Raw genomic sequence first — 57,187 nt, 5'->3', positions numbered from 1 at the left:
GGGCCCGCGTTGCGGACGGCGATGCGGTAGGTGACGGTCTGGCCGACGGTGGCCCTGGTCAGGTCGGCGGACTTGACCAGGCTCAGGTCGACGGCGGGGTTGACCCTGGTGACGACGTCACCGGAGGTCGAGGTCAGCGGCTCCGGGGTGGAGCCGAGCCGGTTCTCGTAGTCGACGGCGCCCTGGTTGGTGATCTGCTTGCCCGCGGCGGCCCGGTCGACCCTGACCTGGAACTCCACCGTGGTCCCGCCGGGCAGTTCGGCGGTGTTGGGCAGCCGGCCCAGCGTCGCGCCGGTCGCGCCGTCGCCCAGCGAGAAGGAGACCTTCCCCGTCACGGGGTCGAAGCCGCCCTGGTCGTCGCCAGGCTGGTCGGTCTTGATCCCGGTGTTGGGGCCGCTCACCACGCGAAGCGAGCCGGGCACGTAGGAGGTCCCGGCCGGGATGGCGTCGGTGAGCCGGACGTTCTCCGCCGCGGCGCCCCCCTCATTCCGGGCGATCAGCCGGTAGGTGACCACGTCCCCGACGTCGACGGGACCGACGGGGATCGCGTCCTTGGTGACGACGACGCAGGGCGCGGTGCCGAAGAAGACGTCGTCCAGGAAGTTGCCGATGCCCGGGTTGCCGCCGGCCGCCGAGATGGAGTGGAAGGAGAACCTGGTGATCGTCTGCCCGTCGGGCACCGTGTAGGTGCCGGTGTAGGAGCCCCAGCTTCCGGCGCCGTCGGAGACCACCTGCTGCCGCACCGGCGCCCCGGGGGCACCGATGTCCAGGCTCATCGTGTCGACGCCCAGACGGCCACGGTGGGACAGCCGCCAGTACAGCTTCGCCCCCGGGGTGGTCGGGTGGTCCTGGTAGAGGGTCGAGACCTGGTTGGCGTTCAGCTCGGCGAACTGCCTGCCCGCGGCGGGCACGGCGTTGGTCGGGTTGGGCGGACCGGTCCAGAGCTCGATCTGGTGGTCGGTGGCCGTCGTCAGCCAGCCTGGCACGCCGTTCTGCGAGGCGTCGGGGAAGAAACCGACCGCGCCGCCGACGACGGCCGGCCGCTCGAAGCTGCCGTTGACCAATGCCACCCGTCCGGGGCAGGACGCCGGGTCGGGTGCGGCACGCAGGGCCGCCCGACCCGGATCGATCCGCGCGGCGTCGGCCTGGTTCGCGCTGAGCAGGGTCAGCGGTCCGGTCAGCATCGCCAGCGCGGCGACCGGGTAACACATCCGTCGGATGTGCCTCATCATCGACTTCCTCTCGTCCGGCAACGGATTGCCTCCATCTGCCAGGCCGCGGAAAGGGCGGCGCTGGCGCTGGAGGGCAGAGTTGCCTGACGACGGGACCGGGGGCACGCGGACACGTGCACCGGATCCAATGCTTGGCAAGACGTTGACCTGCGGGGACCCGCCAAAGAACCGGCGCGGACCCAATGAAGGGAAGATCTCCACCGAACCTGGCCCCGGCTGTGGCGGCGGAGCGGGGCGACCCGAGCGGTCCTCCAAGGGCGTCCGGGACCACTTGAACCTGACGCGGCGGCAGGTTCTAGCGTGAGGCACGTGATCGAGACGGACGGCGGTCGCCGGTGGAGCATCGGCGAACTGGCCCGGGCGAGCGGGATGACCGTGCGAGCCCTGCACCACTACGACCGGATCGGGCTGCTCGTGCCGCAGGAGCGGACGGTGTCAGGACACCGTCGCTACACCGGGCGGGACCTGCGGCGGCTCTACCGGATCCGGGCGCTGCGCGCGCTCGGGCTGTCGCTGGAGGCGATCGCCGGCGTGCTGGCCAGCGTGCTGACCGGCCAAGACGACGACCTGGCCGCGCTGCGCGACCTGCTGGCGGCCCAGCTGCGCGGCCTGGAGGAGCAGGCCGTACGTATCGGGGAGCTGCGCGAGCGGATCGGCGGGCTGCTCCAGCGGATCGACGCCCGCCAGATGCCCGATCCGGACCAGTTCATGGCGACCTTGGAGTTGATCTCCGTGTACGAGACCCATTTCACCCCGGAGCAGCGCGACCGGCTGGCCGAGCGCCGGGCCGAGCTCGGCCCCGAGGCCGTCGAGGCGGCCAAGCGCGAGTGGGCCGCGCTGGTGGAGGAGCTGCTGGCGCACGTGGCGGCCGGCACGCCGGTGGACGACCCGCGAGTGGCCGGCCTGGTGGCCCGGTGGGACGCGCTGGGTGCCCGTTTCCATCCTCCGGCTGAGCCGGGGCGGGAGACGGCGGCGGCCGCCCGGCGGATGTGGCGGGACGACGGCGCCGAACTCGGCGCCCGGCTTCCCTGGCCGGCCGAGCGCATGGCGGCCCTGGTCGGCTACCTGGAGCGGGCCCGCCGGATCTAGGCCTGGCTCACGGATCAGGCGCGGAACCGCCGGATCTAGGCCTGGCTCGCGGATCAGGCGCGGAACCGGATGAACAGGGATCGATATCCCCTCCCGCGATCCTCGGGCGTCGTGACCGGGCCGGACGGCGGTCAAGGCGGATCTTCGGCCACGCCGGCTCGCTACACTCGCGGGCCATGACGATGATCGACGAATTGATCCGCCTCGTACCGCCGCCCGTGGAACCGGTCGACGCGCGAGGCGACTGGAGTGCGGTCGAGGCCGCCCTCGGGCTTGAGCTGCCCGCTGATTTCAAGACGCTCATCGAGCGATACGGCCTTGGCCAGTTCGTCGACTTCGTCACGCCGCTGACTCCGTTCGGCACTCACGACCTGCTGGTCCAGCGCGCTCAGCGACTGCTGGACAGAGAGCGGTCCTTCCGTGAGAAGTATCCCGACGAATGCCCTCACCCGTTCTACCCGGAACCCGGCGGGCTGCTGGAGTGGGCCGGTACCGACAACGGTGACTCGCTCTGCTGGCTGACCGAGGGAGAACCGGACGGTTGGCGCGTCGTGGTCTGGAACCCGCGCAACATCGCCTACGACGCGCACGACGTCGGCGCGGTGGAGTTCCTGCACGGCTGGCTGAGCGGGCGGATCACCACGCCGATACTGCCCGACGAGGTCGAGGCGTCGCCGTGGTTCGAGCCGTTTCGCGAGCGCGAACACGTCTACATCGAGCTGTCCGAGGGCGAGTCGCCCTACCATGAGCGGTTGCGGATCCTGCGCGACGCGCTCGCGCCCACGGCGGACCGGGGCGGTTACGACGACGAGGACGGCGACCGGCAGGACCACTTCGCCGCCACGGACCTCGGCTGGCTGCTGACCTACGAGACGGCCTACGGTCACCGGATCCGGGTCGCCTTCCCGCCCGAAGACGAGGAGCGGGCTCGCGTGACACTGTTCGACGCGGCCCGCCGCATGGGCTGCCAGGTGCTGTCGACGACGACGCACCGTGGAGAGCCCGTCTGGGCCTAAGGCCTGTCTGACAATTCAAAGTGGCGGAGCCAGAGCATGACGGATGCCAGGGTGACGCCTGCGAGATAGCGGCCGGCGAGCTTGTCGAAGGGGATGTCGCGCCAGGGCGATCCGGTCCGCAACCGCCACAAGATCCCGTTGATGACCTCGCGGTGATCACGCCAGGGACGTCCCCTGCCGTCCGTCGCGGATAGGAGGGGCTCGATCCGTTGCCAGGCCTTGTCGGTCAGCTCACCTCGTCGCACCACGAACGATCATCCAACCGCACCACCGTGATCATTTGTCGGACACCGGCAAGGGCGTGTCCCGCGATCATGTGATGGGGTCACGCGACATGTGCTAGGGCAGCCATCGCAGAGCTGCGTCGGCGCAGCTCTCGGGGCTGCTGTTGAAGGCGATGGCTGCGTCGGGCGCGTGCCGGCGGACCAGGTTGACCACCTTCTCGAAGAGTTCGAGCAACGGCTCGTGCGTGCGGATACCGCCCCCGATCACCACGCAGACGTAGTCTTTGCGGGTCAGCGCCTCCTCGATCGCTCCTTCAGGGTTCTCCTCGACTGCCACCAGGCACCAGTCGGCCTCGACGCCATAATCTTCGAAGCGGGCCTGACCGCGTGCTATCGCCGCCTGGACAGGCTCGGGGTCCCAGCCCTGGATCTTGGCGGGATCGAGGCCGAGCACCAGTACTCGTGTCGCTGTCACGCGTCCTCCTTCTCGCAGAAGGATTCCACGCCGGCGCGATGGTTGAAAGTGGTTACCGGGTCCATCGACGTCGCCTCGATCCGCATCTGGCTCCGCGACCCCGTCACATGATCACGGGACACGCCTTGGACCCGCTCCTCGGGCTCCGAGTCTCGAACAGGATCGGCGGCACGACGATCCGGGCCGGGGCGGAACGCTCCGGGACGGGTCTCAGCGGCGGGCGCGCTCCAGGGCGTCCCAGAAGCCACGGCGGAGGGCGTGGCGGACCTCGTCGTGCAGCAGGAAGTCGATCGGCAGGGAGGAGCCCTGGAGAAGGCGGGCCTCCAGGTCGGAGGGCATGCGGGGCTTGCGGGCGAGCACGGCCTCCAGCCACAGGGCGGGAGCGTCCTTGGCGACGGACTCGCCGAAGTCGTGGCCCTCCTTGTGGGCGGCCTTCACCGCGTCGGAGAGGGTGGTCGTGCTGCTGCCGGCCGTGTTCTGGATCGGCATGGGAGTCGGCTGCGGGCCGGTGTAGACGCCGAGCTGGCCGGGCTGGTAGCCGGGCATGCCGCCGGTGTTGCCCGAGGTGTACTGCTGTGCGGTCGGCATCGGGCCCGTCGGGCCGTTGGGTGCCGCCAGGGGTTGGGGCTGCGCGGCCGGAGCCGGTTGCGGAGGCTGGGGCGGCGGAGCCGACGGGGGCTCGTGGGTGTAGCTCGGATAGGTCGGCAGCGCCGGCTGGGAGGGGGCGGGAGCGGGCCGGGGAGCCTGACCCGCGGAGGCGGCGGCCTGGACACCGTTGACGTGCGGAACAGTGGCCTGGCCGTTGCCGCTCGGCTGGTGGCCGTTGACCGGTGCCGGTGCGTCCGAGGCGGCCAGGTTGACGTACGGCCTCAGGTGGCTGCCGCCGATCTCGATCAGATCATCGCATTCCTGGCGGAGCGAACGGGACACCGCCCAGCTGCCGTCGGCGCTGATGTGCACCACGGTGACGCGGATGCCGAGATCCTGGGCGTCGCAGACGACCTGCGCCAGATCCTCGTCGCCGCTGACCACCACCGCGTCGCAGACCGCGTTGTTGCGGGCCAGCGTCATCAGATCGCGATGGACCTGGGCGTCCACGCCCTCGCGGCGGCCGGGGCGGATGCGCGACAGCCGCAGCTTGAGGCCGGGGATGTCGGCCAGCGCGTCGTGCTCGGCGGTGCGGCGGCCCTCGACGCTCGCCTCGTACCAGTAGCAGCGCAGCAGCGGCAGCCCGGTGCGCTCCTTGGACAGGTTGCTGAGCAAGGTGAGCAGGCCCGGGTAGTCCCAGGAGACTGCTTCGCGATGGCGGGTCCCATGCACGGCCATCGCGCCGTCGGCCAGCAGGTAGCCAGCGTCCACGAACAGCGCGCAGCGATCCACGCGACACCGCCCTTCCTACGTGGCCCGCCCTTTCGGCTCAGACAAGCCTGAAAGCCCTCTGAGAGACCAGACAGACGGCCCTTCCTCAGGGTAATCAAGCAACTGATCGCCCGAGGGTGAATCCCGACGATTCGACCTGTGCCTGACCATAGGCCGGAGTGTTCACGCAGACCGTACCAGTTCGTCCGGTTCTTGAAAGCGCGCCCGTCGGCCGTACTTTTACCAACCTTTGTTGGCCCGTTCCATTCGGCTCCTCTTTTGTCACTCGGGCCTTTGGACCCGCACCACCGCGGCGCCGAAGAACAGCACATCGCGGTCGGTGCTCACGCTGAGGACCGGATCGCGGCCGAGGGGCGCCCGGAATCGGTCCACGTCCGTGCCGAAGGTCGTGCCCGTCTCCAGCGCGCCCGTGGCGGACCCGTCGAACGGATTGCCGGCGTCCCGGTCGCCGCCGTCAGGCCGGAGCGGGCGCCCGCCCAGCGTCACCCGGTCCCCCCGCACGCCGGCGTCGCCCTCCCAGGTGATCAGGTCCACCCGCGCGGGCGCGGCGGCGGGCGCCAGCCCGTCCAGGGGGATCCGCGCCGGCCCGTGCCGCCGGTCCACCACCGTGGCGGTGTCGACGACGACGGCCCTGCCGTACGGCTGGCCGGAGTCGGCCGCGATGACCACCAGGCTCCATCCGGCGTGCCGCGAGACGCCGGGCGCGAGCGAGGCGTCGGCGGCCCAGTAGGTCCCGCGGAGCTCGCCCATCAGCCGTGTCACGTCGGCGAACGCCTGGTAGCCCGCGCCGGCGGGCAGCCGCCGTTCCGTCACCCGCTCGGCCCGCACCGGCGCGTACCGCGCCTGTCCCGGCGCCTTGAACCTGATCCGCCCGTCGGCGGGCGCGCTCGCCGACCAGTAGAGCCCGGCCCAGACCAGCTTGCTCGTCTCCGGCAGGTCCAGCCGGGCCGCGCTCGAACTCCTCGTCGACGGATCCCGATCCCGGTCGGCGGGGCTCATCTCCCACATGTCGTTGTCGCGGCGGCCGTTCTTCCCGGTCCGGGCGGCCTTGCACGCGGAGTCGGCGGGAGCGCAGTCCAGCAGGGTGTTCCCGACCGCGGCGGTGACCACCCGGCCGTCGGCGGCGAACCGGGCCGGGGCTCCCACGGCCCGTACCCCGGTCCGTGACCTGGCCGTCACCGCGACCCCGGCGGAGGATACCCGGACCGAGGGCGCCGAGCCCTCGGCCGCCGACGGCGAGACCACGACCCGCAGGAAGATCGCGGTGATCCGGCCTGCGGGCAGCGGCCCCCGCAGGCATCTCGCGCCCGAGGCGCCGGCCCGGCAGGTCCAGCCGTCTACCGTGCCGACCGGCTTGACCACGGCGACCGCCCGTCCCCGGCGCGCCGCCGCGAGCACCGTCACCCCGTCCGGCAGGCCGACATCGGCGACGAGTTCTCCGCTCTCGCGCCGGCCGGCGTTGCGCAGCCGTACCGCCACGATGCCCGCCTCGGAGCGGACCAGCGCGCCGAGGGCGTCGATCCCGGCGACCAGGCGCGGCGCGGGACCCGTTCCCCCGCCGCCGGCGTCCGTCCGCCCGCCGACGGGGCCCGCCTCCCGGCCGGGAGGAGACGCGGCCGCTCCCGGCCGGCTCGGCGACGGCCTTTTCGCCTTCCCCGGTCTTCCCGACTTCGCCTTCCCCGGTCTTCCCGACGGGGACGGCAGACCCTCCGGCCCGGAAGCGGGTGCCGGGGCGGCGGCGATCGGCGCAGGAGCGGGGACCGACGCCGCGGGCGCGGCCCGGAGCCCCTGGGCCGAGACCAGTACGAGAGTCGCCGCCAGGGCGGCCGCGCCGGCCGCCGCGCCCCCCGCGACGGCCCGCCGATGGGACATCGGCGCCCGGCGCCACCAGCCGAGCGGCCCCCTCGCGTCCGCGGCGCTCGCCCTGTCCAGCGCCGCGAGGTATCCGGCGAGCGCGGTGCCGGCGACGAGCGGGCCGACGATGACGCGCAGCCCCTGGTTGACGTCGGCGAGCTCCAGGAACACCTCGTGGCAGTCGTCGCAGCCGTCCATGTGCTCGTCCAGGTCCCGGCTCTCCCGCCTGGCCAGGGCGCCCCGCACGTAGGCGACCATCCTGCGCAGCATCGGCCGGCATCCCTGCCGGGGAGCTCCGGCGAGGTGCGCCCGCAGGTAGGCCTCACGCCAGCCCTCCCTGGCCATGTAGGCCAGCGCGGCCACCCCGTTGGCAGTCACTCCCAGCAGGAGGGCGACCTCGGCGGCCCTGGACCTCTCGACGGCGGTGTGCCACAGGACGAGCTGCCAGCGCTCGGGCAGCGACAGGAAGGCCCGGGCCACCGGCGAGCGTTCCAGCCCGTTCAGCGCCGGGTCCGCGAAGGGCGCTCCCGGCTCGAACGCCCGCCCGCTCTCCCCGCACGCCCGGTCGTGGACCGTACGGCGGAGCGCGGTGAGCAGGTAGGGCCGGAAGGCCTCCCTCGGGCCGCCACCCCGCCTGACGAGGTCGAGGATCCCGGTGAACGTCTTCGCCAGGACCTCTTCGGCCTCGGCGGGACTCCGGACGAGCCGGTGGGCGAGAACGCGGGCCGCGAACGCGTGCCGTTCGTACAGCACGCCGTAGGCCGTCGCGTTCCCGAGCCGCGTCTCGGTCAGCAGTTCAGCATCACCTTGAGAGGTTTTGGCACTCATTGTTACCTCACGATTACCCGGGGTCGCCTGCCGGCTAATTCCGCACTTCACGGCATGACTAAACCGGGATCACGCCTTTGCCTCCGGCCGGTCTCCTCCGGAAAGGTCCGCGGCGGCGCCGCCCGGGCGGGGGCGCGATCCGGGCGCTGTCGAAACCGCCCTAACCTTGTTGCCATGAGCGATCGTGAGAGTCTCCTGGCGGAGATCAAGGACAAGGGCGTCGTGCACGGCAAGGTCGTGCTGTCCTCCGGCAAGGAGGCCGACTTCTACGTGGACCTGCGCCGGGTGACCCTCGACGGGCGGGCGGCGCCGCTGGTGGGCCGGGTCATGCTGGACCTCACCGAGGACCTCGACTACGACGCGGTCGGCGGGCTCACCCTGGGCGCCGACCCGGTGGCGACCGCCATGCTGCACGCGGCGGCGGCGCGGGGCCGGACGCTCGACGCGTTCGTGGTCCGCAAGGCGCAGAAGGCGCACGGGATGCAGCGCAGGATCGAGGGGCCCGACGTGGTGGGCCGGCGGGTGCTGGCGGTGGAGGACACCTCCACGACCGGCGGGTCCCCGCTGACCGCCGTGGAGGCGCTGCGCGAGGCCGGCGCCGAGGTCGTGGCCGTGGCCACGGTCGTGGACCGGGGCGCGGCCTCGGCGATCGCCGAAGCGGGCCTGCCGTACCGGACCGCCTACAGCCTGCAGGACCTCGGCCTGGCCTGAAAGGGACGCACCGCGGAAAGAGCGCACCGCCGAAAGAGCGCACCGCGGAAAGGGTCACTCGCGGGAGGCTGTGAACTCCTGGCGCTCCCCGGCCTTGCCCGGGGAGCGGACGGCGCCGTTCACCTCGACGCGGACGGCGGCCGAGTCGGCCAGCACCACGTCGACCTTCGCGTCGAAGGACTGGACCTGCTCGTCCTTGTCCATCTCCCGGTCGAGCAGCACGTCGCCCGCGGTCACCTTGAGGAAGACCTTGGGGCAGTGCTCCTGCAGGCACTGGACGCGGACCGTGGGCACCTGCTCGGGAGTCGCGGAGGGAGCGGCGGCGGTCGGCGTGGACGACGTGGCGGGCCGCGCGGCGGGCTCCGTATCGGAGCTGAGCACCCCGGCCAGTGACAGGGCGCCGGCCACGATCAGGGCGACGAGCGCCAGCACCGCCAAGCCCACGAGCGCGAGGCGGGCGATGCCCATCGGATCAGACCTGTGGCGTCCCACACAGTGGAGGGTAGCGGCTGTGAGGAAGTCTCACGCCCGATCGCGGGATCGGTCAGCGCCGGCTGTCGCCGCTGGGTTCGCCACGGTGGTGCTTGCCCTGCGGAAGCGGGACGCCGGGGGCGCCTTCCTTGCGGCCCTTGATGATCTCCCGGATGATCGGGATGACCGACAGCAGGGCGATCACCAGAGCGCCGGGCAGGATGTATTTGTCGATGTCGGGCACCGCGGACCCGACCAGGCGGCCGAACAGCAGCATGCCGTCGGTCCAGATGATGCCGCCGACGCAGTTCCACAGGAAGAACCGTTTGCGGTCCATCCCGAGCATGCCCGCGACCGGGTTGAGGAACGTGCGGACGATGGGGATGAACCGGGCCAGCACCACGGCCTTGGCGGGACCGAACTTCTGGAAGTAGTGCTCGGCCTTGTAGACGTATTCCTGCTTGAAGAGCCTGGAGTTGGGCCGGTCGAACATCCGGCGGCCGTAGGTGGCGCCGAGGTGATGGCCCAGCTGGGCGCCGGCGATGGCGCAGATCGGGGCCAGGACCAGCAGCAACGGCAGCGACAGCGGCTTGAGGCCCTCGATGGCGGCGGCCGCCTCGGGGGTGCTGAAGACGCCCGCCGCGACCAGCAGCGAGTCGCCCGGCAGGAAGAAGCCGAGCAGCAGTCCGGTCTCGGCGAAGATGATCCCGAGGACGCCGATGGTGGCGAAGGGGCCGAGCAGGCCCAGCCACCACTTGGGGTCCAGGAGATTGTGCAGGAGGTCCATCGCGGTGAAGCCTACCGGCGATGGAGACCCCAGATCGAGAGTTGGCACAGGCAGAAGTGGTGACGGAGCTATCCGGGTGGGAAGGAACCCGGAATACTGGCCAACGGGCTGTGCCTCCAGAAGTCCCGCGCCAGCTGTTCACAGCCGTCTCGAGGGAGATGACACCGATGCCTATCGCGACCCCAGAGGTCTACGCCGAGATGCTCGACCGGGCCAAGGCGAACGAGTTCGCCTATCCGGCGATCAATGTGACCTCGTCCCAGACCCTCAACGCCGCGCTCAGAGGCTTCGCCGAGGCGGAGAGCGACGGCATCATCCAGGTGTCGACCGGCGGGGCCGAGTTCCTGTCCGGCGCCACCGTCAAGGACATGGTGACCGGCGCGACGGCCCTGGCGGAGTACGCCCGCGTCGTGGCGGCGAAATACCCCGTGACGGTCGCCCTGCACACCGACCACTGCCCCAAGGACAAGCTGGACGGCTTCGTGCGCCCGCTGGTCGACATCTCCCTGGAGCGGGTGGCGCGCGGCCAGGACCCGCTGTTCCAGTCGCACATGTGGGACGGCTCCGCCGTACCGCTGGAGGAGAACCTGGAGATCGCCCAGGAGCTCCTGGAGAAGACCGCCCGCGCGAAGATCATCCTGGAGGTGGAGATCGGGGTGGTCGGCGGCGAGGAGGACGGCGTCGTCGGCGAGATGAACGAGAAGCTCTACACCACGGCCGAGGACGCCCTCGCCACCGCCGAGGCCCTCGGCCTGAGCGAGCGGGGCCGCTATCTGCTCGCCGCGACCTTCGGAAACGTGCACGGCGTCTACAAGCCGGGCCACGTCAAGCTCCGCCCGGGGGTGCTGAAGGAGATCCAGGACGCCGTGGGCGCCAAGTACGGCAAGGACAAGCCCTTCGACCTGGTCTTCCACGGCGGCTCCGGCTCGCTGCTGGAGGAGATCCACGAGGCCATCTCCTACGGCGTGGTCAAGATGAACATCGACACCGACACGCAGTACGCCTTCACCCGCCCGATCGCCGACCACATGTTCAAGAATTACGACGGCGTGCTCAAGGTGGACGGCGACGTCGGCAACAAGAAGGCCTACGACCCCCGCTCGTACGGCAAGGCCGCCGAGACCTCGATGGCGGCTCGCATCGTCGAGGCGTGCCGGCACCTGAAGTCCGCCGGCACCAAGCTCTCCTGAGTCCGTTGGCGCCAGGACCGGGCGGCACGCGACGGCTCAGGCCGGCCGCCCGGCTTGAACAGAACGAAACAGCTCAAGCCGGCCACCACCCGGCCCGAACAGAACGAAACAGCTCAGGCCAGCCACCACCCGGCCTGAACGGAACGAAACGGCTCAGGCAGGCCACCGCCCGGTCCACGCGGCGCGAAACATCGGCCTCCGGGACAAGTCTTCGGGGGCCGATCTTGGCCTGACCCCGGTCCAACGGGTAGGACTGTCGTTATGGAATCGCACGAGAACCTTCTCGCCGGCCCGCCGCCCACTCGGCTGCCGGACCTGCCCGAGGCCCGGGAGGCGCTGGAGTCCGGCGCGCAAGCGTCGGACGTCGCCGCGCGCTTCCCCTCCTTCCCCGCCGCCTGGGGCGCGCTCGCGGACGAATACTTCGCCGCCGGGCACGCCGTGACGTCGTACGCCTTCGCCCGCACCGGCTATCACCGTGGCCTCGACCAGCTGCGCCGGGCGGGCTGGAAGGGGCACGGCCCGATCCCCTGGGAGCATGAGCCCAACCGCGGTTTCCTGCGCTGTCTGCACGCGCTGGCTCGCGCCGCCCAGGCCATCGGCGAGAAGGACGAGGCCGAACGCTGCTTCCAGTTCCTGAAGGACTCCAGTTCAGAGGCCGCCAAGGAGCTGATCGGCCGCTGAGCCCCCGGGATCTCCCATCGGAGGGTGGGAGATCCCCCATATGTGACCCGGTCGGGTATTCTCTCCTCGCAAGAGCCCCTGTCGCGATTGCGTCAGGGGTTTTCGTTTTTGTGGTGGGAGATTAGCGATGCCGGCTGTCGTTCTCGTGGGCGCCCAGTGGGGCGATGAGGGCAAGGGTAAGGCGACCGACCTGCTCGGCGACAAGGTTGATTACGTCGTCAGATACCAGGGCGGAAACAACGCGGGTCACACGGTCGTCATCGGCGACCAGAAGTACGCGTTGCACCTACTGCCGACGGGAGTGCTCTCCCCGAACGTCATCCCGGTGATCGGCAACGGTGTCGTCATCGATCCGGGCGTGCTGCTGAGCGAGATCGACGGCCTCCAGGCTCGCGGGGTCTCCTCCGAGCGGCTGCTCATCTCGGCCAACGCGCACCTGATCATGCCTCACCACAAGGCACTCGACAAGGTCACCGAGCGCTATCTCGGCAAGGCCAGGATCGGCACCACCGGCCGGGGCATCGGCCCCGCCTACGGCGACAAGATCTACCGGATGGGCGTGCGGGTCCAGGACCTGCTCGACCCGGGCATCCTGCAGAAGAAGATCGAGGTCGCCCTCGGCGAGAAGAACCAGATCCTCACCAAGATCTACAACCGTCGGGCGATCGACGCCGACAAGGTGCTGGAGGAGTATCTCGGCTACGCCGAGCGCCTCAAGCCGCACATCGCCGACACCACGCTGATCCTGAACAAGGCCCTCGACGAGGACAAGGTCGTGCTGCTGGAGGGCGGCCAGGGCAACCTGCTCGACATCGACCACGGCACCTACCCGTTCGTCACCTCCTCCTCCCCGACGAGCGGCGGCGCCTGCGCCGGTTCCGGCATCCCGCCGACGCGGCTCACCCGGGTGATCGGCATCCTCAAGGCCTACACCACCCGCGTCGGCTCCGGCCCGTTCCCGACCGAGCTCGAGGACGAGATGGGCGAGTGGCTGCGCACCACCGGCGGCGAGTACGGCGTGACCACCGGCCGTAACCGCCGCTGCGGCTGGTTCGACGCGGTGATCGCCCGCTACGCCAGCCGGATCAACGGCGTCACCGACTTCTTCCTCACCAAGCTGGACGTGCTGTCCGGCCTGGAGACGATCCCGGTCTGCGTCGCCTACGAGGTGGACGGCGTCCGCTACGACGAGATCCCGATGACCCAGACCGACTTCCACCACGCCAAGCCGGTGTATGAGGAGTTCCCCGGCTGGCAGGAGGACATCTCCGGCGCCAAGTCCTTCGACGACCTGCCCGCCAACGCGCAGGCCTACGTCAGGGCCCTGGAGCAGATGAGCGGCGCCCGGATCTCCGCCATCGGCGTCGGGCCCGGCCGTACCCAGACGCTCCAGATCCACTCGATGATCTAGTTCTCCTGCGGGTAAGGTTCGCGCCTGGCGACCGCCAGGCGTGAGCCATATCGAGAGATCGGCGCACGAGGTCGGTAGGGTCCCTGTGTGCATGTCGAGATTCATGGTCACCGCGGAGCCCGGGGGCTCCGCCCGGAGAACACGCTGCCCGGGTTCGCTCACGCCCTCGAACTGGGCGTCGACGCGCTGGAGCTCGACGTCGCGATGACGGCCGACCGGCGGCTGGTGCTCACCCACGACCTCACGGTGTCGGCGGTGACCAGCGCCGACACCCGGCCGGCCCGCCACGGCGACCCGCTCTTCCCCTACGTGGGCAGGCCCATCGGCCGGCTCACCTGGGCGCAGCTGCGCACCCTCGACTGCGGCGTACGGCTGCCGCGCCATCCCGAGGACCGTTTCGTCCGGACCCAGGTGCCGGTGCCGGACACCCGGATGCCGACGCTCGGCGCCGTGCTGGGGCTGGTGGACGCCTACGGCGCCGACGGCGTGCGGCTGCACGTGGAGCTGAAGTCCGATCCGACGAGGCCGGAGCTCAGCGCCGACCCCCGCGAGTTCACCGAGGCGGTGGTGGCCGAGCTCGACCGGCACCACCGGCTCGACGGGGCGGCGATCCTCAGCTTCGACTGGCGGATCCTGGAGATCGCACGCTCCCTGGCGCCCGTCACCCGGCGATACGCCCTGATCGAGCGCGCCACCATGGACGCCGTCTGGCTCAACGGCCTGCGGCTCGACGACTTCGACGGCGACGTCCCGGCCGCCGCCGTGGCGGCCGGGGGCACCACCGTGTCTCCCGAGCACGTGCTGGTGGACGCGGAGTTCGCGCGCCGCGCGGAGAAGGTCGAGCTGCCGGTGGTCCCCTGGACCGTCAACGAGCCCGGCCGGGCCGCCGAACTGCTCGATCTCGGAGTGGCCGGGCTGGTCACCGACTATCCCGACCGGATGCGTGCCCTGTGGGCCGAGCGGGGCATGCCCCTGCCCGCGCCCGTCACCCCCATGCGCCGTCCGGGCGCCTAGGGCGTGTCTTAGAACCCTGTCGCGTTGATCGCGCTGCACCGGGATGATCTCGGCGTGGCGCGTGGGGACTTAAGTGATGCGCAGTGGGCGGTGCTGGAGCCGTTGTTACCGGTGGCGGCAACGGGCCGACCGGCGTTGTTCCAGCGCAGGCTGATCGACGGGGTTCGGCATCGCGTGCGGACCGGTGTGCCCTGGCGTGACCTGCCCGAGGAGTACGGTCCATGGCAGACGGTGTACTCACTGTTCCGGCGCTGGCAGCGCGAGGGCGTGTGGGCCATGCTGCTCATCAAGCTGCAGACCAGGGCCGATGCTGCCGGGCGGATTATCTGGGACGTGTCGGTGGACTCCACGATCAGCCGGGCCCATCAGCACGCCGCCGGCGCCCGCCGCGACGGCGCAGCCCAGAAGGAGCCGCCGGGCGGGGTGGACATCGAACCGGCCGACCACGCCCTGGGTCGCTCCCGCGGCGGCCTGACCAGCAAGATTCATCTGGCCTGTGAACACGGACAGCGCCTGTTGTCCCTGGTCGTCACCGCTGGGCAGCGCGGCGACAGTCCACAGTTCGTGCCCGTGTTGGAGGCGATTCGGGTGCCCCGCCTGGGTGCTGGCCGTCCCCGCTTCCGCCCGGATCGGGTGCGGGCCGACAAGGCGTACTGCTCGAAGGCCAACCGCGTCTACCTGCGACGTCGGGGCATCCGGGCCACGATCCCGGAGCGCCGCGACCAGATTGCCGGGCGGAAACCGCAGCAGCGCCGGCGGTCGACCGCCGGTATTCGACCGGGAGGACTACAAGCTGCGGCACGCCGTGGAGTGCGGGATCAACCGGCTCAAGCGGTACCGGGCCGTGGCCACCCGATACGACAAGCTCGCCGTCCGCTACTTGGCCACCGTACAGATCGCGGCGATTGGTGAGTGGCTGTGATCCCCGGCGACCGGCTCCGCTGTCATGCCGGCCACGCCGACCTCGAACGCCTACTCGAAGTCGATCTGGGCGGTCGGGTGTGCGGCGGTGATCCGGTCGCGGACCGCCCCTGGGAACAGGTTGCCGTACAAGTTGGCCACCGCCAGATCGGGGAGCGTGTCGAAATCCGCCGGCAGGTCGCTGAGCTGATTGAACCTCAGGTCGACGATCCGCAGCCGACGAAACGTCCCGATCCCGGCGAAGTGCTCGGGCTTGAGCTTGAGGCGCTTGGTGTTCCGCTGCCACCGGCTGATCCGGAGCTCCTCCAGTCCGGGCAGCTCCATGGCGAACAGCTCCCGCAGGAAATCGTGCGACGGCAGGGGCGTGCTAGCGCGGCGGCTGTGTCCGCCGAAGCCGAGGACCCGCAGCGCGGGCAGGCGGCCGAGGTCGGGCAGCGGGTCGCGCAGCAGACCGAGGCTGTCGCCGAGGTCGAGCTCTTCGAGGCGGGTCAACCGCAGCAGGCTGTCGGGGACGGTGTCGAAGTAGTTGCCGCTCAGGTCGAGCCGGCGCAGGTTCGGGAAGGTGGTGACGGCCTCGGGGAAGGTCCGCAGGAAGTAGTGGCTCCCGCCGGTTATGGACACCTCCTCGACGGCGGCCAGCCCGTGTGCGGAGTCGGGGAACACGACGTCGGTCCCGTCGGCGACCAGCTTGCGCAGCGCGACCAGGTCGCCGAAGGCGTCCGGCAGGACGAACCGCGTCACCTCCGGCAGGTTCCACTCCGACCCCGACTCCGTGTCGACGGAGACGGACAGGTAGGAGATGTCGAGTTCCTCCAGGGCGGTGAGCCGGCCGATGGCGGCCGGCAGGGTGAACCCGACCGTGTCCAGGTCCGTGTCCCGGTTGCTGGCGACGCACAGCACCCGGAGCGCGGCCAGGTCGCCGATCGATTCCGGCAGGGCGGTCAGCTCGCAGTTGCGCACCGACAGGTGCTCCAGCCGGGTGAGCGTCCCGAGCGCCTCGGGCAGCTCGCCGATCGGGTTGCCATCCAGGATCAGGGTACGAAGCCACGGCATCTGGAGCACCTCGGCGGGAAACTCCTTGAGGTTGCGGTCGGTCAGGTCGAGGTGCTCCACCCGGTCGGCCCGGGACCGGGACACGTCGGCTTCGACCGACTCGGCCGCCGTCCGGGCTCCGGGCCGCAGGACCGGCAGCCCGGCCCGCAGCCGGTCCAGGAACGCATCGACGTCCAGACAGCGGTCCTCCGCGTCGACGACCTCGGGCACGAACGCCTCGACGATGCCCGGCTTGGCGTAGTCGGCGTCCTTGGCGTCGCCGAAGTTGTCCACCCAGCGCCCGCCGACGGCGTGCACGTCCATGGCGTGTTCGAAGTCGATCACCCAAGGGGTCTCGACGGTCCCGGTCCGTAGCCAGCCGTGGTTGTAATAGCCGTAGACGAGGTGCGTGAAGGCGCCGTCGTGGATGTAGATCTCGCAGTCGCCGGCCTCCAGGGTCTCGGCCTCGGTGCGACCGCCGACGTAGAGTCCGGGCTGGTCCTCATAGAGCGCGATCGGGCCGTTGACCGTCAGATTGCCGGTGATCACGATCAGCTCGACATCGTCCTCGTCGTCCCCGCTTCGCAGGGCATTGACGGTGTCCAGGAAGTCCCCGTCGACCGCGAGATCGCCGTCGAAGAACAGCACGCTGTCATAGTCGGACGACTCTCCTTCACTCTCGAACGCGGCGGACAACGCGCCGCTCAGACGGGCGTCGGCGTCGGCATAGGACAGGGATGCGGGGGTGGCGGATATCGACATGGCGACGAGCATAGGTCCGCGCTGTGACAGCCCTACGGGAAAGTCCAGCGCCGTCGTGAGGCTGCTGGCCGCCCCGCCGTCGATACCGGTGGCAGAAGTTCAACACAGCCCACTGTTCATCGGTGAGATCCCCACGCGCCACACCGAGATCATCCCGGCGTGGCGCGATCAACGCGACAGCGCTCTAAAACACGCCCTAGGGGTCACATCCAGCCGTTGCGGCGGAAGCCCCGGTAGAGCAGCGTGCAGGCGATCACCATCACGCCGATCACGATCGGGTAGCCGAAGACGGACTTGATCTCGGGCATGTGCTCGAAGTTCATGCCGTAGATCCCGGCGATCATCGTGGGAACGGCCATTATGGCGACCCACGCGGAGATCTTCCGCATGTCCTCGTTGGCGAGCGCGTTGGAGCGGGCGAGCGCCGCTTGCAGGATCGAGTTGCACAGTTCGTTGGACGATTCGACCTGCTCGCAGACCCGGGCCAGGTGGTCGACGACGTCGCGGAAGTATTCGCGCATCTCCGAGGGGATCATCCGGCGCTGGGCCAGCGTCGACAGCGGCGACTGAAGCGGGGTGACCGACCGCTTCATCTCGATCATCTCGCGCTTGAGGTTGTAGATCCGGCCGATGTCGCGAGCGCTGACGTCGGCGAAGACCATGGCCTCCACGTCTTCCAGCTCGACCTGCATGAGGTCGGCCACGTTGAGGTATCGGTCCACGACGTGGTCGGCGATCGCGTGCAGCACGCCGGTCGGGCCACGGTTGAGGAGCTTGGGCTTGTCCTCCAGGCGCTCGCGCACCTCCGACAGCGGGCAGTGCTTGCCGTGCCGTACGGTCACCACGAAGTCGGGCCCGACGAACACCATGATCTCGCCGGTGCCGATGATCTCGCTGGTGGCGGTCAGCATGTCGTGGTCGAGATAGGCGACGGTCTTGAGGACCACGAACAGCGAGTCGTCGTAGCGCTCGACCTTGGGGCGCTGATGAGCCTTGACGGCGTCCTCGACGGCGAGCGGGTGCAGGGCGAAGACCTCCGCCAGCCACTCGACCTCGGGGGCGTCGGGTTCATGCAGGCCGACCCAGACGAAGGCGTTGCCCTTCTCCTCGGCCGCGTTGTGCGCGCGGACGAGCTCCAGGGCGTCCGGGATGCCCAGTGCGTCGATCTTCTTGCCGCCGATGTAGGCGGCGTACTCGACGAGCGAGTCGCTCGGCGGGACGCAGACGCCGTTCACCCGGTCACGGACCGGGACGGCGGGAGCGTGCGGAGCACGAACGGCCCGTGCGTGCTTGATGCGGGGAAAAAGGAGCGAGGAACGCATGGCAAGCCTTTCCCGCCCGACCTGGCATCATCCGCGCGCGACGCGATGTCACCTCAGTTCGAACGGGAATGCGCGCGAAGGCCGGCCGGACACTGATCCGGAGTGGTCGAGAGTGCGCACCGAGAGAGTGTGCGCGTGTACGTACTGCTGGGATCACCAGAGGACATTTCCCAACCACCTCCAATCAGCAAGAGACAGGCAAAGCCGCCCAAACCTAGCACAAAACCGGGGACGCTCTCCAAGCCTACTCCCGGCCCCGACAAGCGATCATCCATAATCTGCCGAAATTCGTGCGGGGTTTCACGGCATCGTTCACCGCATCGGCGCGACCCGCGCGGGACGAGGGTCGTTGCGCCTTCGCCGCCCACCGCCCGACGCCCACCGCTCGGCCGCCCACCGCCCGCCATCGCGTCCCGATCGTGCGGGTCGGTCGCGCGGGTCGGTCGTGCGGGTCAGTCGCGCGTCCCGATCGTGCGGGTCGGTCGTGCGGGTCGCGAGCGCGGATCGTTGTCCACAACCTGTGGACGAGCGGCGAGTCCGGGGCCGATAGGCTCTCGCACGTGCGCGTTCTTGTGATTGGATCCGGCGGGCGTGAGCATGCCCTGTGCCGGTCGCTGACGGCAGACCCTCAGGTCACCGAGGTCCACTGTGCTCCCGGCAACGCCGGCATCGCCCAGGTCGCGACCCTGCATCCGGTGATCCCGACCGACCCCGCGGCGGTCACCGGGCTGGCCACCGAGCTCGGCGCCGACCTGGTCGTCGTCGGCCCCGAGGCGCCACTGGTCGCCGGGGTCGCGGACGCGGTCAGGGAGGCGGGCATCCCGTGCTTCGGGCCCTCCCGCGAGGCCGCCCGGATCGAGGGCTCCAAGGCCTTCGCCAAGGACGTCATGGTCGCGGCGGGCGTGCCGACCGCACGGTCGCGCACGTGCGTCACCCCCGAGGAGGCCGCCGCCGCACTGGACGAGTTCGGCACGCCGTACGTGGTCAAGGACGACGGCCTGGCGGCCGGCAAGGGCGTGGTGGTCACCGGTGACCGGGACGAGGCCCTCAGGCACGCCGCGGCGTGCGAGCGGGTCGTCATCGAGGAGTTCCTCGACGGCCCCGAGGTGTCGCTGTTCGCCCTGTGCGACGGGTCCACGGCGGTGCCGCTGCAGCCCGCCCAGGACCACAAGCGCGCCTACGACGGGGACGAGGGCCCCAACACCGGCGGCATGGGCGCCTACACACCGCTGCCCTGGGCCCCCGGCGACCTCTCCGACCGGGTGATGGCCGAGACCGTCATCCCGACCGTGACCGAGCTGGCCAGGCGCGGCACGCCGTACACCGGGGTGCTCTTCGTGGGGCTGGCCCTCACGGCGAAGGGGCCGAAGGTCATCGAGTTCAACGCCCGGTTCGGCGACCCGGAGACCCAGGTCGTGCTGGACCGGTTGGAGACGCCGCTCGCGGGACTGCTGCTGGCCTGCGCCAACGGGACGCTGGGCGAGTTCGGGCCGCTGTCCTACCGCGACGGCGCCGCGGTGACCGTGGTGGTCGCGGCCGAGAACTACCCGGCCGACCCCGTCAAGGGCGACGTCATCGAAGGGCTCTCCGACACCGTCGAGAACGCCTACGTGCTGCACGCCGGCACCGCCTTCGACGGTGACCGGATCGTCTCCAGCGGCGGGCGGGTGCTCAGCGTGGTCGGCACCGGCCCCGACGTGGCCGCGGCACGCGCGGTGGCCTACGAGGCGGTCGGCCGCATCCGGATGCGCGGCTCGCACCACCGCACCGACATCGCAGGACGTAGCGCTTGATCGGCATGCCGCGATAAGCCGGGGGAAGTCTCTGTCCGTCCCCGGCCGCCCCGCCCCCACGGAGGCACGATGTCGCTCGACCAGTCAGCGTCCCCGGAACGGATCGGCGACACCGGCGTGCTGCGTTGGCCGGGCACCTGGCGGGTCTACGTGGCCACGCGCAGCGAGGAGATCCGCGCCGACGCCGAGCGCGCCCTGACCATGCGCGACGAGGCGGGCCAGCTGGTGTCGGTGGGCGAGGGCATCGGCACGCATCTGGCCCGCGCGGAGTCCTACGCGCGCGGCAGGCACGGCCTGCGGCGCTGGCTGACCGGCCAGGCCATCGAGGGGGCCTGGTCCAACGTCAACAGCGCGACCGTGATGCTGTACGGCGTGCTGCCGACGGCGGAGCTGTGCGGCCGGGCCCCCGAGGTGGTGGCGATCGGCCGGGCCTACCTGCCCGGCGACGATCCCCGGCTGGTCCACCTGCAGGCCAGGCTCGCCGTCGGAGATCTGGGCGAGGACGACAGGCCGCTGATGCAGTCGGTGCTACGGGCCGCCTACACCGCGCAGGCGATGGAGACCGGGCGGGTCCGCAGCTTCCGCAACCTGCTGCTCGGCGGAGTGGCCATGCTGAGCCTGATCGTGCTGGGCGTGGTGGCCATCGGTGCGATCTGGCCGGACGTCATCCCGATGTGCGGCAACCGGGCGGTGATCCAGTCACAGGGGCTGATGCCCGCCCAGATCTGCCCGACCGGTGCCCGTAAGCCCAGCCACGGCGACGTCCCCCTCGTCGCCCTGATCGGGATGCTGGGCGCGGCGCTGGCGACGGCCGCCTCGCTGTCCACCCGCTCGGAGCTGTCCACGCGCTACTCGCTGGCGGTGGTCCAGAACCTGCTCAAGGCCCCGGCCGGGGTGGCCACCTCGGTGCTGGGCCTGCTGATCCTCAACTCCGGCTTCGTCCCGGGCTTCGCGGGGCTCGGCTCCCAGCCGGCCATCCTGGTCTGGGCCATGGCGTTCGGGTACGGCCAGCAGGTCGTCACCCGCTTCGTCGACCAGCGGGCCGACAACCTCCTGTCGGCCGCCTCCCCGCTCACCCCGGCGATCAGGGGAACGCGGGCCGCGTGACCGGCCGGCCATCTCTGCCCGAGGCCGTCCCTTCTCCGAGGACGGGCCGTCCCGCCGGGCCGCCGTTTCCCACCGCCCCGCTTCCCCGGTCCTCGTCTCCGTCCTCTTCGCACCGGCCTCTCGCACCGGCCCCTTCCCGCCGGGCCGCCGGGCGGATGCGCGACCATAAGGGGCGGATTCGTGAGCGGCCGAGTGATCAGTGGCCGGTGGGGTAGTCACCGCCCGAAGTGGCCGGGCCACGGGCGTCCAGCGGCTACTGTTGGCCGATAACCCCCGGCTGGCGCCGCTCGTTCGCGAATCACCCCATCCCCGATCTTCCCTCTCCAAGGAGCATGACGCATGGTCCGTTACCGCGTGCGCGGTGGCAACCCACTTCGTGGAACCGCCTTCATCCAGGGTGCCAAGAACGCCGTGCTGCCCATGATCGGTGCGGCGCTCCTGGCGGCCAAGGGCCGTACGGTGCTGCGCAACGTTCCGATCATCGAGGACGTGCGCCGCGCGGTCGAGCTGGCCGAGGCCATCGGTGCCAAGGTCGAGCTCCACGAGGCCGAGCGCACGCTGGTGATCGACGCCTCCTCGCTGAGCAGCCCGGTGCTGCCCGCGGAGATCGCCCGCCGCTTCCGCGGCTCGGTGCTGTTCGTACCCGCGCTGCTGCACCGCCTCGGTGAAGCGATCATCGAGGGCGTGGGCGGCTGCAACCTGGGCAGCCGCAACCTCGACTTCCACTACCTGGGCTACAAGCGCCTGGGCGCGATCGTGGACGAGGGCGACTCCGTCATCCACGTCAAGACGGCCGGTTTCACCGGCGCCACGCTGTACCTGGACACCCCCTCGCACACCGGCACCGAGAACCTGATCATGGCGGCCGCCCTGGGACGCGGCACCACCGTGATCGAGAACGCGGCGCTGGAGCCCGAGGTCCTCGACGTGATCGAGATGCTGACCCGGATGGGCGCGAGGATCAGCGGCGGCGGCACCGGGTTCATCACCGTGGAGGGCGTGGAGGAGCTCCAGGCCGTCGAGCACACCGTGATGCCCGACCGCCTCGACGCGGGCGTGTTCGCCATGGCCGCGGCCATCACCGGCGGCGAGGTCAACCTGGTCGGCGCCGACCTGGACCACCTCGGCGTGGTCCGCTACAAGCTGGAGCAGATGGGGGTGGAGTTCGCCGACCACGGCGCGGTGCTCCACGTGCGCCGGGACCGCCCGCTGCGCCCGATCAACGTGATCACCGACACCTATCCCGGCTTCGCCACCGACCTGCAGTCGCCGATCATGACGGTCGCCTGCCTCGCCGACGGTGCCAGCTACATCCACGAGCGCATCTTCGACGGCCGATTCGCACTGGCCTCCGAGTTGAACAAGATGGGCGCCGACATCGAGGTCAAAGAAAACAGCGCCGTCGTCCGCGGCGCGACACCGTTGACCGGTACCAAGGTGACCGCACATGACCTCCGTTCCGGAATCGCCCTGGTTCTTGCCGGTCTCGCCGCCGAAGGTGAGACCCTGATCGAATCGGGTTATCTCATCGACCGCGGCCACTCATATCTGGCCGAGCGCATGCAGGCCCTCGGCGCAGATGTGCGCCGAGAGATTTCATCCTCATAATCAGCGGGTTTCAGTCTCTCAAAAACCGCTCTGACCTGTGTAAACAGTTGAAGTTAGGGGTTTAGCCGGGGGGTTCCTCCCGGAATTGACGGCAAATCGGGCGTGACATTACGGCCCCCGCAAGCGATCGTTCCAAAAGAGAGCCGAAAACAAACGGACAGCAGGATGGGACGAACATTGGTCGAGCGGGCCGAAGAAACTCCACGAGTGTCACGCCCGGGTGCCATGACACCGGACCTCACTATCGGTGTGGTGGGCCCCCATGACCTCGTCGAGCGAGTGATGTTAATGGGACATGCGGCGGCTCCCCTGCCGTGCCGCCTGGTAGCCGCTGCCTACCGGGACGAGCAGGAAGCCGCCGACAAGGTCACCCGTCTGGGGGCGGGTGTGGACGCCTGCCTGTTCGCCAGCCCGGTCCCCTATGACCTGGCACGGCGCTCCGGGGTGCTGACGATGCCTGCGACGTACGTCCAGCTCGGCGGCGCCGCCCTGATCGCCGCGCTGGCCAGGGCGGCGCTGGACGAGCGGATCGATCCGCGCAGGGTCAGCGTCGACGTGCTGAGCCGGACCGACGTCGAGGAGGCCTACACCGATCTGAGCCTGCCTGTCGGGGACGTGCACAGCCGCGACGAGCCGGGCGCCACCGGCACGATCGCGGCCTTCCACGAGCGTCTGGCCCGCCAGGGCAACACCAGCGGAGCGCTGACCTGTCTGCCCGCCGTGGCCGACCGCCTGCAGTCGGCCGGGATCCCGGTGGTCAGGATCCGGCCGACCTCCGCGGCGGTCCGTACGGCGCTGCACACCGCCGCCCTACTCGGTGCGCACCACCGGCTGGAGGAGTCACAGCTCACCGTCGTCCTGGTGGAGGTGCCGACGCTTCGCGAGCCGGTCCGCCGGGCCGCGCCGCGTTACTGGCGCGACGAGCTCCGGCTGTCCCTGCACCGGCTGCTGGTGCAGGAGGCGAACCGGATCAACGCGTCGGTGACCTCCATCGACGACCACAGTTACATGGTCACCGCGACCCGCGGTTCGGTGGCCACCGCCACCGAGGGCTTCCGGGTGCTGCCGTTCGCGGCGCGGGTGCGTGACGAGCTCGGCCTGGCGGTGGAGGTGGGAGTCGGCATGGGCCGCACCGCTCATGACGCCGAGTCCCACGCGCGGGCGGCGCTGGCGCGCACGCAGGCCGGCAAGCAGGCCCAGGGCTTCGCGGTGGACCGCGAGGGCCGGGCATTGGTCCCCGCGCCCAGGATGCCTCCGCAGGGCGGCGGGTCGCTGAAGCCGAAGGGCGTGGAGGTGCTGGCTCGGCTGGCGGCCAAGCTGGAGGGCGGAGACACGGTGGTGGACGCGGAGGGCGCGGGCAAGATGCTCGGCGTCACCCCGCGCACGGCACGGCGGCTGCTGCGCACGTTGGTCGACGAGGGACTCGCGTGGCCGCTTCCGCCGAACCGCACCCCGCAGCCGGGCCGTCCCCGCCAGCTCTACCGCCTGATCGTGGAGAAGCTCGGCAGCCGCTGAGAACCGCCCGGCCACTTCCGTGATCGGGGAGCTCCCGCCTCGCTCCACGCGGCGGGAGCTCCCCGATCACGGCCGCCGGCGGCGCGTCTCACGTGGTGAACCCCGCGGGCCTTTTGTCGGTCGCGGGAGATATCGTCATGACCTATGGGTCAAAACACTGCTGACAGCCGCAAATCGCTGCTCATCTGGGGAGCGCTGGCGATCGTCTACGTAGTGTGGGGGTCCACCTACCTGGCGATCAGGATCGTCATCGAGACGATCCCGCCGCTGTTCAGCGGAGCCATGCGCTTCACCACGGCCGCACTGATCCTGGGCGCCGCGGTGTTCCTGCTCCGGGGACGGCAGGCCTTCCGGATGGGATGGCGGGAGCTGGGCGGCGCGGCCCTGGTCGGACTGCTGCTGCTGAACGCCGGCAACGGCCTCGTCGCGGTGGCCGAACAGCACATCTCCAGCGGGCTGGCGGCGCTGCTGGTCGCCTCGGTCCCGCTCTGGCTGGTGATCCTGAGGATCGTCGCCAGGGACCGGCCCCAGCTGTTGACGCTGGCCGGGGTGCTCATCGGGTTCGGTGGAGTGGCGGTGCTGTCGTTGACCGGCGGAGGCAGCGCGTCGGACGGCACCGGGATCACGATCATCCTGCTGGCGTCCATGTCGTGGTCGGTCGGCTCGTTCCTGTCCGCCCGGATCCCGATGCCCGCCGACCCCTTCGCCGCGAGCGCGATCGAGATGGCCGCGGGCGGGATCGGAATGGTACTGACCGGCACGGTCATGGGTGAGCATCTCGACCTCGGAGCCATCTCCGGACGGTCCTGGGCCGGGCTGGCCTACCTGATCGTGATGGGCTCCCTGGTCGCCTTCACCGCCTACGTGTGGCTGCTGGGCAACGCCCCGATCTCCCTCGTCTCCACCTACGCCTACGTCAACCCGGTGGTGGCGGTCGCCCTCGGCGCGCTCGTCCTGAGCGAGCCGGTCACCTCCTCGATGCTCGCGGCGGGCCTGGTGATCGTCATCGGCGTGGCCCTGGTGGTCTCCACCGAGCGCCGCAAGAAGGCGACGGAGGAGGAGAAGGAACTCGCCCCCGCCTAGGACGAGTGAGTCCGATCATCTCCGGTCAGTGGTCATAGGCGATCAATGACCGGGTGATCGGGGCGCTGGTTGCGTTGTTGTGCCAGATCGCGGCGGCCATCGCCAGCACACGCTGAGCGACCCGGATGGCGGCTCCTTCGGCGGACCAAGTCATTGGCTGACCGGCTCGGCGCGATACGACAGCCGTGGGACTGTGATCCGTGCTGCTGTCAGGCGATGTATCCCAGCACCAAGGCGGCGATCACCGGGCCCATGTACAGCAGGGGGAAGACGACGGTCGAGTACGAGCGCGCCCGGAGCACGGTGACGACGGCTCCGGCGAAGTACAGCACCAGGCCGATCCCGGCCAGGACGCCGACGACCGGCACGAACAGGCCGACCAGCAGGCCTGCGGACCCCGCGGCCTTGGCCGCGCCGAGCCAGGTCCACCACGAGCGGGGGACGCCGTAGTCCATCAGCGGCTTCACGACCCACTCGGCGCGGCGAAGGAGGGAGAAGGCCGAGAAACCCACCCAGAGGGCGCCCAGGACGGTGACGATGGCGGCGGTGGTGGACATGAAGACACTCCCTAACTGGTGCTCTCTTGTGACACCAATCCTGCGAGCCCCGGTTGATAACTCCGCAATGCGTTCACGATGCGCGGCTTCCCGACCGACCTGTGACCCAGCGGTGGACCATCTCGCTCGAAAGACTTCGGACTTACTCGTCCATGTGTATTGATCCGCCCCGCCCTTCGGTCCTGACCTCACCGGTCCAGGCGAGCAGGCCGTAGCCGTACAGGAACAGCGTGAAGATCACGGAGTTGAGCGCGAGGCTCCTACCGGTGGGTGGTTGGACGGTGGGCGGTGCCCTCGCCACCCCTGACAAGGGCACCGCCGTGGCGATCGCGCACCTGTCTGGTTGGGAGAGGGCGTGTGGTCGCGCCTGGCCCCGCGAACGGTCCCGGACGGCTCGCACCACCGCTCGCGGGAGGGGACGGCGCGACGGCGCGGCACGGGGGCGTCCGTACCGTCGCGCCAGCTCATGGCCAGGTTCGCCGGTAGGTGTGTGCCAGCTCGACCTGGTCGGCCAACGCGGAGCCGAGCGTCTCGGGCGAAAGCTGGGTGATCATGTACTTGACGCCCGCCGTCTGTTCCCGCTGGGTCAGCGGGGCCCGTCGGATGGCCGTCCAGCGGTTGAGGAGCGCGTCATGGGTGATGTGCCAGCCGGGGTAGGTCTGGTGCAGTACGGCGAGCCGGCGGTGCTCTCGTCGGATGAGCGTCCCTTCGAGGACGCCGGGGTCGGGGTCGGTCATCGCGCGCTCCCGGTGGGGCGGGACGGGTAGCGGCGGGGGTCAGGCCCGCCCGGTGCCGTCCGGACATGCGGGGCTGCCCGATCACGCGACCACCCGCCCGGCGATCTCTTCCTGCCGGGCGATCTTGGTCCGCACCTCGTCAAAGGTGTCGGCGTCCAGGTCGGGTTTGGCTCCGGCCTCCACCGCGTCGTGGGGGAACGGCTCGCGGCGGAAGGCCCAGAAACGGCCCCGGTCGCTGATGATCAGCCGCCAGCCGGAATGCAGTCCGAGATGGCCGGTTTGGGTGGTGTGGATCTACCATCTCCCATGGATCGGACCTCCAGAATCCGGTTGAGGACCTGTCCCGACGGTCGCAACGTCGGGCAGGTCCGCCTTCTACGGTGGGAAAGAAAGATCTGGAGCGTGCCGTACGACACGGGCGGGTGGCGCGTCGGTGGAGCGGCTCCCGCCTCACCGGAACTGCGGATGTTCGCGCGGATACGGCCGTGTGCGGGACGTCGGATGTCAGCGGGGTATCAAAGATCGCCCAGATCACCGAAGACCACACCTACGGGAACCTGGTGGCCGACGCCAGCGGTGTGCCGAATCTTCCCGAACGCATCTCCCGTTTCCTCGACGGTCGGGCTGACGGCCGTTCCCCTGACCTCACCTCTCGTGAACTCCACTCCGGTGACCGGTTTCTACTGTGCTCGGACGGACTCAGCTCAGCCGTTTCCGATGAACTCATTCAAGACGCTCTGCGTTCGTCGAAGGATCCAGAAGAAGCAGCCGATCACCTCATCAGGTTGGCCATCGACCATGGCGGCCCCGGCAACATCACGGTGATCGTCATCGACGTACGTAGCGTTCGCTGACGGCTCTTGACCGGGGCCGAATGGCGCAAGTCCAGCTTCAGCGGTGGCAACGATGTGGGACATCGTCTGATCGATCCGCGAGGCCCGGCCTCCGCCTGCCGGTGGCGGGCGGGGCCGGGAAGGCCCGCAAAAGCGGCCTCAGGCGCCCTTGAAGGCCGCGGCGGCGGCGAGGAAGGTGTCGTTGGCCTCGGGGGCGCCGATGGAGATCCGGGCGCCCTCTCCGGCGAAGGGACGCACCGCGACGCCCTCGACCGCGCAGGCCTCGGCGAACTCCGTCGTGCGCTCGCCCAGCCGGAGCCAGACGAAGTTGGCCTCGGTGACGGGCACCTCCCAGCCCTGGGAGACCAGGGTCTCGCGGACCCGGGTGCGCTCCTTGACCACGGTGTCCACCCGCTCCAGCAGCTCGTCCTCGGCGGCCAGCGACGCGACGGCGGCGGCCTGGGCCAGGTGGTTGACCGCGAAGGGCACGATCGTCTTACGGACGGCGGTCGCCACCGGCTCGTTCGCGATGAGGTAGCCGACCCGGAGCCCGGCCAGGCCGTACGCCTTGGAGAAGGTCCGCAGCACGGCCACGTTGGGCCGGTCGCGGTAGACGGTGAGCCCGTCGGTGACGTCGGCGTCCCGGACGTACTCCCGGTAGGCCTCGTCGAGGACGACGAGCACATTCTCCGGGACCCGGTTGAGGAAGGCCTCAAGCTCGGCCGCGTGGACGACCGTGCCGGTGGGGTTGTTCGGGTTGCAGACGAAGATCATGCGGGTCTGCGGGGTGATCGCCTCGGCCATGGCGTCCAGATGGTGCGTCTCGTCCAGAAGCGGGACCCGGACCGAGGTCGCCCCCGCCAGGTCGGCCAGCAGCGGGTAGGCCTCGAACGACCGCCAGGCGTAGATCACCTCGGCGCCCGGCTCGCTCACGGTCTCGAAGAGCTGCTGGGCCACCGTCACCGAACCCGCGCCGAGCGCGATGTGCTCGGGCGGCACGCCGTACCGTTCGGCGAGGGCGTTGGTCAGGCCTGTCGCCGCGGGGTCGGGGTACCGGTGGATCTCGGTCGCGGCCTTCGAGATCGCCTCGACCACCGAGGGCAGCGGCTCGTAGGGGGATTCGTTCGAGGACAGCTTGTAGGACCGGCCGTCGGCTGACACCACGGCCTTGCCCGCCTTGTAGGGGGGCATTGTGTCCAGAATCGCGCGGAAACGAGGCATGGCCTTACTTTATGAGGAGCGGGCGGATGGGGCATCATCCTGGAAGACTGGAGGTGAGAGGCGTGCCCGACCGGAAGGACGACATGAGCATCGCACCGCTGACCGAGACCGAGCAGCCCGGCGCGGAGACGACCGGGAGGGAGCCGTCCGAGCCGGAGGCCGTTCCCGCCTGGATCATCCCGTCATCGGAAGGTTTCACCGCCGACGACCTCGACCGGCTGCGGGGGATCCCCCCGCACACCGAGCTGATCGATGGCACTCTCGTCTTCGTGAGCCCCCAGACCCGCTTCCACTCACTCACCATGTCCCTCCTGGAGAACAGGCTGCGCGGCGCCGCTCCGAAGGAGCTGCGGGTGCGCAGGGAGATGACCGTGACCCTCGGCAGGCGTCAGCGCCCCGAGCCCGACCTCGTCGTGGTCCGCGCCGACGGCGACCTGGGGCCGAGGCAGACCACCTACCAACCGGCCGACGTCGTCCTGGCCGTCGAGGTGGTCTCCGCCGAGTCCGAGATCCGCGACCGGGAGCGCAAGCCCGAGCTCTACGCGGCGGCGGGCATCCCCCACTTCTGGCGGATCGAGGAGAAGGACGGCCGCCCGACGGTCTACGTCTACGAGCTGGACCCGGCCACCAAGGCCTACGTTCCCAGCGGGATCCACCACGACCGGCTGAAGCTCACCCTCCCCTTCGACCTCGACATCGACCTGGCGGAGATCGACGACCTTTGAGCCCCGTCTACTCCTTGAGCGAGCGGAGCATCGGGGGGTGCAGCAGCACGGCCGGGCCCCGGCGGTAGAGCTTGGCGGGGCGGCCGCCGTCACGGGTGGTGGTCCGGCCGGTGGGCACCAGGAATCCCTCGGCCTTGGTGACCTTGCGGTGGAAGTTGCGCGGGTCCAGGGGGCGGCCCCAGACGATCTCGTAGACCCGGCGCAGGTCGGCGACGGTGAACTCCGGGGGGCAGAAGGCCGCGCCCAGCGGGGTGTATTCGAGCTTGCCCCGGGCGCGTTCGATCCCGTCGACCATGATGCGCCGGTGGTCGAAGGCCATCTCCCGCAGCGAGGAGACCGGCTGCCAGCTCATGTGGGCCTCGGTCGAGGCCGGCAGGTCGGGGGCGAGGCCGAGGTAGGCGACGCTCAGCACGCGCTGGCGCGGGTCGCGGTCGGGGTAGCCGTAGGTCTGGAGCTGTTCCAGGTGAACCGGGGCGCCGGGCAGGCCGGCCCGTTCGGCGAGGATCCGGGCCGCGGCGGCGGGCAGGTCTTCGTCGAGCTGGATGAAGCCGCCTGACAGGGCCCAGCGTCCCTCGTAGGGGGGTTTGTTCCGCCGCCAGACGAGCGCGCTCAGCGCCTGGCAGCGCACCGTGAGGACGACCAGATCCACGCTGACGGGAATGCGCGGAACCATGCCAGGCACGTTACACCGGTCAGGCGTTTATGCGGACGTGCAGCGGTTCGGCGGCGGCCCGCCCGTCCGGGGCGGCGACCTCGATCCTCACCCACGCGTCTGCGGGCACCTGTGTCCAGTCGAACGGGATCCACGCCGTCCCCATCCCGACGGGCAGGTCGGGCGGCGGTTCCGTCAGGTCCACCCCGGCCACCTCGACGATCCGGGGAGAGTCCTGGCCGTCCCAGGTGAGCGTCACCTTCGAGCCCATCGGGATGTCGTATCCCCGGATCTCCACGCCGTCCTGGATGTCACGTTCCTTACGGACGGCGTCCACCGGGATCGGCCGGTCGTGGTCACGCGCGATCTCCTCGGCCAGGGACGGCGAGCCGCAGGTGAAGAAGTCGCTCCACATGTAGGAGACGACCTTGGAGACGTATCGGCCGACCTGGGTCACGGCCGTGTCGAGCCGCTTTTTGTCGGTGCGTCCCCGGGTGCCCGTCCTGGTCTCGCAGAACTCCCCCTGGGACGGCTCGAACGCCTCCACGTTGGCCCACAGCTGCACGTTGTAGCCCCGCTCGACCATCCTGGCCCGCGCCGCGGCCATCTCCCGGTAGTAGTCGCGGGTCGAGCCGTGATAGGCGGTGTCGTTGGTCGCCTCCCCCACGACCGGGCGCAGCCGATCGTCCACCTGGTCGTCACGCTCGTCCGGCCAGAACAGCCCGACCTTGCCGGTGCCCCGGCTGTCCTGCGGCGCGATGATGCCGACCCCGGTCCTGGCCAGGGCCTCGAAGCCCGCCGCCACCTGCTTGGGGGTGGCGCTGATCGGCAGCCGCTTGCGCGCGTCGAGGTAGGGGCTGACGAGGATCGGCTTGCCCGGCATCTCCTGCTCGACGATCTCGTGCTGGGAGGCGTAGACCCTCAGGGTCGGGTGGTCGAGCTTGGCCGTCTCCGGGTCGTCCGATCCCGTGTAGCGCATCTCCCGCATCTGGAGCTCGAAAGGCTGGTAGAAGCCGCCGAGCGAGGCCCGGTTCTGGAACCGGGCCCCGTAGTCCTGCAGGACGCGTCGGGTGAGCGTGATGAGGGTGTTCGTGCCCTGCCTGGCGGCCCTGGTCTTCTGCGCCGGGTCACGCGGGGCCAGCGGTAGGGCGGGGAAGACCTTGACACCGAACTGGTCGCCGAGGTCCAGCAGTTCGGTGAGACTGTCCTTCTCCGCGGCGGCGATCAGGATCACGTGGTAGCCGCGACCCTTGTTCCTGATGTTGGCGCAGCTCGGGTCGTCGGTGCCGTCCTCGGTGGCGACGAGCCGGTAGAAGGCGGTCGTGCCGACCGTGATCTTCCGCTCGAACTCGGGGCAGCGGAACAGGCCGGGGCCGAACGCCTCATCGGTCCGGTAGACGAACGTCCAGCTGACCCGGTTGCCCGGGTTCGCCGCCTTGAGGTCCTTCTCCGCCGCCGCCACGCACGACAGCCCGTCCTCCTCGCACGGCTCGTAGCGGGGGTCGACCGACTCGCCCTGGTTGTCCAGGATCCGGCCGTCACCGTCGATCTTGCGGGCCTGCAGGCCCCAGCCGATCCGGATCACGGTGTCGCCGCCCACCTCGTGGATGGCCCGGAACTGCCGCCGCCAGGTGCAGTGGTCGGTGGTGGGGATGAGCCAGTAGCCCGTCACCGCATAGGGCGCGGACATGTCGGTGTCGAACGTTCCACAGGGGTCGGTGAACGCGCTGGCCTCAGGAGTCAACGCCGCCGAGGAGGTGGTGGAGGGCGACGGGGCCGCCGTTGGCCGGTCGCCCGCCGGGGTTTCCTCGCCCTTGGGCAGGACGAGCACGATCGCCGCCACCACCGCGAGGATCGCCACGCCAAGGAAAGCGGTGAGCCAGCGCACGTTCAGGACACTACCGTTCTTGTGATCAGGCGGACATAAGCAGCATCGCCATACAAGAAATCAGCTCTTGACGCCTGCCCACGCCTCCAGCTGGGACACGAAGCGGCGGGCCGAGTTGGGCCAGTGATGGTTCGCACGGGCCGCCGCATACCCCCGGGAGCCCTGGGCATGCCGCTCCCGGACGTCGTCCCGCAGGAAGAGCACGGCCTGCGCCACGGCCTTGGGATCCTCCCAGGGCACGACCATGCCGCTGTTGTAGCGCTCGACCAGCTCCACCGCGCGCGGCGAAGGAGTGGTGATCACCGGAATCCCGTGGGCCATGTACTCCACGATCTTCGTGGGCATGGAGTGCCGGTAGTTGGGCTCGTCGTGCAGCAGCGAGAGCCCGGCCAGCGCGCCGTCGAGCCGCTTGAGCGCCTCGTCGTTCGGCATGAAGTCGCGCCACTCCAGCACGCCCTCGGCCACCGCCTCGTTCAGTATCGGGCGTGACTGCGGGTCGGCGTAGCCGATCAGCTCCACCACCACCCGGTCCGGCTGGAGCAGCCGGGCCACCTCGATGGCGTCGCGCACCCCGCGCGCCTCCGACAGCCAGCCGAGGTAGACGACGCGGTCGTCTCCCGGCGGGGTCACGTCGTCGGGGACCCAGGTCTCGTTCGGGACCACCAGATGGGTCCGGCGGAAGCGGCCGGCGTAGGCGGTCTCGGCGAGGAGCAGGTGCAGGCGGCGTTCGGCCGCGCCTTCGAGCATGCGGGCCAGGAACCGCACCGGCGGGCGCAGGAACGCGGGCAGCCAGGGCTTCAGCGACAGGGTCGCCGGAGTGTCCTCGTGCACGTCCCAGACCACCGGGGGCCGGTTGCGCACGCCCACGACCGCGAGCAGCAGCTCGGGGTCGTGGACGACCACCAGGTCGACCTGGTCGCGCATGCGCTTGAACACCTTGCGGGCGGCGCGCACGGCCGACAGCCGTTTGCGTTCGGCCGCCCGGGGGAGGTCGACGCCGTTCACCCACGACCGGGCCATGACGCCCCGCGCGGTGTACGGCGCGGCATACGTGACCTCATGACCGGCATCGACGAGCGCGCGGATCTGCCGGTGCAGGATCCGGGCGTCCTCGGGGTGATGCACCACCGTCATGACGAGCACGTGCACTGCGCGCAGCCCTTCGTCGCTAGAGCCGCTCGACGCGTTCACCCTCGGCGAGCACGCCTCGGGTGTCGAGCACGAGCCTGCCGTGGTCCTCGACGATCGACAGGTCGAAGGCGGCGTGCTGCTGCAGCAGCAACGTCACGTCCGCTTCGGCGACCGCCCTGGCGAGGTCCTCCTCACGCGGCACCGAAGTGCCGTCCACCTGCCATTGCTTGACGTAGGGATCGGCGAAGACCAGCTCCGCGCCGAGCTCCAGCAGCGCCCGCGCGACCGGCAGGGCCGGTGTCTCGCGCTCGTCGGCGATGTCGGGCTTGTAGGTGACGCCGAGCAGTAGCACCTTGGCGCCGTTGACGGCCTTCTTGTGCCGGTTGAGCAGTCGCTGGACGCGGGCCACCACGTAGGACGGCATCCGCTCGTTGATCTCCTGCGCCAGCTCCACGAACCGGAACGGGTAGCCCAGCTTGCGCACCGTGTAGGACAGGTAGGACGGGTCCACCGGGATGCAGTGGCCGCCGACGCCCGGACCGGGCAGGAACTTCTGGAAGCCGAACGGCTTGGTGGCCGCCGCCTCGATGGCCTCCCAGAGGTCGACCCCGAGCTCGTCGCAGAAGATCGCCATCTCGTTGACGAGGGCGATGTTGACGTGCCGGTAGGTGTTCTCCAGGAGCTTGGCCATCTCGGCCTCGCGGGTGCCGCTGACCGGCACGACCTGCTCGACGAACTGGGAGTAGAACCCGACCGCCCGGTCCTTGCAGGCGGCCGTGTAGCCGCCGACGACCTTGGGGGTGTTACGCATGCCGTACTTGGAGTTGCCCGGGTCGATGCGCTCGGGCGAGAAGGCGAGGTGGAAGTCGGTGCCCGCGACGAGGCCGGAGGCCTCCAGGATCGGGCGGGCGACTTCGTCGGTGGTGCCCGGCCAGGTCGTGGACTCCAGGACCACGAGCGTGCCGGCGGACAGGTTGCGCGCGACGGTGCCGGTGGCACCCTCCACCGCGGACAGGTCGGGACGGTGGTCCTCGTCCAGCGGGGTCGGCACGCAGATGACGATGGTGCGGCTGGCGGCCAGCACGGACTCGTCGAGAGTGGCGCTGAAGCCGCTCGCCAGCATGTGCTCGAGGTCGGCGTCGGTCAGGTCGTCGATGTAGGAGCGCCCCGCGTTGAGGGCCTCCACCTTGCGGGGGTCGACCTCGAAGCCGACGACCCGCAGCCCTGCCGCCGCGGCCTCCTTGGCCAGTGGCATGCCGACATACCCAAGACCGATCACGGCCAGGTCATAGGCGCTCACGCGACCTCCTTCCTCGGCCGCGTTCGCGACGGCGCTGTGCCCGCTGGACGGCTGGCTACGCTCGCTCACGGGGTGACCCTGGAAAGCCGGAAACAACACTTCATGGTGGCAAAGGCTATCTCAACTCCGCGCAAGCCACGCCTAATGCGATTGAACGCATCACAAACGGCTGGGTTCCCTATCACCGGCGCCGGACCATCAACCAGCAAGTGATCGGTAAATGTCACGATAAGTCTCCGCGATGCGGCTCCATGTGCGCTTCGCGGCCACCTCCGCCCGCCCGGCCTCGCCCATCGCGGCCCGTCGCTCCGGGTCGTCGCGCAGCCCGGCGAGCGCCTCGGCCAGGGCCTGCGGGTCACCGGCGGGCACCAGGAGCCCGGCGCCGTCGGAGCCGACGAGCTCCGACAGGGCGGGCAGGTCGCTCAGCACGACCGGCTTGCCGAGGGCCATCGCCTCGACGGGTTTCAGCGGCGTGACGAGTCGGCAGACCCGCAGGTCCTCGCGGGGGCAGACGAAGATGTCGATGGCCGACTGGGCCTGCAGCGCCTCGTCGGGTCCGACCCTGCCCGGCAGGATCGCGATGTCCGAGAGTCCCAGCTCCTCGACCTGCTCCAGCAGCGCCGGGCGCTCCGCGCCGTCGCCGACGAGCAGCAGCCTGACCGGCGCGCCCTGGTCCCGCAGGAGTGCGGCGGCGCTGATCATGGTCGCGAACCCCTCGTAGGCCACGATGCTCGACACCGAACCCATGACGATCTCACCGGGCTCGATGCCGTAGGCCGAGCGGAACGCCGCCCCGTCGTATTCGGCGGTCAGCAGCGAGTCGTCCACGGCGTTGGGCGCCAGGAAGATCTTCTCCCTCGGCACGCCCCGCTCGACGATCTCGGTGGCCATCGTCTCCGCGAGGGTGACCACGGCGTCGGCCGAGCGCATGATGAACGCCTCGCGGTCGCGCTGGAGCACGTGTCGCTGGCTGCCGACGCGCTTGGGGTCGCGGGAGGCCCAGGTCTCCTCCAGGAAGCCACGGACCTCGTAGACCATCGGCGTGCCGGTCCGCTCCCGCACCGCCAACGCCACCGAACCGTTGCGGTGGTCGGTCGCGGCGTGCAGGATCTGCGGCCGGAGGGTCCTGACCAGCTCGGTCACCTCGCCGGCGCCCCGGATCATGCGGCCGTGGCTCTCGAACGGCACCTCGCCGCTCGGCAGCAGCCGATGGTAGGGGATCGCGTCGATCTCCTCGTACGGAGTGGCGTCGACGTGGCCCTGCATCATCGGCCAGCCCCAGCTGGTCACGACGTGCGGGTCGAGCCCGGCCGCCTTCTGCGCGGTGACGATCCGGTGCGTGCGCACGGTGTATCCGGCCTGCGTGTACGGCAGGGCGTTGGTGACGCAGTGCAGCACCCGGCCCTCGACCCGCTCGCCCACGATCACCTTGGACTTGGGCGGGATCGGGTTCGGCTGGATGGACGCCAGCTCACCGGCGTAGTAGATGGCCCGGCGCTTGATGAAGGGGTATTTGATGTACGGCTGGAGCACCGCGACGGCCTCGGTCATCCGGCCGGCGTCGAAGTGCTCCTTGGCCCCGTTCCACGGGCCCTTGAGCACGCGCATACCGAGTCTGCGGACCATGAACCTGGCCTGGCGCGCGGCGGGCCAGGCGAACCGTCCCACGACGGGGCGGAGCTTCGGCGGAAGGGTCTCCGCGGCCGCCTGCGCCACACGCACGGGGTCGGACTTGACCTTGGTCACCACGACCCGGGAGACGATCACAGGGTGCTGGACGAACCCCTTGACGAGCCCGCGCAGACTGGCACGTGCCGACTTCGCGGAGATCTTGGGGGAGTCTGGTCTGCTGGCATCGGATACCACGCCGTGACCGTACCATAGGCAACGTTTGCCACACTCCCGCATGAAAGGCGAGGTCAATGAGGGACAACGCCCCGTTGGGGACGACCCCGGACCCCGAAGGACCCCTCGTCCTGCACGTGCTCGGCGCACGGCCCAACTTCGTGAAGGCCGCTCCGGTGGTGCGTGGCCTCGCCGATCTCGGGGTGCGGCAGGGCATCGTCCACACCGGCCAGCACTACGACGCGCTGATGTCGGATGTGTTCTTCGCCGACCTCGGGCTGCCCGAGCCGATCGCCAACCTGGGCGTCGGGTCCGGCTCGCACGCGCGCCAGACCGCGGCCCTGCTGACCGGTCTGGAGGACGTCGTCCTGGCGCACCGGCCGGCGCTGGTCGTCGTCTACGGCGACGTGAACTCGACGCTGGCCGCGATCCTCGTCTGCGCCAAGCTCCACGTCCCGACCGCGCACGTCGAGGCGGGCCTGCGCTCCTTCGACCGGGAGATGCCCGAGGAGGTCAACCGGGTCGTCACCGACGCCCTGTCCGACATCCTCTTCGCCACCTCGCCGGACGCGCTGTCCCACCTCGCCAACGAGGGAGTGGACCCGGCGCGCGTCCACCTCGTCGGCAATCCGATGATCGACAGCCTGTTCTCGGCGCTGGACCGCCTCGACCCGGCCCCGGTCCGTTCCCGGCTCGGGCTCCCGGAGCGGTACGGCGTGGCCACCCTGCACCGCCCCGGCAACGTGGACGACCCCGCCTCCGCCAAGGAACTGGTGGACGCCGTCCTCGCGGTGAGCGAGCGGCTGCCCATCGCGGTGCCGCTGCACCCGCGCGGCCGGGCCCGTCTGGCCGAGGCCGGCCTGGTGAGCGGCGACAACCTCCTCATCATCGATCCGCTGGGCTATGTGGACTTCCTCTCCCTGGTCCGCGGCGCGTCCCTGGTCGTCACCGACTCCGGAGGCGTGCAGGAGGAGACGACCATGCTCGGCGTGCCCTGCCTGACCGTCCGGCCCAACACCGAGCGGCCGATCACCGTCACCCACGGCACCAACCGCCTGGTCACCCCGGCGCTGCTGCCCGCCGCCGCCGATCGAGCCCTGGCCGACGGCGCGACGACGCCCTCGGGCGAGCTGCCCCCGCTCTGGGACGGCAAGGCCGGTCCCCGGATCGCCCGGGTGATCGAGACCTGGCTCAGGGGCGGCAACCTCTCCCCCGCGGCGCAAGCCGTACCGCCCAAATCCCTGTAAAACGGCCATTTCGTCACGACCGAAGCCGTACGCTGGCACGACCCCGGATAAAGGCGATCCCCATGAGTTCCTCCCCCATGAGTGAGCAGACCCCCGAAGAGCCGAAATTCCGGCGCCTCGGACCGATCAACTGGCTGCCCGAGGAGCGCAAGGTCGTCGAGCGCTTCGAGGAGCGGGTCCGGGACCTGGAGCGGCGGCTGGCCATAGCCGAGGCCCGCGCCGACTACGCGCAGTGGAAGCTGGAGTCCACCAAGGTCCAGCGACCCTACCGGGTGGCCGAGGCCATCACGGGCGCCAAGGGGTCGGGAGTCGTGCGGCTGCCGGGCAAGCTGCGCATGGCGCTGCGGCCCCGCAAGGGGCCCGACGCGCCCCGGCCGGTGTCGGAGGTGATCGAGGAGCTCGACCACCAGGGGCCCGTCGTGGACGTGCCGCAGATGAAGTGGCCGGCCGGGCCGATCAACCGGCCGGACATGAAGGTCGCGGTCATCCTGGACGACTTCTCCCGGATGGCGTTCAAGTACGAGTGGGACCAGATCGAGTTCGGGCTCCGCGACTGGCCGGAGATCTTCGCCGAGCGGCGCCCCGAGCTGCTGTTCGTGGAGTCGGCCTGGCACGGCAACCAGGGCCGCTGGCGCTACCAGATGACCGGCTCCAACGCTCCCAAGCCGGAGTTGCGCGCCCTGATCGACTGGTGCCGCGAAGAGGGGATCCCGACGGTCTTCTGGAACAAGGAGGACCCGCCGAACTTCGACTTCTTCATCGACACGGCCAAGCTGTTCGACTATGTCTTCACGTGCGACGGCGACATGGTCCCCAAGTATCGCGAGGTGCTGGGCCACGACCGGGTCGACGTGCTGCAGTTCGCGGCCCAGCCCCGGGTGCACAACCCGATCCAGGAGCGGCGGGGCCGCCTGCACGACGTGGTCTTCGCGGGCATGTACTTCCGGGACAAGCACCCCGAGCGCCGCGAGCAGATGGAGACCGTCCTCGCCCCGATCCGCGAGCTCGGCCTGCACATCTTCGCCCGCAACGGCACGGTCGACGAGAAGTACGCCTGGCCCGAGGAGTACGTCCCGCACATCGTGGGCGAGCTCCCCTACGACCGGATGCTGGCCGCGTACAAGATGTACAAGGTCTTCCTCAACGTGAACTCGGTGCTCGACTCGCCGACCATGTGCGCCCGCCGGGTCTTCGAGCTGTCGGCCTGCTCGACCTCGGTCGTCTCCGGCTGGTCCCGGGCCATCCAGGAGACCTTCGGCTCGCTGATCCCCATCGCCCGCGACGAGCTGGAGTCCTACAACCAGGTCCTGCACCTGATCAACAGCCCCGAGCTGCGCGCCCGCCAGGGTCACCTGGCCATGCGCGAGGTCTTCGACAAGCACCTGTTCACCCACCGCGTGGACCAGATCCTCTCCTTCCTCGGCAGGCCCGTCGCACCGCGGTCGCGATCCGTCTCGGTGGTGCTGCCCACCAACCGCGCCGCCCAGATCGAGCACGCCATCTCCTCGGTGGCCAAGCAGATCCACCGGCCGGTCCAGCTCGTGATGGTCCTGCACGGCCTGGACATCGACCCGGTCGTCGTCGCCGACAAGGCCCGCATGGCGGGGATCACCGACGTCGTGGTGCTGCCCGCCGACCCGTCGCTGTCCCTGGGCGCCTGCATGAACCTGGGCATCGCCGCCGCCGAGGGCGAGCTGATCGCCAAGATGGACGACGACAACCTCTACGGCGAGCACTACCTGTCGGACCTGGTCCGCGCCTTCGACTATTCCGACGCCGAGCTCGTCGGCAAGGGCGCCCACTACGCCTATTTCGAGGGCAGCAACACCACGATGCTCCGCCTGCCGGGCCTGGAGCACCGCTACAGCTGGCTGGTCCAGGGCGGCACCTTCCTCGGCAAGGCCGACATGTTCCGCCACTACGGCTTCGCGGACATCACCCGGGGCGAGGACACCCATCTGGTCCGGAGGCTGAAGGAGGATCGCGTCAAGATCTACTCCGCCGACCGGTTCAACTTCGTCTACTGGCGCAGCGGCGACGCGGAGATGCACACCTGGCAGGCCGACGACATCAAGCTCACCCGCAATGCCCAGTTCTCCTTCGTCGGCCACCCCGACGCCCACGTGATGATCTGAGCGGCCGCGCCCGGCGCGGGACCGGTCGGCGGGACAGATCAGCCGAAAGGTGGAGGTGCCGAGCGTAGGGCGGTTGGCAGGCTGTCGCAGTGCCCTCACCGTCCTCACCGGCCTCGCCTCCCTCCCCGGCGCAGCGCATCCAGGCCCTGGACGCGCTGCGCGGGCTCGCGCTCGGCGGCTTCCTGCTGTGGCTGCGCACCCGGGCCGGGGCGGCCGCCGGTCGGCTCCTGGCGCCGCTCGGCCGGATGGCCCTGACCAACTACGTGCTCGCCACACCGGTCGTGCTGCTCGTCATGGGGCCGCTGGGCCTGGTGGAGTCCGAGTCCTACGGCACGGTCTTCGCGCTGACCGCCGCGATCGTCGTCGTGCAGGCCGCCTTCAGCGCGTGGTGGCTGGGCCGCTTCCGGTACGGGCCGCTGGAGTGGGTGTGGCGGTGCGGCACCTGGTGGCAGGCCGTACCGAACAGGCAGGCCGTACCGGACGGGAGGGCGGACGCGCCGGACGAACGCCGGCCGGCCGCCGACGGCGGAGCACGGACCGGCGGGGAGGGTGACGGGCACCCGCGGACGGGTCACGAGCGGTCTGCCCGATCGAACTGTTCGTTCGGTCCCTGGTGGGGCATGTCATGAAATAAGCACCTTGCCTTGCCCATCGCCGCCCGGGTCGCAGCACCCGGTCCCGCACCGGTAAAGTCGGTCGGCCGTCCCGACGGCACTCGCAGCCGGTTGGTCGCCACGGCCGCCGCGCCGGACAGGCGCGTCGCGCCCGCCGGCGGAACCGGCGGGCCGGGGCCGCCACAAGGATGGAACATGCCGCAGGGGTGGAACGTGTGGCCGGCGCGAGTCCCGTGCGCGTCCGTCCCGGAACGAGGAGCCCGACCATGACCCTGAACACGACCGACGACACGAGCGGCTTCGCCGACCTGGCGCTGCGGCCCGAGCTCCTGCGCGCGCTGTCCGGCCTCGGCTACGAGGAGCCCACCCCGATCCAGCGCGAGGCGATCCCGCCCCTGATGGAGGGACGCGACCTGCTCGGGCAGGCGGCGACGGGAACGGGCAAGACCGCCGCGTTCGCGCTCCCGGTGCTGCAGCGGATGAACACGGACGGTGAGCGGGCCGAGCCGATGGCGCTGGTGCTCGTGCCCACCCGCGAGCTGGCGGTCCAGGTCTCGGAGGCCTTCCACCACTACGGCCGCGACCTGGGCGCGCGCATCCTGCCCATCTACGGCGGGCAGCCGATCGGCCGGCAGCTGCGGGCGCTGCAGCAGGGGGTCGACGTCGTGGTCGCGACGCCCGGCCGGGCACTCGACCACATCGGCCGTGGGACGCTCCGGCTGGACGACCTCAAGATGGTCATCCTGGACGAGGCGGACGAGATGCTCGACATGGGCTTCGCCGAGGACATCGAGGCGATCTTCCAGGAGACGCCCGACGACCGCCAGACGGTGCTCTTCTCGGCGACGATGCCGCCGCGCATCAACGGGATGGCTCGCCGCCACCTGACCGACCCGGTCCGGATCGAGATCGGCCGCGAGACGGCGGCCCCGGGTGAGACCCCGCTCGTCCGGCAGACCGCCTACGTGGTCCCGCGCGCCCACAAGCCCGCGGCGCTCGGGCGCATCCTGGACGTGGAGGCGCCGACGGCCGCGATCGTCTTCTGCCGCACCCGCGACGAGGTCGACCAGCTCACCGAGACGCTGAACGGACGCGGCTACCGCGCCGAGGCGCTGCACGGCGGGATGGGCCAGGAGCAGCGCGACCGTGTGATGGGACGGCTGCGCAGCGGGACGGCCGACCTGCTCGTCGCGACCGACGTGGCCGCGCGCGGGCTCGACATCGAGCAGCTCACCCACGTGGTGAACTACGACGTCCCCTCCGCGCCGGAGTCCTACGTGCACCGGGTCGGCCGGGTCGGCCGGGCCGGCCGCGAGGGCGTGGCCATCACCTTGGCGGAGCCGCGGGAACACCGGATGCTCAAGACCATCGAGCGGGTGACCAAGCGCCGGATCATCGTCGAGAAGGTGCCGACCGTCGCCGACCTGCGCGCCCGGCAGTTGGAGCTGACGCGCGCCTCGCTGCACGAGATCCTCCTGGAAGACGACCTGGAGCGCTTCCGCGTCGTGGTCGAGACGCTCACCGACGAGTTCGACGTGATGGAGGTGGCGCTCGCCGCGGTGAAGCTGGCGCACGAGGCCAGCGGGGCGGCGGCCGACGAGGAGGAGATTCCCGAGGTCTCCCTGGCGGCCGGGCCGGACCGGCGCGGCCGTCGCGAGAGCGGCGGACGTGAGAGCGGCGGACGCGACCAGCGGCGCGGCTCCACACCGACGGGCGGGATGACTCGCCTGTTCATCGGGGCCGGGCGCAGCGCCGGGATCCGGCCGCAGGACCTGGTCGGCGCGATCGCGGGTGAGTCGCGCCTCAGCGGGCGTGAGATCGGGGCGATCGAGATCTCCGATCGCTTCTCGCTCGTGGAGGTCCCCGCCTCCGCCGCCGACGAGGTGATCGAAGGCCTGAGGGGAAGCACCATCAAGGGACGGAAGGCGACGGTCCGGCGGGAGCGCTACAACGCGCGGTAGCGCCGCCGAACCGCGCCGGGCGGGCCGTGGCGGTGAGCGCGGGGACGGCGCCGCACCGGGCGGCCGGGCGCGGCAGTGGGCACGGTGACGGTGCCGAGCCGCGCCGGGCGGGCCGTGGCGGTGGGCACGGTGACGGCGCCGCGCCGGGCGGCCGGGCGCGGCAGTGGGCACGGTCGAAGTAGCTCCGCCGAATCCACGGCCGCATCCTTGGGGTATCTCTTCAAGGAGGAGCGATGCACGCTCCCGCGCCGGCACTGCGTGTGGTGCCGAGACGACACCGGAACCGGCGAACGGTTCCCGCCGCACCCGCGATGTCGGCGATCTCCTCGGTGAGCGTGGACATCGTGATCCCCGTGTTCAACGAGGAACGGGCGCTGCCGGGCTGCATCGCCGTCCTGCACGACTACCTCGGCCTGTGGTTTCCGTTCCAGTGGACGATCACCATCGTCGACAACGCGAGCACCGACGGCACCCGCGTGGTCGCCAGGGCCATCGCCCGGCGGCGATCGCACGTGCGGGTGCTGTGCCTGGACCGCAAGGGCAAGGGACACGCACTGCGCACCGCGTGGTCGGACAGCCGCGCCGACATCGTGGCGTACATGGACGTCGACCTGTCCACCGGCCTGGACGCGCTGTTGCCGCTGGTGACCTCCCTGGCCAGCGGTCACTCCGACATCGCGATCGGCTCGCGGCTGGCCCCCGGGGCCCGCAACGTCCGCGGCGCCAAACGGGAGCTGATCTCCCGCGGCTACAACGCGCTGCTCCGGCTGACCCACGGCGTACGGTTCCGCGACGCGCAGTGCGGCTTCAAGGCGGCCAGGACCAGTGTGATCCGCCCGCTGTTGCGACACGTCAAGGACGATTCCTGGTTCTTCGACACCGAGCTGCTGCTGCTCGCCGAGCACAACGGCCTGCGGGTGCACGAGGTGCCGGTGGACTGGGTGGAGGACGTCGACAGCCGGGTCGGGCTCGCCGGCACGGCCGCGGTGAACCTGCGAGGCCTGCTCCGGATCGCGCTGGCGAAGGCCACCGGCGGGGCGAGGGTGGCGGGGCTGCCGTCGCGGCCCATGCCCCGGCCGACCCACCCCGACGCGGTGCTCGCCGCGCGGAGCCGGGCCGGGCTGCGCCGGGCGCTGGCGTTCGGCGTCGCCGGCGCGCTGCCCGCGGCGGGCGCGCTGGGCGTGTACGCGCTCCTGCGGACCTGGTGCCCGCCGCCCGCGGCCGGTCTGGCCGCGGCGGGTCTGATCACGCGGTTGAACACCAGGGCCGGCTGGCTGAGCGCCTTCACCGGAGAGGGCGGCTCGCCCGCGCCGGAGCACCTCCCGGGCCCCCTGGTGTTCGGCCTCTACTCCGTGCCCGCCGTCGGCGCGCTGTCCCTGCTCCGCGCGGCGGTCCACCGGCCTGCCCGGCCCCTCGAGCTCGCCACGCTCCTGGTCGCGTCCGCCGCCGGCACCGCCGGGCACCTGGCCCTGCGCCAGGCCGCCCGCCCGGCCGCTCCAGCGCCGGCCACGCCCATCCGTTTTCCCGGAAGGCGCGGCGGCGACGTCTGACTGAATGAGCAACCAGGAAGGTGTGGGGCGTTTCCGGGAGGCTCACCATGAGGGCATCACTCGCCCGTGACGAATCGTCTCCCGGAAGGCGGCCGACGATCCGCGGGAAGGCGAGAAACCCGCGAGAACGCCGGACGGCACCAAGGAGGCCATCGAATGGCCGGACACGACACAGCCACCGCCCTGGAACGGACCGGCCGTCCGCTCCCCGGAGCGCATCGCGACGGCCCGGCTCGCGGGGGACACCGCGGGAGACACCGTGGGGGACACGGTGCCACCGCACCGGCCGCGGAAGACACGAGACCCTCGGCATGACCGCCACCCGAGCGGGAACGGCCCCCGCGCCGGCCCGCGAGACCGCGCTCACCCGGCAGGCGGCTGTGGGGGTCCTGCTGGCGGTCGTCGCCGCAGCCGTGGCGTTCGCCCTGCACGGCACGACGTTCTGGGGAGTGGACTTCGGGGTCTTCCACGGAGCCGGGACGACCGTGCTCCACGGAGGATCACCGTACGACGCCGCCTACAACCAGTTCCTGCTGTTTCTGTATCCGCCGTTCGCGGCGGTGCTGTTCACCCCTCTCGGACTGCTGAAGGCGAACGCCGCCTACGCGCTGTGGACGCTGCTCTCCGTGCTCGCCCTGGAGGGCGTGGTCTGGATGCTGCTGGGCGCCGTGGGCGTCGGCCCCCGTGGCCGCAGGGCCACCCTGACTCTCGCGGTGACGGTGGCGGCGCTTCCGCTGTCCCCGATACTGAGCAACCTCTCGCTCGGGCAGGTCAACCTCATCCTCATGATCGTCATCCTGGACGACCTGCTCCACGACCGCGGAAGGCTGCGCGGTATCGGCGTCGGCGTCGCCGCGGGGATAAAGCTGATCCCCCTCATCGTCATCCTCTATTTCCTGGCGACCCGCCGCTTCCGCGCCGCCGCCGTGGCCGCCGTGAGCTTCGCCGCGACCGTCGCGATCGGATTCCTGCTGATGCCCGGGGCCTCCCGGACATATTGGAGCGGAACATTCCTGGACGCCTCGCGCGGAGTCTCCGAAAGCGCGAACCCCTACAACATGTCGATCCGCAGCATGCTCCTGCGGCTGCCCGCTCCCGAGGCGCACTCCCCGTGGCTCCTGCTGGCGATCAGCGCCGTGGTGGGAATCGGCGGGCTGGCGGTGGCGGGCCGGGCCGTCAGAAGCGGTAACGAACACGCCGGGATCGTCGCCTGCGCCGTCACCGGCCTGCTCGTCTCCCCCACCACCTGGCCGGCCCACTGGGTGTGGTGCGTCCCGCTCCTGGTGTTCTGGGCCGGGCGCACCCGGCGCGGCACGTGGTCACCGTACGAGAGACTCGGCTTCACGGCGCTGTCCCTGATCCTGCTCGCACCGTCCTACTGGATGTTGCGGATGTTCGTGGAGGGGGACCCCGGGGTCCAGGCGAGCTTCTGGCCGCAGTTGTTCGTCAAGATCTACGCGCCCCTCGGCCTGCTGATTCTCGCGGCGATCGCCGTCTTCCTGTGGCGCGGTGACCGCCGGGCACGTGAGGGGGCACCCCTCCTGTCCTGACCGTTTCGCCCTGTGGCGTGCGGTGGGCGCGTGCCCCGGCGGTCCGCCGGTTCCGGTGAGGCCCGGAACCGGCGGATCCGGGTCGGCGAATCCGGGTCAGCAGCTACCCGCGCCGATCTGGTTGGACGTCTTCGTGGCGACGACGCTGTTGTTGGCGTCGAACGCCTGGACCCTGGTGGAGATGAAGACGTGCGGGACGAGAGGCGTGCACTTCACCGACGGCGCGCTGAACGCCTGCGAGGTTCCCTGGGAGGCGACCCGGCAGGAGATGCTGAGCTGGCTGTCGGGCCCCTCCCAGGTCTTCCAGAGGGAGACGCAGACCCGGGCGTACTGCCCGGAGCCGTTGGAGTAGCTTCCGGATCCCTTCCAGTAGCCGCCCTGAAGGATGGTGTAGCCGACGTCGATCTGGGTGGCCAGCGCGGCGGCGGGGGTCGCCGTGGTCAACGGCACACCTCCGATCAGAGCGAGGCTCAGGCCACCCGTGGCGATTGCGCTGCGGATCTTCATATGCGGTGGATCTCCAAGAATGAAGACGAGGACGTCCGCGGTCCGGACGGCCCCGCCGGCACCGGAACGAGGTGCCGGATCATGGAACGGCCGGAACGGATATCCTTCGTTAAGGAATTGTTCACAGGAATCGCGGTGCGGGTTCACGACGAGGTCGCGAACCCGATCTCGGGCATGGGCGGGTTCCAGCCGCCCATGCCCGAGACCGTGAGCCCCGGCGCCACCGGGGCCGGCCGTACCGGCGCCGGGGAGTCCTCGTCAGGTGGCCGGGATCCTGTTGGAGATCTTGGTGGCGACGACGTTGTTGTAGGCGTCGAACGCCTGGACCCGGGTGAAGATCTCGTCGCCGGGCCAGAACTTGATCGGCACCGACGGCGCGCTCCACGACTGCGCGCTGCCCACGGACGTGGTCCGGCACGCGCCGCTGAGCTTGCTGTCGGGCAGGGCCAGCCTGTCGACCCAGATTTCTACACAGGCCCGGGCGTACTGCCCGGAGCCGTTGGAGTAGCTTCCGGATCCCTTCCAGTAGCCGCCCTCACGGACGGTGTAGCCGACATCGATCGTGGTGGCCGTCGCGGCTTCGGCGGGGACCGCCGCGGCCAGCGCGGCACCGCCGATCAGAGTGAGACCTGCCATCGCCGAGGCGATGGCACTGCGGATCTTCATGTGCTGGGGTTCTCCAGAAAACGAAGGTGAAGACCTCGACGGGCTGGTCAGGAGCCCGTGCCGACAAAGTGATCATGTCACCCAGCGATCTTGAATGTAACTCCGATCTCATATATCGGACATGCAATAACCTGCGCTGAAGAGTGGCCGTAGAGACTGTTCCGAACACGGTCGGCGGGCGTCGGGAGCCGGGCCGACGGTCTCAGGGGGCCGGGTCCACGGCCTTGCCGTTGGTCTCGGGACCGGCCCCGCCGGAGGCGGTGCCGGCGGTGGTGCCGGCGGTGGTGCCAGGGGTGGTGCCGGCGGTGGCACCGGGGGTGGCGCCGTTCAGCAGGGAACGGGCGAGACCGAGGCCGGTGCCGCCGAGCGTGAGGGCCTTGGCGAGCATCTCCTCGATGCCCTGGGCGCCGTTGAGGACGACCATGTGGTCGACGTTGCCGAACGCCCTGGCGCCCGCCTCGACGATCTGGGGCCAGTTCTCGGCGAGCTGCTGGGCGATGACCGCCTCCTGGTTCTCGGCGAGGGCCTCGGAGCGGGCACGGATCGCCTCGGCCTCGGCCAGACCCTTCGCCTTGGCCGCCTCCGCCGCCGCGAGCCCCTGGGCCCTGGCCGCTTCGGCGGCGGCCAGGCCGCGGGCCTTGGCCGCCTCCGCCTCGCCGAGACCGGTGGCCTTCGTCGCCTCGGCAGCCGCGATGCCGCGCAGCCGTACCGACTCCGCTTCGGCCGCGGCGGCCTGCTTGACCTGGGAGGCCTGCGCGGCGGCGCGGAGCTCGGTCTCGCGGGCCTCCGCCTCGGCTTGGGCGATGCGGGCGTCACGCTCGGCCTGAGAGAGGGTGACGGTCTCGTAGGCCCTGGCGTCGGCGGGCTTGCGGACCTGGGCCTGAAGCCGCTGCTCGGCCAGCGCCGCCTCCAGTTCGGCGGCGCGGGTCTCCTGGACCACGACCTCCTGGCGGGCCGAGGCCTCCGAGAGAGGGCCGGCCTGGCGGGACCGGGCCTGGGCCTCGTCGATCTCGGCCTGGTAGGCGGCCTGCTTGATCTGGGCGTCGCGCCAGGCGGCGGCCTTGTTGGCGGCGGCGATCTGCTCGGCCTCGGTGGCCTCCTGGTCGCGCTGCGCCTCGGCGATGCGGGCAGAGGCGGCGATCTTGGCGGCGTGCGGCTTGCCGAGGTTGGTGATGTAGCCGGTCTCGTCCTCGATCTCCTGGATCTGCAGGGAGTCGACGATCAGCCCGAGCTTGATCATTTCGTCGGCGGCCGAGGCGCGGGTCTCGCCGGTCAGCCGTTCGCGGTTGAGGATGAGGTCCTCGACGGTCAGGTTGCCGATGATCGAACGCAGGTGGCCGGTGAACAGCTCGTGGATGGCGCCGTTCATCGAGTCCTGCTGGTCGAGGAAGCGGCGGGCGGCGTTGGCGATGGAGTGCAGGTCGTCGCCCACCTTGTAGATCACCACGCCCTTCACCACCACCGGGATGCCCTGCTGGGTGACGCAGGAGACCTGGAGGTTGGCCGCGCGGCTGTCCAGGCGCAGGCGGCGAGCGGTCTGGAAGCCGGGGAGCACGGAGGTGCCCTTACCAGTGATGATCTTGAATCCGAGGCTGTCGGTGAGCTCGGTCCTGCCGCGCGCGCCGAGGCCGGAGATGATCAGCGCTTCGTTGGGCTCCGCCACCCGCCAGACGGCCTTGAACAGCATGATGAGGACGAGGAGCGCGACAAGAGCGGCGCCCCCGATGACGAGATACTCCGTAGGCATCGCAGTCTCCGCGGTGGAGGGAGAAGGACAGGGAAGGGGTCAGACGAGCGCGCGGGCGACATAGACCGTCCGCGGCGGGAAGTAGTCGACCACGACGACGATCGAGCCGGTGAGGATCTCCTCGTCGGGGAGCGTGGCGTATGCGTAGAACGCCTCGACGCCCCCGCGGACCGCCACCATCACCTCCCCGACCAGGCCGGGACCGATCCTGCCGGTGACCCTGCCCTGCTTACCCACCACACGAGGCTCCTCGCACCGTCATCGACCACTGAACCCCGAACGCGGACGCTACCCTGATATGTCTGATTTCACTAGCCGTTATGGCAGGTTATAAGTATTGCCGGACCGCCGGCGGCATACCGCGGCGTCCATTCTTCGGATATCACGAATAGCGTTCCAATACGGCGGGCAAAAGTTTGCCGGAAACGCCGTGTGGCGGCCATGTCCTTTCCTCCTGCTCGTGATGATCGCCCCATGACCGATTCCCCGGAGATCACCCCGCGCAGGGCCCGGGAGCTGGGCATGGACCGGCCCATCTCCCGCCGTGACTTCCTCGACGGCGTGGCCGTGGCCGCCGGGGTGACGGCGCTCGGCTCCCTGGCCGGATGCGCGGACTCCGACTGGCAGGACGCCATCGGCACCAAGGGCCTGAAGGTGCCGCCCGAGATCAGCTACCCGCCCGTGCTCACCGGGCTGCAGGGCAACACCCCTCAGGCGCTCAGCGTGGCCCACGCCCTCCGGGACGATCGGTTCTGGAAATACGCGGGCACCCCCGAACCCACCGGCGAGTCCTACGACCTGGTCGTCGTCGGCGGGGGGATCAGTGGTGTCAGCGCGGCCCACAGGTGGCTGGAGCGCGCCCCGGACGCCCGGATACTGATCCTGGAGAACCACGACGAGGTCGGCGGGCACGCCCGGCGCAACGAGTTCCACCCGGAGGGCCGGAGGGGACCGCTGATCGGTTACGGCGGATCGCAGTCGATCGAAGCGCCCTCGGTGTGGACCCCGGAGGGCAAGGACCTGCTCGACAAGATCGGGGTGAAGGTCCGTAAGTTCGAGAAGTACTTCGACCGGCGGCTCTACCCGGACCTCAAGATGCACGACAGCGTCTTCTGCGACCGGGAGAGCTTCACCCGGGAGAAACTGGTCGTCCTCCCCCCGGGGAAGAAGGCTCCCCGGTGGATCGCCGAGCTGCCCATCGCCGAGCAGGCCAAAAAGGACCTGCTCCTGCTCTACGGGAACCCGCCCGACTGGTTCCCCGGCCTGTCCGACGGCCAGAAGAAAGAACGCCTGGCCGGGCTGACCTACTCGGACTTCCTCAAGGACGTCTGCAAGGTCCACCCGGACGTGCTGCGGTTCGTCCAGACCATGCCGAACGACGAGTGGGGCTACGGCTCCGACGCCTTCGGCGCGATCGACGCCTGGGGCAGCGCGGACGATCACAACTACGCCGGGTTCCAGGGCCTGGGGCTCGACCGCTCCAGGCCGTCCAGGTACAACTCGCCGAGCATGATCAAGGGCTGGGGCGCGGACGACCCGTACATCTACCACTTCCCCGAAGGCAACCAGGCGATCGTCCGAATGATGATCGGCCGGATGATTCCGGGCTTCACCACGGCGACCGGCATGGACGACGTCAGCACCGCGACGTTCGACTACGACCGGCTCGACCTGCCCCGCAACCAGGTTCGCATCCGCCTGTCCAGCCCGGTGGTCTCGGCCGCCAACGACGGCGACCCCGCAACGGCCACCAGCGCCACGGTGGGTTACTTCGACGGGGAGCGGGTCAGGACCGTCCGGACCGCCAACGTGATCATGGCCTGCTGGAACATGGTGATCCCCTACCTCGTCGGCGACCTGCCGCCCGCCCAGAAAGACGCGCTGCGCAAGGCGGTCAAGGTGCCGCTGCTGTACTCGACGGTCCAGCTCCGCGGCTGGGAGGCATGGCGGCGGATCGGCGTCAGCCGCACCCGCTTCACCGGCGCCTACTGGTGCGTGGCCGAGCTCGACTACCCGGTGAGCATCGGGGACTACCGGCGCCCGAGGACCCCGGACCAGCCGATCAACGTGCACATGATCTCCACCCCCGCCGCGCCGGGCATGTCCCCGGCCAGCGGCTCCATCACCGGGCGCTACCGGCTGATGAAGACCCCCTACGACTACCTGGAATACAGCATCCGCGACCAGCTCACCCGCCTGCTCGGCCCGGGCGGCTTCGACCCGGGCCGCGACATCCAGGCGATCACGGTCAACCGGTGGGGGCACGGCTACGCGCCCGAGTACGCCACCCCGTGGGACCTCGACTTCTACCCCCGGGGCCCGTTCCCCGCGGCCCTGGCCCGCCGGCGGGCCGGCCGGATCGCGATCGCCAACTCCGACTCCGTGCCGGCCGCCTACGCCGACGCGGCCATCACGGCCGCCTACCGCGCGGTCGAGGAGCTGCAGGCGTGAACGGCCACCGCACGACGAGCGAGGAGCTGCAGGCGTGAACGGTCACCGCACGGCGAGCGAGGGGCGCACCGGACCCCGCCCATGGCTGCAGATCTTCCTGGCGGGCCTGACCCTGTGGGCGGCCACGGTCGTCGTCACGGTCTGGACCCAGAACACCAACCTGGTCCCGGCCGTGATCCTGCTCGGCAGCTTCCTGGTCCCGGTGACGTTCGTCGTGTGGGCCTATGAGAAGGGTCGCGGTCGCTACGTCACGGTCGAGCTGCTGTTCACGACCTTCCTCGTGGGCGGCGTGCTGGGCGTGCTGGGCGCCTCGATCCTGGAGGCCTACCTCCTGAAGCCCTCCGTCTTGATCTACGTCGGCGTCGGCCTGATCGAGGAGGGCGTCAAGCTGCTGGCGCTCGCCTTCGTGGCCAGGAAGATGCGCCGGCGCACCACCTTCGACGGCCTGGTGCTCGGCGCGGCGGTCGGCTTCGGCTTCGCGGCGTTCGAGAGCGCGGGCTACGCCTTCAACGCGCTGTTCAGCGGGGAGGGATCGTCACTGCGGCAGCTCGTGGAGACCGAGATCCTGCGCGGCGTCCTGGCTCCGGTCGGTCACGGCCTGTGGACCGCCATCACCGGCGGCGTCCTGTTCGCGGCCGGCCACGACGGCCGCTGGCGGATCACCCGCGGCGTGGTCCTGACCTACCTGGGCGTGTCGCTGCTGCACGCGCTCTGGAACTCCATGTACGGCATCGCGGTCGCGCTCACGCTGGTGCTGACCGGCCGGCCGTGGCAGTTCAGCGCGCTCAGGGTCGGGCAGATCCCCGACGTCACCGAAACGCAGGTCCACCTGAGCACCGTGCTCGACTGGGGCGGCCTCGTCCTGATCTCGGTGATCGCGCTGCTGTGGGCGCGTCACCTCTTCAGGCGGGCTTCCGCAAGCGGGTGAAGGCCCAGCTCATCCTGGGCTCGACCGCCCAGCGGGTCACCCGCCGCACCGGCTCGGTGCACAGCAGCGCGGCGAGCCCGGCCCCGAAGAGCGCGACGACCACCACACCCGGCAGGGTGGCGGCCCAGTCGCCGTAGAACCGTTCGACGATCTTCACGACCAGGCCGTGGAGCAGGTAGGCGTACATGGTCGCCGTGCCCAGCCCCGAGTACCACGTGCGCCGGGACGGCGTGACCGCCAGGAACGCCGCCACCAGCAGCGCGCCCGCGGCCAGCAGGGCCAGCCTGATCAGGCTGCCGGTGAGGTCGTCCACCCCGATCGCGTCGTTGGCGTGCCGCCAGCGGATCCACTCGGTCTTCACCTCGGCGTGCACGGCCAGCGCCACGAGCGCCCCGGCGGCCAGCGTGACCGCCCCGGCGACGCGCACCCATCGCCGCCTGAGCCACACGAAGTGCTCCGGCCGGAGCATGAGCCCGAGCACGTAGAAGGGCAGCAGCCCGAGCGTGCGGTTCATCGACAGCTCGTCGGGCAGCCGGCTCGTCCCCGACAGCAGCGACAGCGCGACGGCGACCACCAGCGGCCACCTGAGCTGCTGCCAGACCGGGGTGGACAGCCGCCACAGGAACAGCGACATCAGAAACCAGGTCAGGTAGTACGGGTCGAGCAGGCTGACGTCCAGCTTGCCGTACAGGATCAGGCGGGGCAGCGCGTAGACCAGCTCGAAGATCACGTACGGCACGGCGAGCGTGCTGATGAGTTTGCGCGCCTTGCCCGAGGAGAAGGTGAAGTTCCGCGAAAGGTAGCCGCTGAGCACGATGAACAGCGGCATGTGGAACAGGTACACGTAGAAGTAGGCCGCGTGCGCCAGCGGCACGTCCCGCAGGCCCTCGACGAGGTGGCCGGAGACGACCAGGACGATCGCCAGGAATTTGGCGTTGTCGAAGAACGGGTCCCGGTCGGCCGAGGGGCGGAAGGACACCCGGAGCGGGGTGGCGACACTCACAGCCCAGGGACGCTAACGAGCCCCGCCCAACGTCCGGCGAACGACCGATGGCCGTCCGGGGAACTTCCCCCGGACCGCGGCGGACCGCCCACGCCGTTCGCCCCTCACCTGTCCGTTCCGTCCGGGCACGCGGCCCGCCCGGCCTGAGCCCGCCCGTCCCGTCCCGTCCGGGCACGAGGAACCGCGCCCCGCCCGCCGTCTGAGCACGTGGAACCGCGCCCGGCCTGAGCCCGCCCGCGCCTACGCGTCGGCGCGGAGGGCGACGGCCGCGGCGCTGGCCTCCCAGAGGACCCGGGCCAGGCGGGGGTCGGTCATGCCCCGAGGGGCGTCCGCGAGGGCGCTCTTGGCGAAGTAGCGGCCCGGATGGGCGGCGCCGTCCGGATGGGTGGCGAGGTGGATCATGGTGCTCGCCCCCTGCTCGGCGGTCTGGCCCATGCCGGGGATGTTCTTCACCATCCACATCATGAACGTCCTCGGGGCGAACTCCGTCTTGATCACACCCGGGTGGAAGCAGGTGGCGCTCACCCCCGTCCCTTCGAGCCGCCGGGCCAGCTCCACGGTGAACAGCGCGTTGGCCTGCTTGGAGTCGCCGTACTGCAGCCAGCCGCTCCACCGGCGCCGCTCCCGGTTCAGGTCGGCCGGATCCAGGCGCCCGGTCTTGCCGGCACGGGACGAAGTGGTGATCACCCGGCCGGTGAGCCGCTCCAGCAACATGTTCGTCAGAAGAAACGGAGCGAGATGATTCACCTGAATCATCGTCTCGTGACCGTCGCGGGTGAGCGTCCGTTCGGTGGTCATGACGCCCGCGTTGTTGATCAGAACGTCGATCCGCGGGTAGCGGGAGAGCAGCTGCGCGCCCAGCCTGCGGACATCGTCGAGCGAGGTGTAGTCGCAGGTGAACGTCTCCGGGGCCATCCCGGAGACGGCCTTGACCCGATCGGCCGCCCGAGCGGTCCTGGCGGGGTCACGACCGACCAGCACGACCTGCCGCCCGCGCCCGGCTAGCCCCACCGCCGCGGCCTCGCCGATTCCGGCACTGGCCCCGGTAATCACACTAATCATCAGATCCTCCACTGCGCGAAAACCTTATCGGTGCTAGTCTCCTGTGCGATCTTCCGGAGGCGTATTAATCCCAAAGCAGCGCGAGCCTCCACACACTCAGAAGTTGGGACGAGTGGGCATGGGCTCTGGAAACCGGTCGATTCGGTTCAAGATCTTCTTGCTGCTGCTCTTACCCCTGCTGTCACTGAGCGCGCTGTGGGGTTTCGTCCTGAATCTGACCGTCGGCGACGGAGCCGCCCTGCTACGGGCGAACAACCTCTACCAGAGCGTCGGCATCACCTCCACCGACTTGGGACTCCAGCTCCAGGCCGAGCGGGCGCAGTCCTCGGTGGCGATCACCTCCCGGGTCCTCACCAGCGGGATCGGCGAGCAGCGCGGCCGCACCGACCGGGCGGTCGAGAAGTTCCGCGCCGCCGCCCTCAGCGACGGCGACTCCCAGGGCCCGGAGCTGCGCGCCTCGCTGGAGACGCTGCTCCATCAGCTCGACCGGCTGCCGGCCATCCGCGCCGGCATCGACAGCGGCCGCAGCGCCCGGCTGGAGGTGCTGTCGAACTACAACCAGATCCTGGACTCGGCCTTCCTGCTGTACGACCAGATGAGCGCGGTCCCCGACCTGTCGATCTTCCGGCAGGCCACGGCCATGCAGTCGATGGGCAACGCCCGCGAGATGCTCGCCAGGGAGAACGCGCTGATCAGCGGGGCGCTGATCGACGGCCGGATGTCCCTGGAGGAGCGCGACGCCTTCGCCGAGTACGCCTCCACCCGGCGCTTCCTGCACACGCGCGGCCTGTCGGCCCTCGACGACGAGCTGGGCAAGCCGTACCGGGACACCTTCGACTCCGCGGCCTTCGAGAAGTTCACCGCGCTGGAGAGAACCATCGCGGGAGCGGACGGCGGCCGGTTGCCCCTTCAGGCGGGCACCTGGAAGTCGACCACCAACGGAATCGTGACCTGGCTCGACCAGATCAACCTGGCCGCCTCCCACGAGCTGGCCAACCGGGCCCAGTCGGTGGCCACCGGCATCATGGTCCGGATCGCGGTCGCCGGCGGGATCGGCCTGATCGCGGTGATCACGTCGATCATCATCTCGGTCCGCTTCGGCCGCCGCCTGGCCGGCGAGCTGGCCGGGCTCCGCTCGGCGGCGCTGGACCTGGCGGACGTCCGGCTCCCCGGCGTCGTGGAACGGCTGCGGCGCGGCGAGGAGGTGGACGTGCAGACCGAGGCGCCGCCGATCAGCGCGGGCGGCTCGGTCGAGGTCCACGACGTGGCCCAGGCCTTCAGTTCGGTGCAGCACACCGCCGTGGAGGCCGCCGTCGGCCAGGCCAACCTGCGCCGCGGGGTCAGCCAGGTCTTCGTGAATCTGGCCCGGCGCAACCAGGGACTGCTCCACCGGCAGCTCACCCTGCTGGACAGCATGCAGCGCCGGGCGAACGACCCCGACGGCCTTGAGGACCTGTTCCGGCTCGACCACCTGACCACCCGCATGCGGCGGCACGCGGAGAGCCTGATCATCCTGTCCGGCGCCGCGCCCGGCCGAGCCTGGCGCAGGCCGGTGGCCGTGGTCGACATCGTCAGGGCCGCCATCGCCGAGGTCGAGGACTACAAGCGGGTCAACGTGCCGCCGATGCCCGACGCCTCGCTCGACGGGGCCGCGGTCGCCGACATCACCCACCTGATAGCCGAACTCATCGAGAACGCCACGATCTACTCGCCGCCGCAGACCACGGTGACCGTGCGCGGCGACGTGGTGGCCAACGGGTTCGCCGTCGAGGTGGAGGACCGGGGCCTGGGCCTGAGCTCCATGGAGTACGCGGCGATCAACGAGCGGCTGGCCAGCCCGCCGGAGTTCGATCTCGCCGACAGCGACCGGCTCGGCCTGTTCGTGGTGGGCCAGCTCGCCGCCAGGCACGGCGTCCAGGTCCTGCTGCGCGGCTCGCCCTTCGGCGGCACCACGGCCATCGTGCTCATCCCCCGCACGGTGCTCGCCGAGACCCCCTCCCCGCTCGCCCTGACCGCCGAGCGGATCGACGAGCGGCCGACGGACCTCTTCAAGCCCGCCGGGCCCGCCGCCCTGACCCCTGCGCGCCCGGAGCAGCAGCCGCCCCGGGCCGACTCCGGGCTGCCCCGCCGGACGAGGACGGCCCCTCCGGCCACGAGCTCCCCCGCGCCGCCTCTCGCCGCCCCGACCCTGGCCGTGGTGGCCGACCTTCCGGGCCGCGAGAGCGCCCATGGCAGCGTCCACGAGACCGCCCGTGAGACCGCCCGCGACAGCGCCCGTGAGGGCGGGCACGAGCCGGCCGGTGGATCCGCCCGCGGAACGGCCGGCGAGCCCGCTAGCGAGACCACCGGGCCGGGGAACCTGCCCCGGCGGGTACGGCAGGCCAACCTGGCCCCACAGCTCCGGCAAGAGCCCCCGGCGCCTGTCGAGCCGGAACGGGCACCGGAGCCCCCCGAGCGCTCCGAACGCTCCCCGGACGAGGTCCGCGCCCTGTTCTCCGCCTTCCAGGCGGGTGCGCGGCGTGGGCGCGAGGAGCAGGGAAACGACTTCGCACACCAGACGACAGGCGACAAGGGGGACAAATGACCGGAAAAGTAACTAACACCGGCGAGCTGAACTGGCTCCTCGACGACCTGACCACCAGGGTGGGCGCGGTACGCCAAGCGGTGATCCTGTCCACCGACGGGCTCGCCGTCGGCTTCTCCAAAGGCCTCAGCCGAGAGGACGCCGAGCACCTGTCCGCGGTCGCGGCCGGGTTCCAGAGCCTGGCGCGCGGAGCCGGCCGCCATTTCGGCGGCGGTGAGGTACGTCAGACGATCGTGGAGATGGAATCGGCGTTCCTGTTCGTCACGGCCGCCGGGCAGGGCACCTGCCTGGCCGTGCTGAGCAGCTCCGACGCCGACGTCGGCCACATCGCCTACGAAATGGCGATGCTGGTCAAGCGGGTCGGCCAGCACATCTCCACCCTTCCGCGCCAAGGCCTGTCGTGAGCGAGCAGGGCATGGACGCGGTGCACGGATCGTTCGGTCCCCCAGCCGAAGGCGCGGGGATCGGATGACGCAGTGGATGGACGAGGAGGCCGGACCGGTCGTCCGGCCCTACGCGCTCATCGGAGGCCGTACCCGGTCCTCCGGTGACGCGCTGGACCTGGTCGCGATGGTCACCGCGACCGGCGCCGTCGCGACCGGCGGGTTCACCCCGGGACCGGAACAGGAACGCATCCTCTCCCTGGTCACCACCGCGACGTCGGTCGCCGACGTCGCCTCGGAGCTCGACCTGCCGCTCGGCGTGGTCCGCGTGCTCCTCGGTGACCTGCAGGACCACCAGCTCATCTCGATCGGGCGCGCTTCGGCGAGCGAGCGCATTCTCAAGG

The 57,187-nt window shown here is 70.5% G+C and carries 49 protein-coding genes and 2 pseudogenes (2 of these 51 running past the window's edge); 26 read left to right on the top strand and 25 right to left on the bottom strand.

All coding sequences use genetic code 11. From position 1 onward, the window contains the following. Positions 1 to 1,232, bottom strand: the 5' portion of a protein-coding gene (locus tag ACQPYK_RS02190; protein WP_433249330.1) for a DUF7507 domain-containing protein. It extends 331 nt beyond the left edge of the window; only the first 1,232 of its 1,563 coding nucleotides appear in the window; the start codon lies at positions 1,230 to 1,232; its stop codon lies beyond the left edge, outside the window. Between the two features lie 309 nt (positions 1,233 to 1,541). On the opposite strand from ACQPYK_RS02190, the gene ACQPYK_RS02185 reads away from it, so the two are divergent. Next, positions 1,542 to 2,321: a MerR family transcriptional regulator gene (locus tag ACQPYK_RS02185; protein ID WP_433249327.1), complete on the top strand. Its 780-nt coding sequence runs from the start codon at positions 1,542 to 1,544 to the stop codon at positions 2,319 to 2,321. 176 nt (positions 2,322 to 2,497) lie between these two features. After that, positions 2,498 to 3,337 (top strand): SMI1/KNR4 family protein, encoded by an 840-nt coding sequence (locus ACQPYK_RS02180; protein WP_433249324.1) that lies wholly within the window; start codon positions 2,498 to 2,500, stop codon positions 3,335 to 3,337. A gap of 89 nt (positions 3,338 to 3,426) precedes the next feature. Here ACQPYK_RS02180 and ACQPYK_RS02175 read toward each other — a convergent pair. The 4 genes and pseudogenes from ACQPYK_RS02175 to ACQPYK_RS02160 form a co-directional block, all read right to left on the bottom strand. Next, positions 3,427 to 3,585 (bottom strand): annotated as a pseudogene (locus ACQPYK_RS02175) (transposase); the annotation flags it as partial. A 91-nt stretch (positions 3,586 to 3,676) separates the two neighbouring features. Beyond that, positions 3,677 to 4,036: a hypothetical protein gene (locus tag ACQPYK_RS02170; protein WP_433249321.1), complete on the bottom strand. Its 360-nt coding sequence runs from the start codon at positions 4,034 to 4,036 to the stop codon at positions 3,677 to 3,679. Positions 4,037 to 4,246: 210 nt separating this feature from the next. After that, the gene (locus ACQPYK_RS02165) at positions 4,247 to 5,416 is read right to left on the bottom strand and encodes an NYN domain-containing protein (RefSeq protein ID WP_433249318.1); all 1,170 of its coding nucleotides are present in this window, start codon (positions 5,414 to 5,416) and stop codon (positions 4,247 to 4,249) included. A 261-nt stretch (positions 5,417 to 5,677) separates the two neighbouring features. Beyond that, on the bottom strand, positions 5,678 to 8,098 hold the full coding sequence (locus ACQPYK_RS02160; RefSeq protein WP_433249315.1) for a sigma factor: 2,421 nt from the start codon (positions 8,096 to 8,098) through the stop codon (positions 5,678 to 5,680). A 174-nt stretch (positions 8,099 to 8,272) separates the two neighbouring features. Between ACQPYK_RS02160 and pyrE the strand changes: the two genes are divergently transcribed. Next, a complete protein-coding gene (gene pyrE / locus ACQPYK_RS02155) occupies positions 8,273 to 8,809 on the top strand; it encodes an orotate phosphoribosyltransferase (protein ID WP_433249312.1) in 537 nt (178 codons plus the stop codon). A gap of 54 nt (positions 8,810 to 8,863) precedes the next feature. Here the strand turns inward: pyrE and ACQPYK_RS02150 are convergent, their stop codons facing one another. Further along, complete coding sequence (locus ACQPYK_RS02150; RefSeq protein WP_433249309.1) at positions 8,864 to 9,301, bottom strand: hypothetical protein; 438 nt, start codon at positions 9,299 to 9,301, stop codon at positions 8,864 to 8,866. A gap of 52 nt (positions 9,302 to 9,353) precedes the next feature. Beyond that, entirely contained in the window at positions 9,354 to 10,067 is a 714-nt protein-coding gene (locus tag ACQPYK_RS02145) for a DedA family protein (protein WP_433249306.1), read from the bottom strand. A gap of 167 nt (positions 10,068 to 10,234) precedes the next feature. Here ACQPYK_RS02145 and fbaA point away from each other — a divergent pair, with 167 nt between their 5' ends. From fbaA to ACQPYK_RS02120, 5 genes are all read left to right on the top strand, one after another. Beyond that, complete coding sequence (gene fbaA, locus ACQPYK_RS02140) at positions 10,235 to 11,257, top strand: class II fructose-bisphosphate aldolase (protein ID WP_433249303.1); 1,023 nt, start codon at positions 10,235 to 10,237, stop codon at positions 11,255 to 11,257. Between the two features lie 261 nt (positions 11,258 to 11,518). After that, positions 11,519 to 11,938: a DUF3151 domain-containing protein gene (locus tag ACQPYK_RS02135; RefSeq protein WP_433249300.1), complete on the top strand. Its 420-nt coding sequence runs from the start codon at positions 11,519 to 11,521 to the stop codon at positions 11,936 to 11,938. 127 nt (positions 11,939 to 12,065) lie between these two features. Then, entirely contained in the window at positions 12,066 to 13,349 is a 1,284-nt protein-coding gene (locus ACQPYK_RS02130; RefSeq protein WP_433249297.1) for an adenylosuccinate synthase, read from the top strand. Between the two features lie 87 nt (positions 13,350 to 13,436). Further along, positions 13,437 to 14,363: a glycerophosphodiester phosphodiesterase family protein gene (locus ACQPYK_RS02125; protein ID WP_433249294.1), complete on the top strand. Its 927-nt coding sequence runs from the start codon at positions 13,437 to 13,439 to the stop codon at positions 14,361 to 14,363. A gap of 54 nt (positions 14,364 to 14,417) precedes the next feature. Then, a protein-coding gene (locus ACQPYK_RS02120) for an IS5 family transposase (protein ID WP_433258676.1) occupies positions 14,418 to 15,285 on the top strand; the annotation gives its coding sequence in 2 pieces (ribosomal slippage) (positions 14,418 to 15,106 and positions 15,105 to 15,285; 870 coding nt in all). A gap of 50 nt (positions 15,286 to 15,335) precedes the next feature. On the opposite strand, the gene ACQPYK_RS02115 is transcribed toward ACQPYK_RS02120, so the two are convergent. Both ACQPYK_RS02115 and corA read right to left on the bottom strand, forming a co-directional pair. Next, positions 15,336 to 17,078, bottom strand: a complete 1,743-nt coding sequence (locus tag ACQPYK_RS02115; protein WP_433249291.1) for a leucine-rich repeat domain-containing protein — start codon at positions 17,076 to 17,078, stop codon at positions 15,336 to 15,338. A 203-nt stretch (positions 17,079 to 17,281) separates the two neighbouring features. Next, on the bottom strand, positions 17,282 to 18,400 hold the full coding sequence (gene corA, locus ACQPYK_RS02110) for a magnesium/cobalt transporter CorA (protein WP_433249288.1): 1,119 nt from the start codon (positions 18,398 to 18,400) through the stop codon (positions 17,282 to 17,284). A gap of 560 nt (positions 18,401 to 18,960) precedes the next feature. Between corA and purD the strand changes: the two genes are divergently transcribed. The 5 genes from purD to ACQPYK_RS02085 all read left to right on the top strand — a co-directional run bounded on the left by purD (position 18,961) and on the right by ACQPYK_RS02085 (position 25,506). Beyond that, on the top strand, positions 18,961 to 20,193 hold the full coding sequence (gene purD, locus ACQPYK_RS02105) for a phosphoribosylamine--glycine ligase (protein ID WP_433249285.1): 1,233 nt from the start codon (positions 18,961 to 18,963) through the stop codon (positions 20,191 to 20,193). Positions 20,194 to 20,262: 69 nt separating this feature from the next. Then, positions 20,263 to 21,300, top strand: coding sequence for a hypothetical protein (locus ACQPYK_RS02100; RefSeq protein ID WP_433249282.1), 1,038 nt, complete (start codon positions 20,263 to 20,265; stop codon positions 21,298 to 21,300). 339 nt (positions 21,301 to 21,639) lie between these two features. Beyond that, positions 21,640 to 22,908, top strand: a complete 1,269-nt coding sequence (gene murA / locus ACQPYK_RS02095) for a UDP-N-acetylglucosamine 1-carboxyvinyltransferase (protein WP_433249279.1) — start codon at positions 21,640 to 21,642, stop codon at positions 22,906 to 22,908. A 225-nt stretch (positions 22,909 to 23,133) separates the two neighbouring features. Further along, positions 23,134 to 24,423, top strand: a complete 1,290-nt coding sequence (locus ACQPYK_RS02090; RefSeq protein WP_433258675.1) for a GTP cyclohydrolase IIa — start codon at positions 23,134 to 23,136, stop codon at positions 24,421 to 24,423. 144 nt (positions 24,424 to 24,567) lie between these two features. Continuing rightward, on the top strand, positions 24,568 to 25,506 hold the full coding sequence (locus ACQPYK_RS02085; protein WP_433249276.1) for an EamA family transporter: 939 nt from the start codon (positions 24,568 to 24,570) through the stop codon (positions 25,504 to 25,506). Between the two features lie 25 nt (positions 25,507 to 25,531). Here the strand turns inward: ACQPYK_RS02085 and ACQPYK_RS02080 are convergent. The 3 genes and pseudogenes from ACQPYK_RS02080 to ACQPYK_RS02070 form a co-directional block, all read right to left on the bottom strand. After that, a pseudogene (locus ACQPYK_RS02080) lies at positions 25,532 to 25,645 on the bottom strand (IS982 family transposase); the annotation flags it as partial. Positions 25,646 to 25,715: 70 nt separating this feature from the next. Next, positions 25,716 to 26,063 (bottom strand): DoxX family protein, encoded by a 348-nt coding sequence (locus ACQPYK_RS02075; RefSeq protein ID WP_433249273.1) that lies wholly within the window; start codon positions 26,061 to 26,063, stop codon positions 25,716 to 25,718. Between the two features lie 464 nt (positions 26,064 to 26,527). Continuing rightward, positions 26,528 to 26,800 carry a hypothetical protein gene (locus ACQPYK_RS02070; protein ID WP_433249270.1) on the bottom strand — a complete coding sequence of 91 codons (273 nt, stop codon included), beginning with the start codon at positions 26,798 to 26,800 and terminating at the stop codon, positions 26,528 to 26,530. A 380-nt stretch (positions 26,801 to 27,180) separates the two neighbouring features. On the opposite strand from ACQPYK_RS02070, the gene ACQPYK_RS02065 reads away from it, so the two are divergent. Next, on the top strand, positions 27,181 to 27,654 hold the full coding sequence (locus ACQPYK_RS02065; RefSeq protein WP_433249267.1) for a PP2C family protein-serine/threonine phosphatase: 474 nt from the start codon (positions 27,181 to 27,183) through the stop codon (positions 27,652 to 27,654). A gap of 138 nt (positions 27,655 to 27,792) precedes the next feature. Here the strand turns inward: ACQPYK_RS02065 and hisC are convergent, their stop codons facing one another. After that, complete coding sequence (hisC, locus tag ACQPYK_RS02060; RefSeq protein ID WP_433249264.1) at positions 27,793 to 28,854, bottom strand: histidinol-phosphate transaminase; 1,062 nt, start codon at positions 28,852 to 28,854, stop codon at positions 27,793 to 27,795. A 62-nt stretch (positions 28,855 to 28,916) separates the two neighbouring features. Between hisC and ACQPYK_RS02055 the strand changes: the two genes are divergently transcribed. Continuing rightward, on the top strand, positions 28,917 to 29,579 hold the full coding sequence (locus ACQPYK_RS02055; protein ID WP_433249261.1) for a Uma2 family endonuclease: 663 nt from the start codon (positions 28,917 to 28,919) through the stop codon (positions 29,577 to 29,579). A gap of 7 nt (positions 29,580 to 29,586) precedes the next feature. Here the strand turns inward: ACQPYK_RS02055 and ACQPYK_RS02050 are convergent, their stop codons facing one another. From ACQPYK_RS02050 to ACQPYK_RS02030, 5 genes are all read right to left on the bottom strand, one after another. Next, positions 29,587 to 30,252 (bottom strand): NUDIX hydrolase, encoded by a 666-nt coding sequence (locus ACQPYK_RS02050; RefSeq protein ID WP_433249258.1) that lies wholly within the window; start codon positions 30,250 to 30,252, stop codon positions 29,587 to 29,589. 19 nt (positions 30,253 to 30,271) lie between these two features. Further along, the gene (locus ACQPYK_RS02045; RefSeq protein ID WP_433249255.1) at positions 30,272 to 32,119 is read right to left on the bottom strand and encodes a DUF4434 domain-containing protein; all 1,848 of its coding nucleotides are present in this window, start codon (positions 32,117 to 32,119) and stop codon (positions 30,272 to 30,274) included. A 60-nt stretch (positions 32,120 to 32,179) separates the two neighbouring features. Next, positions 32,180 to 33,268 (bottom strand): glycosyltransferase, encoded by a 1,089-nt coding sequence (locus ACQPYK_RS02040; protein ID WP_433249252.1) that lies wholly within the window; start codon positions 33,266 to 33,268, stop codon positions 32,180 to 32,182. Positions 33,269 to 33,287: 19 nt separating this feature from the next. After that, entirely contained in the window at positions 33,288 to 34,550 is a 1,263-nt protein-coding gene (locus tag ACQPYK_RS02035; protein ID WP_433249249.1) for a nucleotide sugar dehydrogenase, read from the bottom strand. Positions 34,551 to 34,748: 198 nt separating this feature from the next. Next, a complete protein-coding gene (locus ACQPYK_RS02030; protein WP_433249247.1) occupies positions 34,749 to 36,416 on the bottom strand; it encodes a glycosyltransferase family 4 protein in 1,668 nt (555 codons plus the stop codon). A gap of 56 nt (positions 36,417 to 36,472) precedes the next feature. Here ACQPYK_RS02030 and wecB point away from each other — a divergent pair, with 56 nt between their 5' ends. The 4 genes from wecB (at position 36,473) to ACQPYK_RS02010 (ending at position 42,352) form a co-directional block, all read left to right on the top strand. Continuing rightward, positions 36,473 to 37,642 (top strand): non-hydrolyzing UDP-N-acetylglucosamine 2-epimerase, encoded by a 1,170-nt coding sequence (gene wecB / locus ACQPYK_RS02025; protein WP_433249244.1) that lies wholly within the window; start codon positions 36,473 to 36,475, stop codon positions 37,640 to 37,642. 62 nt (positions 37,643 to 37,704) lie between these two features. Further along, positions 37,705 to 39,777: a glycosyltransferase family protein gene (locus ACQPYK_RS02020; RefSeq protein ID WP_433249241.1), complete on the top strand. Its 2,073-nt coding sequence runs from the start codon at positions 37,705 to 37,707 to the stop codon at positions 39,775 to 39,777. An 89-nt stretch (positions 39,778 to 39,866) separates the two neighbouring features. After that, complete coding sequence (locus tag ACQPYK_RS02015) at positions 39,867 to 40,406, top strand: DUF418 domain-containing protein (protein WP_433249238.1); 540 nt, start codon at positions 39,867 to 39,869, stop codon at positions 40,404 to 40,406. A gap of 251 nt (positions 40,407 to 40,657) precedes the next feature. Continuing rightward, the gene (locus ACQPYK_RS02010) at positions 40,658 to 42,352 is read left to right on the top strand and encodes a DEAD/DEAH box helicase (RefSeq protein WP_433249235.1); all 1,695 of its coding nucleotides are present in this window, start codon (positions 40,658 to 40,660) and stop codon (positions 42,350 to 42,352) included. On the opposite strand, the gene ACQPYK_RS02005 is transcribed toward ACQPYK_RS02010, so the two are convergent. Next, on the bottom strand, positions 42,337 to 42,549 hold the full coding sequence (locus ACQPYK_RS02005; protein WP_433249232.1) for a hypothetical protein: 213 nt from the start codon (positions 42,547 to 42,549) through the stop codon (positions 42,337 to 42,339). The genes ACQPYK_RS02010 and ACQPYK_RS02005 overlap by 16 nt on opposite strands. Before the next feature lie 36 nt (positions 42,550 to 42,585). Here ACQPYK_RS02005 and ACQPYK_RS02000 point away from each other — a divergent pair, with 36 nt between their 5' ends. Further along, positions 42,586 to 43,902 carry a dolichyl-phosphate beta-glucosyltransferase gene (locus tag ACQPYK_RS02000; protein ID WP_433249229.1) on the top strand — a complete coding sequence of 439 codons (1,317 nt, stop codon included), beginning with the start codon at positions 42,586 to 42,588 and terminating at the stop codon, positions 43,900 to 43,902. A gap of 311 nt (positions 43,903 to 44,213) precedes the next feature. Then, on the top strand, positions 44,214 to 45,452 hold the full coding sequence (locus tag ACQPYK_RS01995; protein ID WP_433249226.1) for a glycosyltransferase 87 family protein: 1,239 nt from the start codon (positions 44,214 to 44,216) through the stop codon (positions 45,450 to 45,452). Between the two features lie 96 nt (positions 45,453 to 45,548). On the opposite strand, the gene ACQPYK_RS01990 is transcribed toward ACQPYK_RS01995, so the two are convergent. The 4 genes from ACQPYK_RS01990 to ACQPYK_RS01975 all read right to left on the bottom strand — a co-directional run bounded on the left by ACQPYK_RS01990 (position 45,549) and on the right by ACQPYK_RS01975 (position 48,612). Next, complete coding sequence (locus tag ACQPYK_RS01990; RefSeq protein ID WP_433249223.1) at positions 45,549 to 45,959, bottom strand: hypothetical protein; 411 nt, start codon at positions 45,957 to 45,959, stop codon at positions 45,549 to 45,551. Between the two features lie 258 nt (positions 45,960 to 46,217). Beyond that, positions 46,218 to 46,625 (bottom strand): hypothetical protein, encoded by a 408-nt coding sequence (locus tag ACQPYK_RS01985; protein WP_433249220.1) that lies wholly within the window; start codon positions 46,623 to 46,625, stop codon positions 46,218 to 46,220. Between the two features lie 202 nt (positions 46,626 to 46,827). After that, positions 46,828 to 48,372, bottom strand: coding sequence for a flotillin family protein (locus tag ACQPYK_RS01980; RefSeq protein ID WP_433249217.1), 1,545 nt, complete (start codon positions 48,370 to 48,372; stop codon positions 46,828 to 46,830). 39 nt (positions 48,373 to 48,411) lie between these two features. Continuing rightward, positions 48,412 to 48,612: a hypothetical protein gene (locus ACQPYK_RS01975; RefSeq protein ID WP_433249214.1), complete on the bottom strand. Its 201-nt coding sequence runs from the start codon at positions 48,610 to 48,612 to the stop codon at positions 48,412 to 48,414. Positions 48,613 to 48,846: 234 nt separating this feature from the next. Here ACQPYK_RS01975 and ACQPYK_RS01970 point away from each other — a divergent pair, with 234 nt between their 5' ends. Next, on the top strand, positions 48,847 to 50,823 hold the full coding sequence (locus tag ACQPYK_RS01970) for a twin-arginine translocation signal domain-containing protein (RefSeq protein ID WP_433249211.1): 1,977 nt from the start codon (positions 48,847 to 48,849) through the stop codon (positions 50,821 to 50,823). A gap of 34 nt (positions 50,824 to 50,857) precedes the next feature. Next, positions 50,858 to 51,751: a PrsW family intramembrane metalloprotease gene (locus tag ACQPYK_RS01965; protein WP_433249208.1), complete on the top strand. Its 894-nt coding sequence runs from the start codon at positions 50,858 to 50,860 to the stop codon at positions 51,749 to 51,751. Here the strand turns inward: ACQPYK_RS01965 and ACQPYK_RS01960 are convergent. Together ACQPYK_RS01960 and ACQPYK_RS01955 are read right to left on the bottom strand one after the other, a co-directional pair. Beyond that, a complete protein-coding gene (locus ACQPYK_RS01960) occupies positions 51,726 to 52,754 on the bottom strand; it encodes an acyltransferase family protein (RefSeq protein ID WP_433249205.1) in 1,029 nt (342 codons plus the stop codon). The two genes, ACQPYK_RS01965 and ACQPYK_RS01960, sit on opposite strands and share 26 nt — an antisense overlap. A gap of 240 nt (positions 52,755 to 52,994) precedes the next feature. Continuing rightward, positions 52,995 to 53,816, bottom strand: coding sequence for an SDR family NAD(P)-dependent oxidoreductase (locus ACQPYK_RS01955; protein ID WP_433249202.1), 822 nt, complete (start codon positions 53,814 to 53,816; stop codon positions 52,995 to 52,997). 118 nt (positions 53,817 to 53,934) lie between these two features. Here ACQPYK_RS01955 and ACQPYK_RS01950 point away from each other — a divergent pair, with 118 nt between their 5' ends. From ACQPYK_RS01950 to ACQPYK_RS01940, 3 genes are all read left to right on the top strand, one after another. After that, positions 53,935 to 56,400 carry a sensor histidine kinase gene (locus ACQPYK_RS01950; RefSeq protein WP_433249199.1) on the top strand — a complete coding sequence of 822 codons (2,466 nt, stop codon included), beginning with the start codon at positions 53,935 to 53,937 and terminating at the stop codon, positions 56,398 to 56,400. Then, positions 56,397 to 56,804, top strand: coding sequence for a roadblock/LC7 domain-containing protein (locus ACQPYK_RS01945; RefSeq protein ID WP_012887139.1), 408 nt, complete (start codon positions 56,397 to 56,399; stop codon positions 56,802 to 56,804). Before ACQPYK_RS01950 ends, ACQPYK_RS01945 begins: the two co-directional genes overlap by 4 nt. 64 nt (positions 56,805 to 56,868) lie before the next feature. Further along, a protein-coding gene (locus tag ACQPYK_RS01940; RefSeq protein ID WP_433249195.1) for a DUF742 domain-containing protein crosses the window boundary here: on the top strand, positions 56,869 to 57,187 show its 5' portion. The gene runs 29 nt beyond the window's last position; only the first 319 of its 348 coding nucleotides appear in the window; the start codon lies at positions 56,869 to 56,871; its stop codon lies off the right edge, out of view.

The organism is Streptosporangium sp. CA-135522 (assembly GCF_050949235.1).
In the GTDB taxonomy this organism is placed as follows: Bacteria; Actinomycetota; Actinomycetes; order Streptosporangiales; family Streptosporangiaceae; genus Streptosporangium.
Note: the sequence above shows the minus strand (reverse complement) of the source record. Positions and strands in the feature narration are given on the sequence as shown.

Coding starts and splice junctions, on each gene's coding strand:
- ACQPYK_RS02180 (WP_433249324.1), top strand. CDS start 2,498: ATGACGATGATCGACGAATTGATCCGCCTCGTACCGCCGCCCGTGGAA.
- ACQPYK_RS02160 (WP_433249315.1), bottom strand. CDS start 8,098: ATGAGTGCCAAAACCTCTCAAGGTGATGCTGAACTGCTGACCGAGACG.
- pyrE (WP_433249312.1), top strand. CDS start 8,273: ATGAGCGATCGTGAGAGTCTCCTGGCGGAGATCAAGGACAAGGGCGTC.
- ACQPYK_RS02145 (WP_433249306.1), bottom strand. CDS start 10,067: ATGGACCTCCTGCACAATCTCCTGGACCCCAAGTGGTGGCTGGGCCTG.
- fbaA (WP_433249303.1), top strand. CDS start 10,235: ATGCCTATCGCGACCCCAGAGGTCTACGCCGAGATGCTCGACCGGGCC.
- ACQPYK_RS02135 (WP_433249300.1), top strand. CDS start 11,519: ATGGAATCGCACGAGAACCTTCTCGCCGGCCCGCCGCCCACTCGGCTG.
- ACQPYK_RS02130 (WP_433249297.1), top strand. CDS start 12,066: ATGCCGGCTGTCGTTCTCGTGGGCGCCCAGTGGGGCGATGAGGGCAAG.
- ACQPYK_RS02115 (WP_433249291.1), bottom strand. CDS start 17,078: ATGTCGATATCCGCCACCCCCGCATCCCTGTCCTATGCCGACGCCGAC.
- corA (WP_433249288.1), bottom strand. CDS start 18,400: ATGCGTTCCTCGCTCCTTTTTCCCCGCATCAAGCACGCACGGGCCGTT.
- ACQPYK_RS02100 (WP_433249282.1), top strand. CDS start 20,263: ATGTCGCTCGACCAGTCAGCGTCCCCGGAACGGATCGGCGACACCGGC.
- murA (WP_433249279.1), top strand. CDS start 21,640: ATGGTCCGTTACCGCGTGCGCGGTGGCAACCCACTTCGTGGAACCGCC.
- ACQPYK_RS02090 (WP_433258675.1), top strand. CDS start 23,134: ATGACACCGGACCTCACTATCGGTGTGGTGGGCCCCCATGACCTCGTC.
- ACQPYK_RS02085 (WP_433249276.1), top strand. CDS start 24,568: ATGGGTCAAAACACTGCTGACAGCCGCAAATCGCTGCTCATCTGGGGA.
- ACQPYK_RS02075 (WP_433249273.1), bottom strand. CDS start 26,063: ATGTCCACCACCGCCGCCATCGTCACCGTCCTGGGCGCCCTCTGGGTG.
- ACQPYK_RS02070 (WP_433249270.1), bottom strand. CDS start 26,800: ATGACCGACCCCGACCCCGGCGTCCTCGAAGGGACGCTCATCCGACGA.
- hisC (WP_433249264.1), bottom strand. CDS start 28,854: ATGCCTCGTTTCCGCGCGATTCTGGACACAATGCCCCCCTACAAGGCG.
- ACQPYK_RS02050 (WP_433249258.1), bottom strand. CDS start 30,252: ATGGTTCCGCGCATTCCCGTCAGCGTGGATCTGGTCGTCCTCACGGTG.
- wecB (WP_433249244.1), top strand. CDS start 36,473: ATGAGGGACAACGCCCCGTTGGGGACGACCCCGGACCCCGAAGGACCC.
- ACQPYK_RS02020 (WP_433249241.1), top strand. CDS start 37,705: ATGAGTTCCTCCCCCATGAGTGAGCAGACCCCCGAAGAGCCGAAATTC.
- ACQPYK_RS02010 (WP_433249235.1), top strand. CDS start 40,658: ATGACCCTGAACACGACCGACGACACGAGCGGCTTCGCCGACCTGGCG.
- ACQPYK_RS02000 (WP_433249229.1), top strand. CDS start 42,586: ATGCACGCTCCCGCGCCGGCACTGCGTGTGGTGCCGAGACGACACCGG.
- ACQPYK_RS01995 (WP_433249226.1), top strand. CDS start 44,214: ATGACCGCCACCCGAGCGGGAACGGCCCCCGCGCCGGCCCGCGAGACC.
- ACQPYK_RS01990 (WP_433249223.1), bottom strand. CDS start 45,959: ATGAAGATCCGCAGCGCAATCGCCACGGGTGGCCTGAGCCTCGCTCTG.
- ACQPYK_RS01985 (WP_433249220.1), bottom strand. CDS start 46,625: ATGAAGATCCGCAGTGCCATCGCCTCGGCGATGGCAGGTCTCACTCTG.
- ACQPYK_RS01980 (WP_433249217.1), bottom strand. CDS start 48,372: ATGCCTACGGAGTATCTCGTCATCGGGGGCGCCGCTCTTGTCGCGCTC.
- ACQPYK_RS01970 (WP_433249211.1), top strand. CDS start 48,847: ATGACCGATTCCCCGGAGATCACCCCGCGCAGGGCCCGGGAGCTGGGC.
- ACQPYK_RS01955 (WP_433249202.1), bottom strand. CDS start 53,816: ATGATTAGTGTGATTACCGGGGCCAGTGCCGGAATCGGCGAGGCCGCG.
- ACQPYK_RS01950 (WP_433249199.1), top strand. CDS start 53,935: ATGGGCTCTGGAAACCGGTCGATTCGGTTCAAGATCTTCTTGCTGCTG.
- ACQPYK_RS01945 (WP_012887139.1), top strand. CDS start 56,397: ATGACCGGAAAAGTAACTAACACCGGCGAGCTGAACTGGCTCCTCGAC.